Below are 56,239 nucleotides of genomic sequence, written 5' to 3' on the forward strand. Positions count from 1 at the left end.
CCGTCAGCCCGAGGCGACGGCGGCGGACAGGTCACGCACCGCGTCGCGGATCGCGTCCCGCGCCGGGGTGAGGTACTTGCGTGGGTCGGTGACCGCCTCGTCGTCCGCGAGGTGCGCCCGGACTCGGGCGGTGTAGCCGACGTTGAGCGCGGTGCCGATGTTGATCTTGCGGATGCCGGCGGCGACGGCGGCCCGGAGCGCCGGCATCGGCACGCCCGAGGAGCCGTGCAGCACGAGCGGCACCGGAAGGCGCTCCGCGAGGCGCGCGATCAGGTCCAGGTCGAGCCGCGCCGTCGCCGTGGTCATCGCGTGCGAGCTGCCCACGGCCACGGCGAGGCCGTCGACGCCGGTCCGCTCCACGAACGACGCCGCCTCGTCCGGGTCGGTGCGCACGCCCGCCGCGTGCGCCCCGTCCTTGCCGCCGATCTCGCCCAGCTCGGCCTCGATCCACAGCGACGTGCGGTGCCCGGTCGCGGCGAGCGCCGCCGTCGTCGCGATGTTGTCCTCGTACGGCAGGTGGGCGGCGTCGACCATGAGCGACGAGATCCCGAGCCGCTCCGCCTCGGCAACGACCGAGCGAGCCAGCTCGGCGTCCTGCACGTGGTCGAGGTGCACCGAGACGGGGACGCCCGCCGACGCCGCCACCTCGCGGCAGGCCGCGACCAGCGGCGCCATCCGCCCGCCGTGGAAGCGGACGGCGTTCTCGCTGACCTGCAGGATCCCCGGGACGCCGGCGGCCTCGAGCCCTTCTGCGATGCCCTCCGCGTGCTCCAGCGTGATGACGTTGAACGCGAGGACGGCGCCCTCGGACCGCACCGCGTCGGCGATGAGGGCGCTCGTCGCCGCGAGGGTCACAGCGCGCCCGCCGCGACCGGCACGCGCAGGGCGTCGGGCAGCAGGGCGCCGTGCGCGACGGTGAGCTCGTCACAGACCGCCCAGATCTGCTCGGGGGTCAACGTGGACGCCGTGTTCGGGTCCATCAGCGCGGCCTGGCGGACCAGGAGCGGTTCGCCGATGCGGGCGGCCTCCACGGTCAGCCGCCCGACCGAGACGTATGCCTGGTTGACCGCGGCGCACTGGATCGGCAGCGCCCCCATCGGCACCGCCGCGATGCCCGAGGCATCGACCATCGCGGGCACCTCGACGACGGCGTCCTGCCCCAGGTTGTCGATCAGCCCGCGGTTGGGCACGTTGACGTGCACCTCGCGGCGGGTCCCCGTGACGAGCGAGTGGATGATCTGCGGCGCGTACTCGCTCGCGCCGTCCTCGAGCTCCAGGTCGCCACCCGCGGCGAGGGTCTTCCTGGCCCGGTCGAGCTCGGCGAGGTTCTCGCGGCTGATGCCGACGTACTCGAGCGGCTCCAGGCGATAGCGCTCGATCTGCGCGTCCGAGCGCAGGAACCACGACAGGTACTCCGACGAGTGCTCGCTCGTCTCCGTGGGGTAGTAGCCGATGCGGCGGAAGATCTCGACGCGCACCCGGCGCTCCAGCCCGAGGTCGGCGCGGATGCGGTCGCGCAGCGCCGGGTACAGGTCCTGGCCGTCGTGCTGCCACTCCAGCAGCCAGGCCTGGTGGTTGACGCCGGCCGCGCGGAAGCGGGTCTCCGCCACCGGGACGTCCACCAGTTCTGCGAGGTCGTGCGCGGTCCAGTAGACGCTGTGGCACAGCCCGGCGACCTTGAGCTCGGGCGCGACGACGGACAGCCACCACACGTTCATCGCCATCGGGTTGGTGTAGTTGAGCAGCCACGCGTCCGGGCACAGCTCGCGCATGTCCGCGGCCAGCGCCGTGAGCACCGGGAACGTCCGCAGCGCGCGGAAGATCCCGCCCACACCGGTCGTGTCGCCGATCGTCTGTCGCAACCCGTGCCGCGCCGGGATCTCGAGGTCGGCGATCGTCGCGGGGACGCCGCCGACCTGGATCATGTTGATGACGAAGTCCGCACCGTCGAGCGCGGCTCGGCGGTCCGCGGTCGCGACGACGGTCGCCCGGCCGCCGAGCCGGCGGTCGACCTGCCGGGCGGTCGCCTCGGCGACGTCGAGCCGCTCGGGGTCGATGTCGTGGAGCACGAGGCGCGCGTCCGCGAGCTCCGGGAAACGCAGGATGTCGGCGACGAGCTGCCGGGTGAAGACGACGCTCCCGGCGCCGATGAACGCGATGCTGACCATGGCGTTGATCATCCGTGAGTCCGCGCGAGATGTGCAAGAATACGATCAGAATTCGCGCTGAACGATCAGTTTGAGTGAGCGGTTCGAGAAGGGAACGGCATGGCGACCACGGCGGAGTCGGAACCACGCGCCATCTCGCACAAGCGCACCGAGCGGATGATGCGGACCCTGACCTACGTCAACGAACAGGGCACCGCCCGGCTCACCGACCTCGTCCGGGAGCTCGACGTCTCGTCGGCGACGATGCGGCGCGACCTGGCCGCCATGGAGGAGCAGGGCCTGCTGGTCCGCACCCACGGTGGCGTCCGCGCGCTCGATCCCACCACTGAGGTCCCCGTGCTGCTGCGGGACAGCCGGTTCCGGGACGCCAAGGCGCGCATCGCCGAGCATGCCGCGGGCCTGCTTCCGGCCGGGCGCTACTCGGTCGCCATCAGCGGCGGCACGACGGCGGCCGCCGTCGCCCGCGAGCTGGCCACGCGCCCCGACCTCGCGATCGTGACGAACGCGCTGACCACCGCCACCGAGCTGGCCTCCCGGAGCAACCTGAAGGTGATCATGACCGGCGGGTTCGTCCGGTCCAGCTCGTTCGAGGCCGTCGGGGCTCTGGCCGAGAACACGTTCAACGCCATCAACGTCGGGACGGCGTTCCTGGGCACCGACGGCATCAGCGTGCGCGGTGGCGCCACGACCCACGACGAGACCGAGGCCCGCACCAACCACGCCATGCTGGCGCACGCCGAGCACGTGGTGGTCGTGGCCGACGGCTCGAAGGTCGGCCGGGTGACCCTCGCCAAGGTCGCCGACCTCTCGGAGATCGACGTGCTGGTCACGGACTCGTCGGCCGACCCGGAGGCCCTCGCGGCGATCGAGGCGGCGGGCGTGGAGATCCAGGTGGTCCCGGACTGACCCCGCTTTGTTGTGGGCGTGACCGTTGCGACTATGTGTCCGTCTTAGGCGCATCGGTCACGCCCACAACCAAGATCTCGACCTCCTGGGTCAGGCTGCGGGCCAGGGACGGGTCCAGGAGGGCCGCGCCCGGGACCTGGGCGTTCGCTGTGCCGGTCGCCGTCGCGAGGGCCAGGGCCTCGGCCAGGCCGGCGCCGCCGTCGAGCGCGACGAGCAGGCCGCCCAGGAACGAGTCGCCGCTGCCCACCGGGAAGTTCCCCGTGTGTCCGGCGAGCCGTGCCCGGAGCACCCGGTCGCCGTCGGTCGCCCAGGCGCCGGCGGCACCGTCGGTGATGACGACCAGTCCCCCGGTGCGAGTGTGCACGGCGGCCAGCAGCTCGGGCACGGACGGTTCGGGATCCCCGCCCACCAGCTCCAGCGCCTCCGACCGGTTGACCTTCACCAGATCGGGCCTCGCACCCACGGCGCTCCGCAGTGCCGCGCCGTGGCTGTCGACGGCGACCCGGACCCCGGCGTCGTGCAGGCGTCGTACGACGTCGGCGAGCAGGCCGTCCGGCGCGGAGTCCGGCAGGCCGCCCGCCACGAACCACCACCCGGGCCGGGCCGCCGCCAGCCCGACAGCGGTGTCCAGCGTGACCGCTGCCGTGCGCGCGGAAACCGGTACGGCGCGCTCGTAGATCTCGGTGAGCTGCCCGTCCGCGCGGGAGAAGATCGAGACGCAGCTGCGCGTCGGCTCCGTGCCGGGCACCACGTGCACGTCGACGCCGTCGGCCCGCGCGCCGTCAGCGACGTCCCGGCCCACGCCCGCGCCGAGCACCGCCACGGCGGACACCCGCGCGCCGAGCGCGGCGGCCGCGCGCGCCGCGTTCAGCGCCTTCCCGCCCGCGACCCGGTGGACCGAGCGCGGGCGCTGGATCCCGTCCAGCTCGTCCACCACGTACGTGACGTCGAGCGACGGGCTCAGCGCGATCGCGGAGATCACCGCGCGAGCTCCCGGTCCAGGTCAGCGAGCGTGGCCTGCCGCCCGGTCCCGCCGGACCCGAGCGTCGACAGCGACCCCGCGACGGTCGCCCACCGCACGCGCCTGGCCTCGTCCAGGACGCCGTGCGCCAGTGCCGCCAGGTATCCCGCGTCGAAGCTGTCCCCCGCTCCGGTCGTGTCGACGACGTCGACGGCCACGCCCGGCGCGCGGACGACGTCGCCGTCCGCCCCGACCGACCAGCCGCCGTCGGCCCCGTCCTTGACGACCACCCGCGGACCACACCGTGCGAGCCGCGTCGCGAGCTCGACGTCGTCGAGGCTCTCGTGCGGGCCCGCCGACTCGCCCAGCGCGCCCGCGATGGCGCGCAGCTCGTTGCGGTTGGGCAGCAGCAGGTCCAGGTGGCCCAGCACCTCGTCCAGTCCCGCCCACAGCTGCGCCGGGTCCCAGTTCGTGTCGAGGCTCGTCGTCCAGCCCTGCGCCCGGGCGCGCGCGAGCACGCCGGGCAGAGCCCGCGCCAGGCCGGGCTGCAGAAAGTACGAGGCGACGTGCAGCAGCCCCGGTCGAGCGCTCCGCGCGTCGAGCACCTCCGTGACGCGCTCCCCCGTGAGCGTGGGGATGGTCCCCGGCACGGTCAGGATCGCCCGGTCCGCCGGCGTGGAGAGGATGACGGACAGGCCGGTCGGCTCGCCGTCCGCCACCTCGACGGACCCGACGTCGACACCGCACGCGCGCAGGGCGTCGAGCGTGAACGTGCCGAACGTGTCGGCGCCCACCCGTGCCATTAGCGACGTCGGCACCCCGAGGCGCGCGACGCCCGACGCGGCGATGCTCGCCGAACCGCCGAGCACCAGGTCGCACGAGTCGGCGAGCTGCTCGGCCTGGCCGAACCGGGGCACGACGTCGCCACGCAGCACCAGGTCGACGTTGGCGTCACCCACGACCACGACGGGCAGCGGGTGCGGCGCGGTCTCCAAGTCGGTCATCCCTTGACTCCCGTGAACGTCATGGTGGCGATGAACTGCTTCTGCGCGAACACGAAGAAGAGGATCAGGGGCAGCGTAGCCACCACGTTGCTCGCCATGAGCAGCGACCAGTCGGTACGCCGGGCCCCCTGGAAGTTGGTGATACCGAGCTGCAGCGTGAACGCGCTCGGGTCGTTGATCGCGATCAGCGGCCAGACGAGATCGTTCCAGGAGCTCAGCAGCGTGAAGATCGCGAGGGTCGCGAGCGCCGGCCGGGCCAGCGGCAGGATGATCCGCCAGAACGTCGTCCAGCGGGAACAGCCGTCGAGCAGGGCCGCCTCCTCGAGCTCCGCCGGCAGGGACAGGAAGAACTGCCGCATCAGGAAGATCCCGAACACGGACGCGAGCCACGGGACCATCGCCGCCGCCAGGGTGTCGATGATCCCGACGCGGGCGAACATGACGTAGGTCGGCACCATGAGCAGCTGCGTCGGGATCATGATCGTCGCGAGGATCATGAGGAACCCGGCGCTGCGTCCCGGGAACTTCAGCCGCGCGAACCCGTAGCCCGCGAGCGAGCACAGGGCGAGGTGGGAGACCACCGCGACCAGCGACACCAGTACGGTGTTGCCGGTCCACAGGAGCACGTTGGTGTCGCGGAACAGCTTCACGTACCCGTCGAGCGTCAGCTCGGAGGGGAAGAACCGCGGCGGGAACCGGTTGATCTCCGACTCGGGCGTCAGGGACGTGAGGAACATCTGCACGAACGGGATGGCGAAGAGCAGGGCCACGGGCACGAGCACGAAGTGCGCCCAGCCCGTGCGGCGCCGCCGTTTCGGCGTCGGCTCCTCCTCGATGGACGACGGCGACCAGGACGCGGGCCGGGGCGAGGCGAGAACGGTCATCCCAGACCTCCTACGGTGCTGCGGCGTGAGTAGACCGTCACGCCGATGGTGATCGCGAGCGTGACGGCGAACAGCCCGTAGGCGACCGCCGACGCATAGCCGAACTCGAGGTCCTTGAAGGCGGAGGTCCAGAGGTAGTAGACGATCGTCTCCGTGGCCCCGAGCGGTCCGCCTCGCGTGGTCGTGTACACCAGGTCGAAGAGCTGGATGGCCTGGATCGTCTGCCAGATGCCGACGAAGACCGTCACGGGCGCGAGCTGCGGGAACGTGACGTGCCAGAAGGACTGCCAGCGGTTGGCGCCGTCGACCCACGCGGCCTCCGTGAGCTCGGCGGGGATGTCCTGCAATGCGGCGAGGTAGATGACCGTGGTGAAGGCGGCCTGCCCCCACAGCGACATGATCGCGATGACCACCATTGCCTGGCCCGGGTCCTCCAGCCAGCCCTGCTGGGGCAGCCCCATGACGCGCAGCACGTTGTTGACGAGCCCGAACTGGGGGTTGAACAGGTACGTCGTCAGGATGCCGGTCGCGGCGGCGGACACCACGAACGGGAGGAAGATCAGGGTGCGGTACAGGCCGACCAGGACGATCCGCCGGTTCAGCGCCACGGCGAGGCCCAGGCCCAGCAGCACCGACGCCGGCACGAACAGCGCCGTGTACAGCAGGGTGTGCCCGGCGGCCGCGGCGAGATCGGCGTCGCCGGCCATCTCGCGATAGTTGTCGAACCCCACCTGCTCGGGAACGGAGAACCCGTTCCACTCCTGCAGAGAGAGCAGGAACGCCCAGGCCGCGGGAAAGATCGACAGGCCCAGCACGATGACGGTCGCCGGCGCGACGAACCCCCACCCGGTGAGCCCCTCCCGCACCCGGCGGTCCGGGCCCGGCCGCCGCGCCGGGACGGGACGCCGGGCCGGGCCTTGCCGCCTGGGCCGCCTGGCCGGGACGGCGGTCGCCGTCATTTGTCCGCCAGCGCGGCCGTCGCTTCGTCGGCGGCCCGCGTCAGCGCCTCGGCCGGCTCGCCCTGCCCCTGCAGCACCTCGGAGATCGCGGTGCCGATCGCCTCGGAGAGATTCACGTACCCGGGGACGGTGGGGCGCGGGATCGTCGCGTTCTCGCTGTTCTCGGCCATCACGTCGAGGCCGGGCATGTCCTTGACCTGCTTCTGGAACTCCGGCGAGCCCATCTCGCTCTCGCGCAGCGGCAGGTTGCCGTACACGACGTTCCAGCGCACGTCCTGCTCGGGGTCGGTGAGCCACTTCGTGAACTCGTACGACCAGTACTCACGGTTGGCGTCCTGGTGGTCGAAGAGCACCCACAGGTCCGCGCCCGAGATGGTCGTGTGCTCGCCGTCGGTCCCGGGCAGCGGCACGACGCCGTAGTCCGTGCCGGCCACCTGGAGGTCGTACAGCGACCACGGGCCCGACGTGATCATGCCGATCTGGTCGCTCGCGAAGATCTGCCCGAACTTGGTGTCGGTCTGGTCGAGGTACACCGACTCGTCCTCGACCGCCATGTCGCGCAGGAGCGTGAGCGCCTCCACGCCGGCCGCCGAGTCGAAGGTCGCCTCGGTCTCGGACTCGTCGAGGATCTCGCCGCCGTTCTGCCACAGGTGCGGCCAGAACTGCCAGGTCGTCTCCTCGGACCCGGAGACCGAGTACGCGTACCCGTAGGTGCTGGTCTCCGGGTCGGTCAGCTCGCGGGCCGCGGTGCGGAAGTCGTCCCAGGTCCAGTCCTCGGTGGGGTACTCGACCCCGGCCTCGTCGAAGACCGTCTTGTTGTAGATCAGGGACAGGTTGTCGACGACGGCGGGGAACCCGATGGTGGCATCACCCGTCGGCTGCGCCGTCTCCCGGGCCGCCCCCGAGAACTCCTCCCAGCCGACGGCGGGGTCGGCCACCTGTTCGGTGATGTCGAGCGTCCGCCCTGAGTCGGCGAGCTCGCTCGCCCACGAGCCGAATGCGTAGGAGATGTCGGGGTAGGTCCCGCCGGCGAACGACGACGACAGCTTCTGCAGCAGGTCCTCGGTCGACGGCGCCCCCGACGAGACCTCGATCGTGACGTTGGGGTGCTCCTGCTCGAACTCCTCGGCGAGCCCGGTGAGGATGGTCTGGGCCTGGTCGGCCTGTCCCGTCCACCAGGTGAGCGTGACGTCGGCGTCCTTGTCGAGCGTCGTCGCGCCCTGGGCGCCCGATGAGCACGAGGCGAGCAGCGCCGTCGTGAGGAGCAGGGCCGCGGCGCCCGCGGCGCCTCGTCCGCGGGCGGTACCGATGTGCTGACGCAGCATGATCGTCCTCGTCTCTTCTGCGTTCTCTTGGTGGTCTTGTGGGGTAGCTGCTGGGTCGGTCGCGGCTCAGTCGAGTACGACGGACCGGGTCAGATGGCGCGGGGCGTCGGCATCCAGCCCGCGCGAGCCGGCGAGCTCGACGGCCAGCCGCTGCGCCTGCACCAGCTGGATCAAGGGGTCGAGGTCCCAGTGCTGGACGGTCGCTCCCGTGCGTTCGATGTCGGCGGTGAGCGCCGGGTCGGCGTCGCCGAAGAGCGTGACCAGGCTGGTCTCCCCCGCCACCGCCACGGGGCCGTGGCGGTAGTCGAGGGCCGGGTAGGACTCCGACCATGCCTGCGCGGCCTCACGGATCTTGAGCGCGGCCTCCTGCGCGAGGCCGTAGGTCCAGGACCGGCCGAGAAAGACGAAGTGGTCGAACCGCGACGGGTCCACGGGGAGCGGCGCGGCGAGCACCTCCGCCGCCCGCTCGATCACCGGCCCGAGCTGCTCGCCGAACCCGGTGCGCGCCAGCGCCAGCACGGAGGTGGGGAACCGCGTCTGGACCACCGACGCCTCGTCCGCGAAGTCCAGCACGAGCGACTCGTCCGCCGCTTCGGCGACCGGGGTCCCTGCGACGCCGACGACCGCGGCCCTCACCGTGCCCGCGGGAACCTGGGCGAGCGCCTCGAGCACCTCGCTCGTCGTCCCCGAGCGGCTGATCACGACCACCCGGTCGTACGTGCGGCCCGGCGTCCACTCCGACGCGTAGGCGGCGTCGGTCTCGCCGTGGCCGGCGCGCTCCCGCAGGACCGCTACCGACTCGGCGACGAACGCGCTGGTGCCACAGCCGAGCAGCAGGACCCGCTCGCCCCGGCGGCCGAGCACCGGTGCACCCTCCGTCGCCGCGTCGACGGCGCGCGCCCAGACCTCGGGCTGGCTGCGGATCTCGCTCTCGGTGGTGCTGATGCTCACGTGCGGCTTCCTGTCGTCGTGGGGGAGCCCGCTGCCGGGCCCGGGATGCTCGGCACCGACTGGTCGGCGCCGTCGACGCCCATGGTGCTCGACAGTTGCGCGGGAGTCATCAAGACTGGCGGATTCGATCAGTCTGACTGATTGAATCGCGTAACAAATCGGCAATCTGCTCACGCATGCCCGATCCTCTGTGATGGCACGCTCACGTCGAGCACTTTCGCCGACCTGCACCCGACCCGCCGCCGAGGAGGCAGTCATGAGCCACGTTCACGACCCGCTGGGAGCCGCCGGCCCGGACGGTCCCGCCGACACGGCGGTGCCGAACCTCCGGCTCGTCGACTGGGCCCCGCGGCCGCAGGTCTCCGTCCCCGTCACCCGGGTCGCGCGCGCGGCGGTGCCCGCGATCGACGTGCACAACCACCTCGGGCGCTGGCTCACCACCGACTGGTGCGCGCCCGACGTCGCCGCGCTGCTCGCGATGATGGACGACGCCGGCGTCGAGACCGTCGTCAACCTCGACGGGCTGTGGGGTGACGAGCTGGACGCCAACCTCGACCGGTACGACCGGGCCCACCCGGGGCGCTTCGTCACCTTCTGCCAGATCGACTGGACGCTCCTGGGCCGCGCCGGCGGGGAGCGCGAGATCCAGGAGCAGCTCCGCGACAGCGCCGCGCGCGGCGCCCGGGGCCTCAAGGTGTGGAAGAACGTCGGCCTCACGGTCCGAGGGCCCGACGGCGAGCTCGTCCTGCCCGACGACCAGCGAGTGATCGACGTGCTCACCCTGGCCGGCGAGCTCGGGCTGCCGGCCCTCGTCCACGTCGCCGACCCGAAGGCGTTCTTCGAACCCCTGGACGCGCACAACGAACGGTTCGACGAGCTCGCCGGCCAGCCGGGCTGGTCGTTCGCCGACCGGGACCGCTTCCCGTCCTTCGACCAGCTCCTGGACGCGTTCGAGTGCCTGCTCGTGGCCACGCCGGGCACCCGGTACATCGGGGCGCACGTCGGCTGCGTGGCCGAGGACCTCGACCGCGTCGAGCGGCTCCTGCGCGCGGCGCCGCACCTCGTCGTGGACATCGCGGGCCGGCTCGGCGAGCTCGGCCGGCAGCCCCGACGGTTCCGGCGGCTCGTCGAGGCCTTCCCCGACCGCGTGCTCTTCGGCACCGACGCCTTCCCGCTCTCCCCCGAGCAGCTCGAGGTCCACTTCCGCTTCCTCGAGACCGACGACGAGTGCTTCGACTACGCGCCGGGCGAGGAGGTGCCGCCGCAGGGCCGGTGGCAGATCGCCGGCGCCGCCCTGCCCGCTCACCTGCTCCCGGGCCTGTACGCGGGCAACGCCCGGCGTGTGCTCGGGCTCCCCTGAGCACTCGACGGTGCGCTCACGCTGCTGCGGCACTACGCGACGAGATAAGCGCTTCGGGCCGGCCAGCACACGATGCCAGGATGGCGGCATGGTTCTCGACCCGAGCCGTCGGCTGCAGTCCCTGTACGTCCCGGCGGGCGACGGCGTGCGGCTCGCCGTCGACGTCTGGCTACCGGTCGGACGGATCGCCGCCGGCGAGACGGTCGGTGCTGTGGTCCGGACGACGCGCTACTACCGGGCCACCCGGCCGGCCGGCGTCGGCCCTGAGCACGACGCCAACCGGGCGGAGGGCGAGCTGTGGAACGCGGCCGGCTTCGCGTTCGTCGTGGCCGACGCGCGCGGCACCGGCGCCTCGTTCGGCGTCAGGACCAGCGAGCTCGGCGAACGCGAGATCGCCGACTACGACGAGCTGATCAGCTGGGTGGCGGCCTGGCCGTGGTCCAACGGCCGGGTCGGCGCTTACGGCACGTCCTACGAGGGCCAGGCCGCCGAGCTGGTCGCGCGGCTCCGGAACCCGCACCTGGTCGCCGTGGCGGCGCTGTTCAGCCCCAACGACCCGTACCGCCAGCTCTTCTACCCGGGCGGCGCCGCCACGTCGGGCAGGTACGCGCGGTGGATGTCCGAGGTCCAGCTCAAGGACGGCGTCGCCGGGGCCCGCGAGCGGCTGGCCGAGCTGCGCGGGCTGCCCGCGGACGCGATCGAGCTGCCGACACCGGTCAAGCCGGTCGACGGCCCCGACGGCCCGGCCCTGCTGGCCGAGGCGGTCGCGGACCATCAGGCGAACGTCGCCGTGGACGAGCTGATGGACCGGGTGCCGTTCCGCGACGACCGGGTCGACGGGCTCGACTGGCTGAACACCACACCGGCAGCCGCCTACGACGCGATCGCCGCGACCGGCGTCCCCCTCCTGACCCGGGTCGGCTGGGTGGACGGCGCCTTCGTCACCGGCGCCCTGACCCGGTTCGCTGCCCTGCCCAACCACCAGACGGTGGAGATCGGGCCGTGGGGGCACGGCGGCCGCACGCACGCCGACCCGCTGCGGCCCCTCGATCCGCTCGACGGCGGCGAGCCGGCCGGCCCCGAGGGGCAGGACCGCCGCCTGGTCGAGTTCTTCGCGCGCTACCTCGCCGACGACCCGGCACCGCCGTCGGGAAACGGCACGCTGACGTACAGCACGCTCGGCACGGACCAGTGGCGGACGGCGGAGTCCTGGCCGCCCGAGGACGTCGCCGCGCGGCGGCTGTACCCGGGTACCACCGGTGACCTCGCGGACGAGCCGGAGCCGGCGTCGACGGTCCGGTACGTCGTCGATCCCGGTTCGTCGACCGGCCCCACCAACCGCTGGCTCGCCGGCGAGCTCGGCCAGGGCGCGGCCTACCCGGACCGGCGTCGGGCCGACGAGACGCTGCTGACCTTCACCTCCGCCCCGCTCCCGGCCGACCTCCAGGTTCTCGGCTTCCCCGTGGTGACGCTTCGCCTGGCGACCACCGGGTCCGACGGCGTGGTCTACGTCTACCTGGAGGACGTCGGACCGGACGGTGCGGTGACCTACCTGACCGAGGGCTGCCTGCGGTTCCTCCAGCGGGCGACGGCCGGGCAGGCCGAACCCACGGGGCTCGGCGTGCCGCGCAGCTTCGCCCGCGGCGACGGGCAGCCGGTCGAACCGGGCGAGGACCTCGACCTCGTGGTCGAGCTGCTACCGGTGTCGGCGCTGCTCCGGTCGGGTCACCGGATCCGGATCGCGATCGCCGGTGACGACGCCTCGTGCTTCTCGTACCACGGCGCGCCGGGCGAGACCTTCACTCTCACACTGGGCGAGTCCACGCACCTCGACCTTCCTGTCGTCAGCGGGTGAACGGCGCGTGAACTGCTCCGGCACGAAAGGCGGCCAACGCCCGCTCTTGGCAGAATGCCCATATGGCCGCACTTGAGGACCTCCTCGACGACTACATGTTCAGGTCCGAGTCCGAGACGGACAGGAACGAGAAGTTCGCGGAGCTGATGAAGGCATTCCTGCGTACGGACGAGGAGTGGGCCGCCCAGTTCGACGCCGTCTGGTCATGGGACGAATGGCCTGAGCACGAGGGGCCGCGCGACGGGATCGACCTCGTCGCCCGCGAGCACGACACGAAGAACCTCGTAGCGGTGCAGTGCGCATTCCACGATCCGAGCCAGCCATTGTCGAAGCCGGATGTCGCCCCATTCCTCTCGGCGTCGAACAAAGCGCCATTCACGGCGCGACTCGTGCTCGCGACCACCGATACCTGGAACAAAGATCTGGACGAAGAAATTCAGGATGATGAAATACCCGTCACCCGAATCGGCCTGAAGCAGATGCTGGATTCGTCGGTCGACTGGGCCAGGTTCAGGCCCCAGGCGGTGGCAGCCGCCGGATAGAACCGCACGATCACCCGCTCGATCTACCCAGGCGAAGCACCCCCCACGTCGCTCCGCTCACAGGGTGAAAACCGACACGAATTCCATGCATTTACATGGAACTTCCACCCAAATGCCCGCGAACCGGACCGGGCAATACTACGTGAAGGATCGATATGTCACTCACCACCGCCAGCTCACTCGACGGCGGCCTCATTTCCTCGGTCTGCAGAACCTACGGCGGCCCTTCCACGGACGGCTGGTACACCCGGACCCGCGCGGACGGCGGGGAGTACTCGGCCGTCGTCGACCACCCCGCGCTGCCAGGGGCTCTGGAGACCACCGGCGTCCGCATCTGCCGAGGGGCCGCCGTCGACCTTGCCGACCAGTGGGCGTTCTTCGACGACCTGGCCCCCGCCGCCGCCTTCGTCCACGCCGGCCGCATGTCGAACATGAGGGCGTCGTGGGACCTCTTCGAGGCCGCGGAGGTGCGGGCCTTCTGCCCCGAGCACCGCTGCGAGGAGGCCGCACTCCTCCTCGGTCGCCAGGTCCACGAGAACCTGGAGATCCACGGCCTCGTGGCCCGGTTCGCCGCGACCCTCCCCGAGGTGCCAGACGCTCAGGTCACCAGGTGACCTGAGCCTCTGACACCTCGGGGAAGTTCTGCAAAAGTGGGCAGAGCCGACCATCCTGCCGCCGAAGGGAGCCCGACATGGTGTGGACGCATGTCGTCCCGGACCTTCTGGGCGTCTTCTTCTTTGCCGTCTCCGGCTCGCTGCTCGCCGTCCAGCGCCGCTTCGACATCGTCGGCTCGCTCCTGCTGGGCACCTGCGTCGGCCTCGGCGGCGGGATCCTGCGGGACGTGATCCTCGACGTCGGTGTGCCCCGCGCCTTCGGCTCGCCGATCTACCTCGTCCCGCCCGCGGCCGCCGCGGTCGTCGTGTACTTCTTCGCACATGTCGTGCAGCGGTACCACGACGTCCTGCTCACGTTCGATGCCGCCGGGATGGCGCTGTTCTCGGTCACCGGCACGCTGGTCTCGCTCGCGGCGGGCATGAATCCGGCGGGGGCCACGATCCTCGGTGTGGCCACCGCCGTGGGCGGCGGCGTCATCCGTGACGTCGTCGCGAACGACGTGCCGCAGATCTTCCGTTCCCGTGGCCTGTACGCGATCCCGGCGCTGCTCGGCGCCGCCCTGACGAGCCTCGCCTCGTGGGGCGACTGGTTCACCCTCGCCGCGGGCTTCGCCATCGCCGCGCTCGTGTTCGGCCTGCGCATGGTCTCCCTGCGCTATCGCTGGGAAGCGCCTCCCTCCGGGGGTAGACGAACCAGTCCGTACACCCCGGCGTAGACTGGTCGGTCAGATCAGCCGGGACCAACGATCATCCGGGACCAACGGGGGAGCAGGCAACGAGATGAGCACGACGACGCCAGCCGGGCCGCCGATAGCCCTGTCCGACCCAGGCAGCGCCCGCTCCACCCGGGACCGCATCCTGGATGCGGCGACCGAGCTCTTCTACGCGCACGGGATCCGTGCGATCAGCGCCGACAAGATCATCGAGCGCGCCGGGATCACGAAGGTCACGTTCTACCGGCACTTCCGGACCAAGGACGCCCTCGTGCTCGCCTACCTCGAGCGGCAGGCCGCGTGGGAGCGCGACACGCTCGGCTGGCTGCGGGAGTCAGCCGGCGACGACGCCGAGGCGCTGCGCCGGTTCGCCGCGGCGGTCGGCGCCGTGACCTGCAAGCCGGGCTTCCGTGGCTGCGCGTTCATCAACGCGGCGGCCGAGTACGCCGACCCGGACGGGCCCGTCCGGAAGGTGGTCGCCGAGCACCGCGCCTGGTACCGGGAGCTGTTCGCCACGATGCTCGGCCGGCTGGGTGTGACCGACACCGCGCAGGCCGCCGACGAGCTGATGATGCTGCGCGACGGCGCCATGGTGTCGGGATCCCTCGACGAGCCGTCCCGCGTGGGCGACGCCCTGGAGCGGGCGATCTTCGCGATCGTCGACGCCGGCCGGGCGACCCGCACGATCGACTGACCGCAGGCCCCGCGGAGCGTCAGACGCTCAGGCCACTCGGTGACCTGAGCGTCTGACACGTCACAGGTTCGAGCTCGATCCGTGACTTGTGTGCCGAGGCAATCATCCATACGGTAGACGTACTAGTTCGTCTACCACCGGAGAGCAACATGGCTGACAGCATCTACACCGCAGTGGCAACCTCCACGGGCGACGGCCGCGCCGGAGGCCGGGCCGCGTCCGACGACGGCGTGCTGGACCTCACCCTGGCGATCCCCACCGCGATGGGCGGGCCGGGCGGGGGCACGAACCCCGAGCAGCTCTTCGCCGCCGGCTGGGCGTCCTGCTTCCACAGCGCGCTCAAGGGTGTCGCCGCCGCGCAGAAGATCAAGTTCACCGACTCCGCGGTGGTCGCCGAGGTGGCAATCGCGCCGACCGGTGACGGTTCGTACGGCCTCAGCGCCGCGCTGCACGTCGAGCTCGCCGGCGTCGACCAGGCCACCGCGGACGACCTCGTCGAGGCCGCGCACAAGGTCTGCCCCTACTCGAACGCCACCCGCGGCAACATCCCGGTCACGATCGACGCCACGGTCGCCTGACCCCACCAAGCCGGCCGTTGAGTGCTGGACATTCGCCCCTCCGGAGCCGGATCAGGGGCGAAGGTCCAGCACTCAACGGCCGGGTCAGTGGTTGGTGTGCGGCTCGGCCTCCGTCGACATTCCCGAGTGCAGCGGCAGGAACGCGTGCAGGTGTCCGCGGTCCGCGCCGATGTACTGCAGGTCGAGCTGGACGGCCGCCTGGGCCCACGCATCGACCGCCCGGGAACGCAGGTCGCCCGCGACACCGTAGAGCCGCTCGGCGCCCTCCGAGGCACCCGCGTCTCCCGCGCCACCCGTCTCCCCCGCCAGCTCGAGGACGTCCAGCGTGTCGCCGAGCAGCGCGGTCGAGAGCAGCAGCCCGTTGCGCACGATGTTGTGCTCGGACGATCCGGGTGGCAGCGCCTCGACCTCCCCCGCCACCTCCTGGACGACGTCGCGCCACTCGCCCAGCTCGGCCGACGTCGGCCGCTCGGGGCGGGCCTCGTCCGTCGGCAGCGCCTCGTGCAACCCGTCCATCACCGGCAGCAGACGCTCCTGCGCCGACACGGCGAGCTCCGCCGCCGCCGTCAGGTTCTCGTCGTTCCGCTCCACCTCCGCGGCCTCCAGCTCCGCCACCCGGGCGGGATCGACCTCGATCCCGCCGGGCAGCGACTCCAGTTCCCACGGCCGCACCAGCAGCAGCACCAGGACCACGGCGGCGGCCACCAGTGCGACCGCCACCGTGACGCCCACCCTCGTCCGCCGACGCCACGCGGGCGACGGCGGACGAGGTCCGGGGCGGCCGGCACCGCCCCGGCTCGACGGACGTGCCGCGGCGCTCGGCCTGCTCCGCGGCTTGTTCCGCGGTCTGGTCCTCGACTTCGGCACGTCCTTGCTCCTCTCGGTCGGAGATCTCAGCCGGCCGGCCCAGCCGGGAAGCCCCCGGCCAGCCGGCCCAGTCAGACCACGGCTACGAGCCGCAGCTCATTGCGTCGTAGCCCTCCTCCACGACCACCTCGTGTTGTCCGTTGACCGCGGTCACGATGGCTGTCCCGGCGTCGAACGCCCTGGTCCCCGATCCGAACTGGCGCGAGACGGTCTCCCCGGGCAGCACCTCCTTGAAGGTCTTGCTCCCGTGCGGCGTACTGAGCTCGATCAGCGCCGGGTCGGACCCGACGTTGGTCGCGCTCACCGTCACGCGCGCGAGCTGACCGGTGCACCGGCTGCCCGCCGCGACCTCGACCACCGGCGGGTCCGGCTCGTCGACGAATCCGAAGTCCTGGAACTCCACGGCGCTCCGGGCCGACGTGCTGTGCGCGGTGACGAACAGCCCGACGTCCTGCAGGTCGGCGGCGCCCGCGAGCGCCTCCGGCTCGCCGATCTGCGTGAACGTCTCGCCGTCCGCGCTCCGGTACGCCGTGTACAGGTCGCCGTCACGCACGAGCCGCACCCAGGCCGGGTACGCCGTCGAGCCACCGCCCGTCGACGTGACGAGCTGGCCGGCGGAGTTGCCGCGCAACCACTCGAACCCGCCGCTGGGCCGGATGCCGAGCGCCGCATACCCCGGGGACGATCCCGGCTGGGTCACGTCGTTGCGGACGATGATCCCGGCCTTGGCGGACCCGTGGGAGTTCCCCTGGCTGTTGATCCGCACGGTGGCCGACCAGTGCCGGTCGGAGCCCTCGCGGAAGATCGTCGAGTACTCGTCGGTGCCCTGCCACATGTTGGCGCCGCCCGAGTCGATGACGTACCGCCCCGTGGACAGCTGCTCGAACTCGCCGTCCGCGTTGGTGAACGTCTGCATCCCGCCGAACACGTCACCGACCTGCGCTACGACGATGCGCGAGGTCGTCGCCAGCCCGCGGTCGTTGGTCGCGACGGCCGTCAGCTCGTACCAGCCGTCCGCCGCGACGTCCCACGACGCCGTGTACGGCGCGGTGTCGTCGACGCCGATCGACTCCCCGTCGACGAAGAACTCCACCTGGCTGACGGCGTTCTCCGTGTCCGTCGCGGAAGCCGCCACCTCGATCTGGCCGTGCTCGAGCTCGACCCCGCCCTCGGGCGACGTGATCGCCACCTCCGGCCGCGTGGTCTCGCCGGCCCCCTTCCCGTTCGCCTCCACGAAGTTGAGCCGCCGCTCCCCCGGCCCGGGGAAGACCACGTAGAGCGCGAAGCTCTCCCCCGGGTCGTCGACGTCGACCCGCACGTCCCGGAAGTCGCTGATGCCGGAACCCGTGACCTCGGCGGTCCCGAGCAGGTCGCCGTCCGGGGCATCCCGCCGCAGCTCGATGGTGCCCGCGGCCGCCGAGGCCACGCGCAGCGTCAGCGCGTCGACGCCGTGCAGGTTCACCGGATCGTAGGAGGCCCAGTCGCCGTCGGAGCCGACGAGCACGGACCCGCCGCCCTCGACGTCGCGGCTCGGCGCCGTCGTCGTGCCCTCGGACGCGGCGTGGAACTCGGCCTGCCGCTCCCGCGGGAACAGCAGGGTGGTGTCCGAGCCGGTGAGGGAAGGGATGTCGCCGGCGCCGCCGTCGTCCTCGTACCGCGCGTCGAGCACGTAGAAGACGTTGGTGTCCGCACTGTGCCCGCCGCCCAGCGACGTGGTGACGGAGCCCGTCCGGCCGTGCTGCGGGTCTGCCGGGTGCGGGTGGTCGTCGTGGCCCAGGGCCGGCTGGATGACTACCCGCTGGTCGTCGATCTCCGAGCCGTCCGGCGAGTCCTCGGCGTCGGTCACGGAGACGTCCCATGAGACCGTGTCGCCGAACTCGAAGAACGAGCCGGTCGGCGGGAGCTCGAAGTCGACCTCCGGCCGGGTGTTCCCCACGGTGATCGGGACGGTGGCGGTCCCGTCCTTGCCCGCGGGGTCGGTGACCGTGAGCCGGGCGTCGTAGACGCCGTCCGCCGTGTACGTGTGGGACGCCGTCGGCTCGGTCGCGTCGGTCGTCCCGTCACCGTCGAAGTCCCACGCGTAGGTGAGGTTCTCGCCCTCCGGGTCGGTGCTGCCCGTCCCGTCGAACGTCACCTCCAGGGGCGCGGTCCCGGAGTCCGGCGACGCCTCGGGCAGCGCCTGCGGCGAGCGTGAGCCCGTCACGTAGTCGACCCGGTGCAGGCCGGAGTCCGGGTTGTCGCGGCCGAAACCGCCGCCCCAGTCGAGCACGTACATCGCGCCGTCGGGCCCGAACTTCGCATCGATCGGCGCGAGGAAGTCCTCGTCCGGCAGGAACCGGTTGACCTTCTCGACGTCGGGGGCGCCCGGTGCGGCCGCGGGGTCGGTGGGCTCGATGGTGAACACCTGGTTCCGCGACCACTCGTAGAAGAACGCCTTGCCCTCGTAGTACTCGGGGAACTTGGTGTCCGACTCCAGCTCCGGGTCGTACTGGTAGAACGGGCCGCCCATCGGCGCGAGTCCCCCGCCCTGGTTGATCGCTCCCGGCACCGAGGAACGCTGGTACCCGTACCACATGTCCGCGGGCTGGGCCGGGGGCAGCTCCGTCAGGCCGGTGTTCCGTACGGAGTCGTTGACCGGTGCGTCGCAGTCGAAGAACTCGCCCACGGCCGGTGGACTGGTCCGGTAGTCGACGTCGCGGAACGGCTCGTTGTTCCCCATGCACAGGGGCCAGCCGAAGAAGCCCGGCTCCTTGATCAGGTTCCACTCCGCGATGCCCGCCGGGCCCCGCTGGGCCAGGTTGTCAGTGCCGTTGTCGGGCGAGTAGTCGGCGACGCCGAGGTTGCCCGTGGCTGGATCGATGGCGAACCGGAACGGGTTGCGGAAGCCCATCGCGTAGATCTCGGGCAGCGTCTTGTCCGCGGTGTCCGCCGACTCCGGGAACAGGTTGTCCTCCGGGACCGTGTACGTGCCGTCGTCCTCCGGGTGGATCCGCAGGATCTTGCCGCGCAGGTCGTTCGTGTTGGCCGACGTCGCCCGCGCGTCGTGGAAGGTGCCGTCCCGCTCGGAGAGCGGCGCGTACCCGCCCGAGGGCTCCGAGTGCGGGTTCACGTCGTCGCCGACGCCGAGGTACAGGTCGCCGGTCGTCTGGTCGACGATCAGCCCGCCACCCGTGTGCCCCGGCTCGTCGGGCAGACGCCGGGCCGGGACCTCCAGCAGCACCTTCTCGGACGCCGGGTCGATGGTCGTCGCCCCCGGGCCGCCCGACGTGACGGTGAACCGCGAGAGCCGGTTGACGAAGCTGGCGGGGTCGGTGTCGTCCGCGCTCGCGGGCGACCAGTACTGGTAGAGGTACCCGTTGTCGGCGAAGTCCTCGTCGAGCGCGATGCCCAGCAGGCCGTCCTCACCGCCGGAGTACACCGGGAGCGTCACGGCGGTGGTCGTGGTCTGCGTCTCCGGATCGAACACCCGGATCTGCCCGCGCACCAGCTCGGTGAAGAAGACCCGGCCGTCCGGCGCCACGTCGATCCCGAACGGTGCGCTCGTGTTGGTGTCCAGCGCGACCTTCTCGAACTGGCCCCAGTCGGTGCCGCCGCAGTCGCCCGCGGCCAGCCCGGCCGCCCACTGCACGCCGCCGACGATGTGCTGCACGAACTCGGGCTCTTCCGTGTAGTGCGCGCCGAAGTGGCCCATGCCGGTCATCCAGGCGCGGCCACCGTCGTAGTACTTGCACCACGAGATCGGGTGGTCGTAGCCCATGGCATTGCTGCCCGGGTCATACGTCGACTCGTCCATGGTGGCCAGCACGTGCGCGTCGCCGCGCACGTTGGTCGAGAAGTTGTACCACTCGTCGGCGCGGTCCCAGCGCTGCGGCAGGTGCTGCGTGGACGGGTGCTTGCGGTCCTCGACGCGCACCGTGCCGGGCAGGCCGGGGCTCGAGCCGGTGGCGGCGTGGCCGGGCATCAGCGTCCCGATCATCTCGTCCCACCAGGCGTAGCTGCCGCGCATGTCCGTGGCGTTGTGGATGGCGACGATGCCGCCGCCCGCCTGCTGGTACCGCTCCATGGCGGCCTTCTGCTCGGCGTTCCACGGGTCGCCGGACGCCTGGAACATGACGAGCGCGTCGTACTGCGCCAGGTCGGCGTCGTTGAAGACCGTCGGGTCCTCCGTGTGGTCGGACAGGATGCCGGCCTCGGCGAACGCCGCCTCGAGCACGGGCGTGCCCTGCGTGATCGCCTCCTCGTGCCGGTACTGGGTCGTGGCCGTGAAGATGAGGACCCGGCCTTCCTGCAGGGCTTCGGCGGCCTCGCCCTCGGCACTGGCCTGCGGTCTGTCGGCCGCCGTGGCCGGGACGGACGCGAGCGTCAGCGCCAGTGCTCCGACGGCGAGAGCCGCTATGGATCTCCCCCAGCGGGGACGTCGTGGTGCGGTCATGGTGGTGCCTCCTGGGCAGATCGACGTGCGGGCCCCACCGGGGTCTCCGGTGGAGCGTGGTGCGTTGACCAGCCCGGCGTGCCGGCGCCGAGCGCTCTGGGCGCGTTCAGTCTCAGGCGCGTGCGATTCAGACCTGTGTCCGGGGCATCAGTCCTCTCAGGTGGGCGAGGCCCTCGCTCGCGAGGGCGTCCTGGCTCGCGGCCAGCGGCCGCCAGATCGAGGCGGCGGTGGCGATCGTGGCGTTCTCCGCGGTGAACGACTCGATGACGAGCGGTCCCGCGTAGCCGGACCGCTCCAGCGCGGCGAGCAGCGCCGGCCAGTCGACGCCGTCGCCGCCGGGCGCGCCGCGGTCGTTCCCGCAGACCTGCACCGCGGCGATCCGCGCCCCAGCGCGCTCGACCGCCGCGGGCAGGTCCCGTTCCTCGATGTTCATGTGGTAGACGTCGAGCATCAGCCCGATGCCCCGCGCGGGCAGCGGGCCGATGGCTTCGAGCGCCTGGTCCACCGTGTTGATCAGGCTCGTCTCGTACCGGTTCAGCGGTTCGAGGCCGACGACGACGCCCGCGGCGATCGCGTACTCGACGACGGGCGCGAGGTGCTCGGCGAGCTGGGCGTAGGCGTCGGCCCGCTCCCGCGGCGTCGTCCGCCACGTGCGCCCGACCGACGCATAGGCCGGGCCGCCGATCACCGGCGCACCCACCTCGTGCGCGACGTCGACCACCGCCCGCAGGTAGTCCTGCGTCGCGCCCACCGTGCGGGCGGGGGCCGCGACCAGCTCACGGCCCTCGCCCATGACGAGCGAGACGCTCGCCGCGAGGCCGTTGTCCGCCAGGACGTGCGCCGCGTGGTGCGGGTCCCAGTCGCCCAGGTGCTCCACGGGGAGCTCCAGGACGTTGAAGCCCCAGCCCGCCACGCGGGGCGCGATCTCGGCGAGCGAGCGGTCGGTGAGCGGCGACGTCCACACCCAGGTGTTGACGCCGACGGGCCACGTGCCCCCGGTCCTCATGGTCCCCGTCCCCGTCGTCGCCGTCATTCAGCGGTCCGTCCACGCCTCGGGATACCCGGGCAGGTCCTCGCCGCCGAACTTCGCGTAGTGCAGGGACGGCATGTCCGCGTTGGCGTCGAGGAACTCAGCGAGGTCCTCCTCGGCGACCGGCTCCTGGGGCAGCACCCACTCGGACGGCACCTCCTCGCCGGCCCAGATCATCTGCGCGGCGAGGATCGGCGTCCGCCACTGGAAGTTGGAGTAGACGTTGCCGATCGCCGTCATCCCCGTCTCGTCCCACTTGCGCAGGAAGCTCATCTCGTCCTCGCCCACGAAGACCGGGTACGGCTGGCCGGCGTCCTCGAACGCCTCGACGGCCGCGACGGCGCCGTCGCCGGCGTCCATCCAGATGCCATCGACCTCGCCGCGCTGCAGGTACTGGGTGACCAGGTCCTTGATCTTGGCGCCGTCGCCGCCCGTGAACTCGACCCCGACCACCTCGATCTCGGACTCCGAGAAGACCTTGTCCGCCGCCGCCCACCGGTGCTCCAGCACGTCGACGCCGGGCAGGATGCGCAGCGCGAGCACCGTCGAGCCCGGGTCCAGGTTCTCGACGAGGAACTCCGCGCCCACCGCGCCGTAGGCGTAGCCGCCGATCGGGTGGATGAACGTGACCATGCAGTCGGTGTTCACGCCACGGTCGAACACGATGACGGGCGTGCCGCTCTCGCAGGCGGCCTCGACCGCCGGGGTGAGCGTCGCGGTCGTCGACGGCGAGATGATGATCGCGTCGCAGTCGCCCGCCTCCACGAACGCCTGGATGTCGGAGATCTGCTTGTTGTCGTCGTCGGCGGCGTCCGAGACCCGGAACTCGCCGATCACGCCCTCCTCCTGGAGCACCTCCACCTGCTGCTGCATGGTGATCCAGCCGGTGACGCGCCACGGGTTGGAGACCGACGCGTTGGAGAAGCACAGCGTCTTGTCGCCACCCTCGCTCGCGAGGTCGGCGGTGTCCACGTACTCCGGCTCGATGGCCTGCAGCCACGGCTCGTCGGCCGGGCCCTCGGGCGCGACGTCGCGCTGGGCCAGCTCCCGGTCGTAGTCCGCCTGGACGAACCACTCGCTCTCGGCGCCGGAGTCGTCGGGTGTCTCCTCGGCGACGCTCGGCTCTGCCCCTGGCGGCTGCTCGGTCGGGGTCTCGGTGACACAGGCCGTCAGCAGGAGCAGCGTCCCCGCCGCCGCGCTCGCCAGCAGTACTCGGATCGATCGCATGTCCATCCCCTTTGATGAGTGCGGGTCCAACGAATGGGTTCTGAGCTCAGGTGCGGCGCCTCCGCGCCGCATAGGCGACGGCGGCGATGAGGATCACGCCCTGCACGGCGGGCCGGACGGTCGACGGCAGGGCGAGCTGGTTGAACAGCGTGAACAGGGCTTCGAGCGTGAGCGCACCGACCATGGCGGCGATGACGGTCCCGCGGCCGCCGCCGAGGGCGACGCCGCCCAGCACGACGGCGGTGATCGCCATGAACTCCAGCCCCTGGCCCACCTGGGCCGTGACGCCAGCGAACCCGCCGATGAGCACCGCCGCGACGGTGGCGAGGAACGAGGAGAGCAGGAAGGCGCGCGTGCGCAGCCACCACACCGACGCGCCGCTGTACGCGACGGCCACGGCGTTGTCGCCGGCGGCCACCAGGGACCGGCCGAACGGGCGGCGCATGAGCACCACCGCGAGCCCGACGACGACGAGCGCCACCAGCAGCGCGTACGGCACCTGGAACTGCCCGGGAACGTCCGGGAAGCCCTTGCGGCCCAGCACCCGGAAGCTCTCGCTGAGCGCCCCCGTCGGTGCGCCGCCGGTCCAGAGCCGGATGGCGCCGAACAGCACCAGCATCATGCCGAGCGTGGTGATGAAGGACGGCACGCGCAGCAGCGTCGTCACCAGGCCGTTGACGAGCCCGACCAGCAGCCCGAACACGAGCATCAGCCCCAGCACCGGCCAGGTCAGCGCTTCGTCGCCGTCCATCAGCCGGGCCGCGATGACCACCTGCGCGCCGACGAGCGAGCCCACCGACAGGTCGAACTCGCCCGAGACGATCACGAAGTACTGCCCGACGGCGAGCACCACCAGCGGGGCCGTTTTCTTGGCGAACGCCATCAGCGACATCGGCTCCGCGAACGACGGGTTGATCACCACGATCACGGCGAGGATCAGCACGAGCAGCGCGAGCACGGTCCAGCTGCCGCCGGACAGCAGGCGCTCCCGCCACGGCCGTGCGGTGCGCGAGGTCTCCGCGGTAAGGGTCATGCGGCGTCGCCTCCTCCGGTGGTGAACCGGGCGCGCCGGCTCGCCGGGTCGAGCTGCCGCCGCGCGTACAGGGCGACGGCGGCGATGATGATCACGCCGCGCAGCACGTCCTTGAAGAACGGGTTCACGTCGAGCACGTTGAACGCCGTGTCGAGCACGGCGAGGATCGCGACGCCGCCGACGGTGCCGACCACCGAGCCGCGCCCGCCGAACAGGAGAGTGCCGCCCAGCACCACGGCGGCGATCGAGTCGAGGTCGAGGCCGTAGGAGTAGACCAGCGCGTTCCCGGTGCCGAACCGGGCGGCGATGAGCAGGCCCGCCACGCCGGCGCACAGGGAGCAGAGCACGTGCGCCAGGACGAGGACGCGGCCGGTGCGCACGCCCGAGAGCCGGGCGACGTCGAGGTTCCCGCCCACGGCGAACATGTGGTAGCCCGGCCGCGTACGCGTGAGCAGCACGAACACCGCCGCGGCGACGAGCAGCATGACGACCGTGGACACGGGCACCGGGCCGATGCGCGTGTACCCGAACGTCTGGAATCCGAAGGGCACCTCGCCCTCCGGCCCCTTGAACCGCGTGTCCAGGAAACCCTTGATGATCAGGCCCGTGCCGAGCGTGGCGATGAACGGGTTGACGCGCAGGCCTGAGATGACCAGCCCGTTCACGAGCCCCACGCCGGCCGCGACCGCGAGCGCCGCCACGACGCCGAGCCACACCCGGGACGGGTCGCCCGCCATCGTCGTCGCCCCGACCAGCGAGCAGAGCGCGACGACGTACCCGACGGACAGGTCGAGCGAGCGGCACAGGACCACGAGCGTCTGCCCGATCGCGACGAACCCGAGCAGGCTGGTCTGCGTGAGCATGTAGCTGACGTTCTGCTGGGCGAAGAGGTTTCCGCCCCGGACCGCCACGAGGACGCCCGCGACCAGCAGGATGCCGGCCAGGGCCAGGTAGACGATCTCGGTGGACCCGAGGTGGTAGCGGCGGGTCATGCCGCCCCCGTGGCCAGGGCCATGACGGCCGTCTCGTCGCTGCCGCCCGGCAGCTCGCCGGCGATCCGGCCGTCGCGCACCACGAGGATGCGGTCGGCCATCGCCACGACCTCGGGCAGCTCGGAGGAGATGAGCAGGACGGCCGCGCCGTCGGCGGTCAGCGTGCGCATGAGGTCGTAGACGGCGCGCTTGGCGCCGACGTCGATGCCGCGCGTCGGCTCGTCGAGCACGATCACCCGCGGCTCGGTCACCAGCCACTTCGCGAGGACCACCTTCTGCTGGTTGCCCCCCGACAGGTACTGCACCTCGGCGTCCCGGGCGGCCGCGACCGTGCTCGCGGCCACGTCGAGCGAGGTGAGGACGCCGGGAACCGCCCGCGCGCGCCGGTCGGAGGCACGGGGCAGGACGGCGTCGAGCACGAGCCGCGCGTTCGCCAGGACCGTCTGCCCCAGCGCGAGGCCCTCGGACTTGCGGTCCTCGGTCACGAGGGCGAGGCGGTGGCGGACGCCCTGGCGCGGGGTGCGCACCTGGACCGGCTGCCCGTCGACGGTCATGCGGCCGCGCGTGAACGGCGCGATGCCGAACACGCCGTGGGCGATCTCGGTGCGGCCCGAACCCTGCAGCCCGGCCAGCGCGACGATCTCCCCGGCGCGCACCTCGAGGTCGATCCCGTCCACCATCGTGTTGCCGGAGCCCGCAAGGGCCAGCCGTACCTCGCCGGGTACGAGGTCGGCGGGCCGGTCGGGGAAGAAGCCGGCGAAGTCGCGGCCCACCATGGTGCTCACCAGGCGGTCCGGGCTCACCTCGCCGGCCGGTGCGGTCAGCATGTGGTTGCCGTCCTTGAGCACCGTGATGGTGTCGGCCAGGTCGTAGATCTCCTGGAGCCGGTGCGAGACGTACAGGATCGCGACGCCGCGGTCGCGCAAGCGCCGGACCAGTTCGTACAGGAGGGCCACCTCCTGGTCGGCGAGCGCCGCCGTCGGCTCGTCCATCGAGATGATCCGGGCGTCGTACGAGACGGCCTTGACGATCTCGACCACCTGCTGCTGTGCCACGGACAGGGATCCGACGCGGGTCCAGGGCGTGATTCCCGTCAAGCCGAGGTCGTCGAGGAGACGGGTGGTGTCGGCGTGCAGCCGGCGGCGGTCGACTGTGCCGCGCCGGAGCGGCTCGCGGCCCAGGTACACGTTCTCGGCGACGGACCGGTCCGGCAGGAGGTTGAACTCCTGGAACACCGTGGCCACGCCGGCGTGCTGCGCGTCGAGCGGCGTCGGGAAGGAGACGGGGGCGCCGTCGAGCTCGACGGTGCCCGTCTCCGGGCGGTGCACCCCTGCGATGACCTTCATCAGCGTCGACTTGCCCGCGCCGTTCTCGCCCACCAGGGCGTGGACCTGTCCGGGGTACAGGTCCAGGTCGATCTCTCGCAGCACGGAGGTGCCGAAGAAGTCCTTGCCGACGCCGCGGAGGCGCAGGACGGGGTCGGGTGATGGAGCGTGCGCGTCGTCATCGGCTCGCATATCGACCAATCTAGGGATCTTTTGGTAGTTGTCAAGCAAAAGATGCATGTCGCGTACGCGGCTTCTGTGGATCATGACGCATATGGGCTATCTTTTGCCGATACGAGGCCACAGATTCACCCCAGGAGGCGGTTGCCCATGCCCATCGACGGGCCCCTGAGGAACACTTCTGTGTCGCTGGGTGCCGGCGAGTTCTTCCAGCTGCTCCGCGACCGCAAGCCACGCACGCGGGCGGACCTGATCGCCATCACCGGCCAGTCCCGGTCGACCATCGCCACGCGGATCGACGCGCTCATGAGCACGGGACTCATCGGCCCCGCGGGCACTGCCGGCTCGACCGGCGGACGGCGGCCGGCGACCTTCGCCTTCCAGCCCGGAGCCCGCGCCGTCCTCGCGGTCGACCTCGGTGCCACGCACGCCCGGCTGGCCGTCACCGACCTCGCCTCCACGGTGGTCGCGGCGACCGACGCGCCGCTGTCGATCGCCGCGGGGCCGGACGTCGTCCTGCCCTGGGTGGTCCGGGCAGGCCGCGAGCTGCTCGACGCCGCCGGCCGCGACGTCGACGACCTGGCCGCCCTCGGCATCGGGCTGCCCGGCCCCGTGGAGCACTCGACCGGGCGGCCCATCAACCCGCCGATCATGCCCGGCTGGGACGACGTCGACGTCCCCGGGCTGCTCGGCGCCGAGCTCGGCGTCGACGTGCTGGTCGACAACGACGTCAACATCATGGCGCTCGGTGAGCACCGCGCGGCCTGGCCGCAGGTGTCGGACCTGCTCCTGGTCAAGGTCTCCACCGGCATCGGCGCCGGCATCATCGCGGACGGCGCCCTGCGCCGCGGCGCGCAGGGCGCCGCGGGCGACATCGGGCACATGGTCGTCCCGGGCGCCGACCACGTGCCCTGCCGCTGCGGCAACACCGGCTGCCTCGAGGCCGTGGCCAGCGGCCAGGCGGTCGCCGCGGCGCTCTCGGCCCAAGGGCTGGAAGCCGCTGACAGCGCTGACGTCGTCGCCCTGGTCCGGTCCAAGGGTCTCGCGGCGAGCCAGGCGGTGCGCCAGGCCGGCCGCGACATCGGCGGCGTCCTGGCCTCGTGCGTCAGCATGCTCAACCCGTCGGTCATCGTGATCGGCGGGATCGTGGCGGACGCCGGGGAGCACCTCATCGCCGGCATCCGCGAGGCCGTCTACCGCAGGTCCTTGCCCCTGGCCACCCAGCACCTGCGCATCGTCACCTCCCGGGCGCGCGTCGGGGCGGGCGTGCTGGGGGCGAGCGCCATGGCCATCGACCACGTGCTGTCCCCGGCAGCGATCGACGCACTGGCGGCGTGAGGGCGGCGTGACGGCGGCGGGCGGGCACGGGAGCCGCGTGCGACCACCCGCGCCCCGCGTCAGCCGCCGAGCAGGCTCAGCGCGAGCCGCACGGACAGCGCGAGCACCGAGAGCAGGCCGATCACGCCGAACAGGTTCTGCCACCAGCGGTTGCGCAGCTCACCCATCAGGCCACGGCGGTTCGCCATCACCACGATCAGCGTCGCGAGCACGGGCGCGACGAACACGGTGAGCGCCTGGGCGGTGACGATGAGCTGCACGGGCGCGGCCTGGAAGGTCAGGGCCACACCCACGCCGAACGCGAGGATGATCGCGCTGATGGTCCTCGCGGCCGTCGAGTTCGACGACGGCCCACGGCCCAGCCCGTCCGAGAGCATCGTGCCGCCCGCGGTCGCGTTCGCGATCATGGAGGAGAACGCCGCCCCGAAGAAGCCGAGCGCGAAGACGGTGGAGCCGACAGGCCCCGCGAGCGGCTCGAACACGCCGGCCAGGTCGACCATCGTTGCCGCGGACTCACCCGTCCTGCCGAGGACGGCGGCCGCGACCACGATCACGAGCGCCGTCATGACGCCCGGGGCGACGATGCCCGGGATGGTGTCGACGATCGTCACGTCGCGGTACTCCCCCGCGGTCCGCCCGCGCTCCTTGGTGCCGTACGCCGTGTAGAACGCGGCGTTGATGCTGAAGTTCGTCCCGACGAGGGCGACGACCAGCAGCCACGAGTCGCCCGGCACCACGGGGACCAGGCCCGAGGCCGCCGCCGCCCAGTCCGGACGAGCCACGACGGCGCTCACGACGAACGCGATGGCCATGAGCGCGACGATGACCACGAGCACCTTCTCGATCGCGCGGTAGACGTTGCGCAGCAGTAGAAGTGCGCCGACCGCGATCGAGCAGGCCACCGTCCACAGCACGGGGCTGCCGCCGAAGAGCATCGACAGCCCGAGCCCGGAGCCGACGGCGTTCCCGACCGAGAAGCAGAGCGAGATCAGGAACACGCCGAGACCGGCGACCACGCCGAGGGGCCCGCCGAGCTGCTCCTTGACCGAGACGATGAGCGAGACCGGCGACCTGATGCCCAGGCGGACGCTCATGTCGGTGAGGAAGATCATCAGCACGGTGGAGATGACGATGACCCAGATCAGCGTGTACTGGTGGGCGCCACCGGCCTGTACCGCCGTCGTCAGGTTGCCGGGCCCGAACTGCCAGGCGCCCGCGACGAACGCCGGGCCGATCAGGAGCAGCTGCTGCCAGAAGGTGCGCCGCTTGGCGCGGGACTCGGCCACCGCCTGCACTGCGCTCGTGGAGACGCCGCCGCGGGCGGCGCCGGGGATCGATGTGGAACGGGGGGTGCTGCGCTCGCCCATGACAGGCCTCCTTCGTTGGAGTGCGAATTGCGGCGCGAGTCGCCATCGACTGTAGGTCGCGCCAGGCCCGGTGGGGTGCGCTCGCCGTCGAGCGCACCCCACCGGGCGGGGTTCAGGCCGGCACGACCGCCGTGCCGATCCCCGCTGCGGCGAACGCCGCCGCGATCTCTGCCGGTGCGCCGTCGGGCAACGGCAGCAGCGGCGTCCGCACCGTGGCGTGGTCGAGGATGCCGCGGTTCACCAGGCCCCACTTGAGCGCGACGGTCCCCTCCATGTGCGACCCGCGGTGATAGACGTTCTTCGTCACCGGCAGGAGCCGTTCGTGGATCGCGTGGGCGCGCGGGTAGTCCCGCGCCTTGCCCGCCTCGATGAGCTCGACGAGCAGCTCGGGCGCGATGTTCCCGTAGCCGACGAGCAGCCCGTCGACGTCGAACATGGTCGGCAGCAGGTACTCGTCGTGGCACGACAGGATCTGCAGCTCCGGGTGCGCGGCGCGCAGCGCGGGGATCTCGGTGTACCAGCGGCGCATGTTGCGCACGCCGTTCTTGGTGGCGAAAACGCCCTCGTGCCCGGCGATCTCCAGCTGGGTGTCGAGGTCGTAGGTGGCCTTCGTGTTGTCCGGGTACTGGAACAGGATCAGCGGCAGGCCGCTCTCCTCGTGGATCGCCCGGTACCGGGTCTGCGGGGCGCCCTGCTGGTACCCGAAGCGCAGCCAGCCGTGCGAGGGGTAGACCAGTCCAGCGGCCGCGCCCGCCTCGACCGCGCGCCTGGCCTCGAGTGCGGCGACCTTGTTGCCCTCGCCGGTGATCCCCGCGACGACCGGGACACGGCCGTCGGTCGACTCCACGAAGGCGCGGATGACGGCGAGCTGCTCGTCGACGGTGAGGAACGTGCCCTCTCCCGCGTGGCCGAGCACCACGAGGCTCTTGACGCCGTCGATCGAGCCGAGCCAGGCGCCCAGCCGGTGGATCGCGTCGAGATCGACGTCGCCGTCCGGCGTGAACGGGGTGACGGGAGCGGGGCTCAGCCCGCGGAGGTCGAGCGTCATCGCGGTTCTCCTCTGCATCGGGTTGCGCGGTGGCCCACAGCCACGTGGGAACGTTCGCGGGAACGTTTGCAACAACGATTGCAAGTATGCTTACGGACCAGGACCTAAGTCAACCTCCGCGCTCCGGACCGGTCGCCGGCCGGGCGCGGACCGCCGCACGAGAAGAGGTTCGATGGGTGCTCGAATCGACCGCCAGGCAGTGACCCTTCGCGATGTCGCGGAGGCAGCCGGGGTCAGTGTCTCCACGGCCAGCCGGGTCCTCGACGACCGCACCCCGCGCTCACGGTCGGCGACCGCGGAGCGGGTACGCGGCGTCGCCGACGAGCTCGGGTACCGCAGGAACGCCGTCGCGGCCAACCTGCGGCGCGGCGCGACCGGGACCATCGGGGTCCTCGTCCCGCGGCTCACGGACGCCGTCATGGCGCAGATGTTCGAGGCCATCGAGCGTGCGGCACGACAGCGCGGGCACTTCGCCGTCGTCGCCACCTGCGGCGACGACCCCGACGAGGAACGTCGCGCCACCGAGACCCTCCTGGACCGCAACGTCGACGGCCTCCTCCTGGCCACCGCCCGGATCGACGACTCCCTGCCGGCGTCGCTGCGCGACCGCGGCGTCCCGCACGTGCTCGTCCTGCGCACCGACCGGGTCAGCCCCTCGTCCCTGGGCGACGACGAGACCGGCGGTTATCTCGCCGTCCGGCACCTGGTCGACCTGGGGCACCGGGAGATCGCCGTCATCACCGGCCCGTGGTTCACCTCCAGCGGCCAGGACCGGCGGGCGGGCGCTGAGCGGGCGCTCGCCGAGGCCGGGCTCACGGTCGACGAGGAACGCGTCCTGTCCGTCGGGTACGGGATCGACGACGGCATCCGCAGCGGACACACGCTCCTGGACCGCACCGACCGGCCCACCGCGATCTTCGCCGCGAACGACAACCTCGCCGTCGGCGTGCTCAGCGCGGCGCGCTCGCTCGGGCTCGAACCGGGCCGGGACATCTCGATCGTCGGCTACAACGACATACCGCTGGCGTCCCGCCTGCCGGTGCCCCTCACCTCGGTCCACACCCCGTTCGAGCAGATCGCGACCACCGCCCTCGAGATGCTGCTGAGCGACACGACCCCCGGTACACCGCTGCGCCGCGCGCTGCCGACGCTCATCCCGCGGGCCTCGACGGCCCGGGCGTAGCGCGGACGAGCCGGGCGCCAGGTGCTCGGCTCCCCCGCGTGACCGGCACCTCACGCGGCGAGGTCGCCCCGGGTCCGTTCGGCGGCCGTCAGGAACTTCAGGAGGGCGCGCTCGTCGGCGTCCATCCAGCGCGACGCGCGGGCGGTGTTGGCACCGGACCGCTCGATCAGGCGGTCGAGCTCGCCGCGGTCGTCGGCGAGGATCGCGGGGTGGACGTAGCTCTTGCGGCACACCGCCGGGGTGTTGTGGAGGAGGGACGAGGCGAGCCGTACCGCTTCGGCACGCTGCGCGTCGTGCTCGCGCCCGCTCGACGGCTCGAGACGGCGCAGGTGGCCGAAGGCCACGGCGCTGGCGCCCCACGTCCGGAACGTCTTGGCCGTGTAGTCCGCCGAGGTCACGAGGCCGAGGTAGGCGTTGACGTCACGCGACCCGATGCTCCGGACCTCGTCGCCGTCGATGTACTGCAGGAGCTGCTGCCCGGGCAGCTCCCGGCACCGGCGCACGATGTTCGCCACCCGGCGGTCGTGCACGACGACGTCGTGCGGGGTCCCCGACTTGCCCGGGAAACGGAACCGGACCTCGGCGCCGTCGACTGCGGCGTGCCGGTCGTGCAGCGTCGTCAGCCCGAACGACTCGCCGGACCGGACGTACTCGTCGTTGCCCACGCGCACGAGCGTCTCGTCGAGCAGCCGGACGACGGTGGCGACCACGCGTTCCGGACTGAGCAGCGGTAAGCGCATGTCGGCGTCGACGCGCCGGCGCAGCGGCACCAGCGCCTCGCCGAAGCCCACCAGCTCCTGGAACTTGGCGGCGTCCCGGAACTTGCGCCACTGCCGGTGGTACAGGTACTGCTTGCGGTGCTTGGCGTCGCGGCCGGTGGCCTGGACGTGACCGGTGGGATCGACGCAGATCCACACGTCGGTCCACGCGGGCGGGATCGCGAGCGAGCGGATCCGGGCCAGCGTCTCCGGGTCGGTGATCCGGTCGCCGCGGTGGTCCACGTAGCTGAAGCCCCGCCCCCGCCGGTGGCGGTGGATGCCACGGTCGGCGTCACAGCTGTGGGTGAGCAGGTCCCCGACGGCGCCCATCGCTGCTCCCTCCTCGTGCCCTCCATCCGCAGCGGCACGTCTCGCCTCCAGCCACTATGGCCCCGCGGTCCGTTGCTGGCATCCGGCGGCGCGGCCGCCGGAGCGGCGGGGTACGGTCGTGTCCGGAGCCCTACGGAGGTCAGCGATGAGCACCGACAGCCCGCGCCACACCGTCACCGCGACGACCCACGTCGCCGAGCCGCCCGAGCGGGTCTGGGCCGAGCTCGTGCACCCTGGGGCACGGTGGATGCTGGGCGCCAACATCGAGACCGACTTCCAGCCCGGGAGCCCCATCACGTTCGAGGGCCACTTCTTCGGCCGCGTGTTTGCCGACAAGGGTCGGGTCATCGCGGTCGATCGGCCGCGGCTGCTGCACTTCACGCACTTCGCGCCACTGAACGGCCTTGCGGACGTCCCCGAGAACTACCACGAGATCCGCATCTCGCTGGAGCCCGACGACGGCGGCACGCTCGTCATCGTCGTCGAGGAGAACATCGACACCGAGCGTCACGCGACGGCCGCCGAGGGGTACTGGAAGGACGCGCTGGCCACGCTCGCGCACCGGGACGACGGGACCCGCGCTTCACACCGGTGAGGCGGGCCGGACCAGGGATCGCCGGTCCCCCGATCGAGAGTCCTCTCCCGCTCCTGGCCCGGGCGGCACACGATGGGTTCCGGCCCGGGTCCACCGGGGCCGTCCGCAGCCTCCGGAAGGAACAACCCATGCCGTTCGCCAACCTCAAGGTGCCCGCTGACACCCTCACCCCGGAATCGAAGAAGAAGCTCCAGGACGCCGTGACCGAAGCCTTCGTGGGGATCTACGGCGAACGCGCGCGGGCGTCGACCCTCGTGATCCTCGACGAGGTCGCCGACGGCGGCTGGAGCCTGGGCGGCACCATCCTCGACGCGAACGTCCTCGGCCGGAGCTGACGGGAGGGGCGGCTCGCCCGGCCCGACCGGCATCAGGGTGCCAGTTCGCCCGGCCAGAGGTACTCGTCCGACGGCACCCCCGCGCCGCGGAACCACGCGCGGTAGAAGCCGGTGAGGTCCTGTCCGGTGACCTGTTCCGCGAACGACTCGAGCTGCGGCCAGGTGGCGTACTCGCCCCGGTGCTCCTGCGGCCAGGCCCTGAGCAGCCGGTCGAACGCCTCGTCGCCGACCTGCCGCCGGAGCGCGTGCAGGGCGACGGGTCCCTTGCTGTACAGGTTGATCTGCGGCGTCGCGCCGGGCCGGTAGAGCTCGCCCCAGAACGCGTCGTCCCCCCGATTGGCCTCGACCAGGTCGCGGTACCGGGCATCGAGGTCGACGCCGTCCCGCTCCTCGTCCCACAGCCAGGTGGCGTACTCGGCGAAGCACTCCGACAGGCACACGTCCTCCGGGTCGTGCGGCGTGACCGAGACGCCGTACCACTGGTGGGCCTGCTCGTGCACGACGAGACGGAGGGTCATGTACTGCTCGTTGCCGGCGCCGAGATACACCGTCCGGGTCTGCGGCGCGATCCCCGGACCGTCGTCGTTCACGTGGACGAAGACATTGCCGGCCGCGTCGAAGGGATACGGGCCGAACCTGCCCGACAGGAAGCCGAGGACCTCGGGCAGCCGCTTCGCGAGCGGTTCGGTGGCATCCCGCAGCCCGGGCGCGTAGGCGTCGACCACCGGGGTCCCGTCGGCCAACGCCGACCGTACAGTCGTCAGGCGGTCGATCGTCACGGCGACGTGGTCCGGGTCGACGTCCCGCTCGGCCCAGCGGAACGTGCTCGCGCCCGCCGTGCGGACCATCGTCCCCTCCCGCCCGACGGAGACAGCCCTCCAGCCGTCGGGCACGGTCGCCGCCAGGCTGAAGGACGCCCGGTCCCTGGCGTCGTCGTGGACGGGGAACCAGGCGCTGGAGCTTCCGATCATCGTTGTCGCGCCGCCCGAGGTGGTGCCCAGCCACCCCGGTCCCGGCGTCCCGTCGTACGTGACCCGGACCCGGAACCGGTCGCCCCGGCCGATCGGCGTGGCCGGCACGATCACCAGGTCCTGCTCACCCGCCCGGGAGAAGGACTCCGCCTTCTCCCCGTCGACGGCGACCGACCGGACAGCTGGCCCGCTGAGCTGGAGCGTGAGGCTGTCCAGCGCCTCGGTCGCCGTCGCGCTGACGGTCGTGTCGCCCTCGAGCGTCTGGGTGTCCGGCTGATATCCGATCGCGACGTCGTAGCCGAGGACGTCGAAGCTCGCGTCCGCTGCCACGCCCGCCGCGGCCTTTCCGTCCGCGGACCCGGCCGCCGTCGCGGTGCCCGCCACCACGCCGGCCAGCACTGTCGCGACCACCGCCGGCCCTGTCCATCTGCCTGTCCATCTGCCTCGAATGAGTTCCATGGACCACACACTCGCCCGGCTCTGTCCGGCCGGTGCACGGATCGTGTCGCAGAACCGTCGCAACGAGGGCGTGATTGACGTGCGTCAACACAGATGTCTAGCCTCCGGGTGGCTGGTGCTGCGTTTCACCCCGCACCCGCCCTCGGCATCGGACAAAGGAGTTCCGCCATGCACACCCCGATCACCCGCCGTACCCTGCTCGTCTCCGGCGCCACCGTCGGCGCCTCGGCCCTGCTGGGCGTTCCGGCCGCGAGCGCCGCCGGACGCGAGCACGACGCCCTGGTCACGCCGGTCGCCGAGGTTCTGGACGGCGGCGAGCAGGTGACCTCGCTCGTCGTCTCCTCCCCCGTCCTGGACCACGCCGAGCGGTCGTCGCTCACCTCGTCGACGTTCGCGGTGCACGTCACCGCCACCAACCCGCTCACCGGCGAGACCGCCTACGCCCAGGAACGCGTGGTGACCGCGGCGAGCTGGACCCGCCGCGGCGAGATCAGCCTGGCGCTCGAGCACGGATGGGGGGTCGACGGCGGCGGCACCCTGCAGTACATGGGCGGGTACGGCCGCAACGTGCTCCTGGACCTGGACTACGCGATCACGCAAGTCGAACCGCTGCGGGCCAGGGGTGGGGGCGGCGCGATCGTGCTCGACTCGTTCCGCCAGGGCCGGCTGTCCGACCCGGAGGTCGACGCGTTCACCTACCACGCGACCGCAGCGGGCCTGAACTACCGGCTGTTCTCCCCCGCGCGCCGGGCCGGTCGTGACGGTGCGGCGCTCGTGGTCTGGCTGCACGGCGGCGGCGAGGGCGGCCTGCTGACCGACGGGTACGACTACTACGACAACGAGGCGCAGCTGCGGGCCAACCGGGGCGCGCTCGGGTTCGCCACGCCGGAGGCGCAGGACCTCTTCGGCGGTGCCTACGTGCTCGCCCCGCAGGCGACGTCCGCGTGGATGCTCGACGGCGACGGCTTCGCGCCGCTCGTCCTCGAGGCGATCGAGGAGGTCGCCGCGGCGCACCGGATCGACGCGAGCCGGATCCATGTCGTCGGTTGCTCCAACGGTGGATACATGTCGCTCAAGATGGTCGCCGAGCACCCCGAGCTGTTCGCGAGCTCCGTGCCGATCTGCTGCGGCATCGGCCCCCGCGACGGTTCCGGCACCTACTTCATCTCCGACGCCGAGCTCGCGGCGATGACGACGCCGACCTGGCTCGTGGCGTCGGCCGACGACACCACCCTGGACGCCGAGGCCAACACCGTCTACGCCCACGAGCGGATCGACGGCTCGATCATGAGCCTGTACGACCGTGTGACCTGGGACGGGAACACCTACCCCGGGCACTGGTCGTGGATCTACGTAGCCCGCAACGACCCGCGCCACGACGGTGCGAGCATCTGGGAGTGGATGTCCGCGGCGAGGCGCTGAGCACCCGACCGGAGAAGCCGTCACACCTGGTGCAGGAAGTCCGTGCGCGGCGGGATCGTCTCGGGTTCGAGGAACAGCTTCACCACCGCGGGAGCCGTCGTGCGCACTATCAGCTCCCCGGCGGTCTGCTCCCAGTCGACGGTGCCGGAGCTGCCGAGCACCGTCACCTCCTTGATCGGGCGCGTCAGCAGGCCCGCACCACGGCCGAACGCCCGGATCCGCAGCACGCCGTCGACGGGCTCGGCCAGCGGTATCGCGTAGACGTACTCACCGGTCACGTGCTCGCGTGCGGTGAACCGGAAGTCGGCACCGGTGAACGCCCGCGCCTCGCCGTCGACGAACGAGCCGACGGCGACCTCGGTCGGGCCCTCCCCGGCGATCACCCACGGCCTCGTGCCGTAGATCGCCTCGCCGTTGCGCGCGAGCCAGGTGCCGATCGAGCGCAGCAGCGCCTGCTCCTGGTCCGGGATGGTCCCGTCCGGCTTGGGGCCGACATTGAGCAGCAGCACGCCGTTCTTCGAGACGACGTCGGCGAGCTCGGCGATCAGGTCCTCGGCCGACTTGTACTCGTGGCCGCGCACCCACGACCACGCAGTCTTCGACACGGAGGTGTCGTTCTGCCAGACCGACGGCCGGATCTCGCCCATCGTGCCGCGCTCGATGTCGTAGACGGCCGTCCCGTCGGCGAACGCGTCCCACTTGTAGTTGATGACGACCTCCCGCCCCCACTGCGCCGCGCTGTTGTAGTAGTAGGCGGCGAGCTGCGCGAGGTACGGCTTGAAAGCAGGCTGCTCGACCCACCAGTCGAGCCAGAGCACCTGCGGGCGGTAGCGGTCGATGACCTCCACCGTCCGCAGCAGCCAGTCCTCCAGGAACCGCTCGTTCGGCGTGGTCTCCTCGCGCTGCGCCGGACCGTAGAAGTCCTGGAGCTCGGGGACGAGCACGTCGGAGTCGAACCGCGCACCGCCGTTCATGAAGAACCAGTGCTCCGCTCGGTGCGACGAGGCGCCGCGCACCATCCAGGCCCGGTCGGTGGCCGCGGAGAGATCGCCGAACACGTCGCGCTCTGGGCCCATGCGGGCCGCACTCCAACGGGAGCGGTCCGTGTCGTACATGGCGAACCCGTCATGATGCTCGGCGACCGGGACCACGAACTGGGCGCCCGCCTGCCGGAACAGCCTGGCCCACTCGTCCGGGTCGAACCGGTCCATGGTGAAGGACGGGATGAAGTCCTTGTATCCGAAGTCGCGGTGCGCGCCGTACGTCGCGACATGATGCTCGAACGCGCGCGTGCCCTCCTGATACATCTCCCGCGAGTACCACTCGTTGCCGAACGCCGGCACGGAGTAGACACCCCAGTGGATGAAGATCCCGAACTTGGCGTCCTGGTACCACTGCGGTGGGGTGTAGGCACGCAACGAGTCCCAGTCGTCGCGGTAGGGACCGGCGTCGATGACCGCGCGCACCTCGGCGAGCGCGCCGGCGTTGTCGGAGACGTCGACAGGGGCCGGCAGCGCGCCGGGATCGATCGGAGGTAGCGGTTCGGTCATGGGAGGTCCCTTCGGGTCAGCACTGACACGGGCTGAGCCGAGACCCTACGGCATGGGAGGTGGTCAGGCCGGGGTTGTACAGGCCTTGGTCCTCGAACTCGCGGGCCTCGGCGAGCAGCCGCTCGTAGGCGGCCTCGGTCGCCTCGGCGTTGGCGTCGGCGATCGTCACCGGCAGACCGGCAAGCGCGAACGACTGCGCGATGCCGCCGCCCATGTATCCGGTCCCCACGACGGCGACGGAGCTGATAGTCGTGACCATGATGTCCTTCCAGACGGTTGGTATGAGACGTGGGCGCGTAGGGGTCAGTCGCAGGACGCCGCGGCCTGCTCCGCATCGCGGTCAACGCTGCCGGCCTCGGCCTCGATCTGGCTGATGGCGCCCACCTTGGGCGCGGAGGCCGAAGCCCGGTCGAAGCGGTAGCCGAGCCACTCGCACGCCAGCCGGCGGGCCAGCTCGATCCCCACCACGCGCTGGCCGAAGCACAGGACCTGGGCGTCGTTCGAGAGCACGGAACGCTCGACCGAGAACGAGTCGTGCGCCGTCACCGCCCGGATCCCGGGCACCTTGTTCGCCGAGATCGCCACCCCGAGCCCCGTGCCGCAGATCAGGAGGGCACGGTCGGCCTCCCCCGCCACGATCAGGCGGCCCGCCGCCGCACCGATGTGGGGGTAAGCCGTGTGCTCGTCGTCGCCCACGCCGACGTCGACCACCGAGGAGACACGGTCGTCCGCCTCCAGGTCCTTCTTCAGGACCTCCTTGTACTCGAAGCCGGCATCGTCCGAGCCGATCACGAGCCGCAGTCCAGTTGTCATGACTACTCCTCCGTCGAGTTCGCGGGCACGGGGATGCCGACCTCGGCACCCGCCTCACCCAGGAGCAGGGCGAGCGACGTCGCCCCGGGGTCCGCGACGCCCAGGCTCTTCTCGCCCAGCACGCGCGAGCGGCCACGGCGGGCAGCGAACGTCTTGGTCGAGGCGGCGCCCTGGTGGGCGGCGGCCACCGCGGCCTGCCACGCCTCGCAGGCCGAACCGGGCACGGCGCTCTGGGTGGCGGACGTCGCCAGCGCCTCGACCGCCGGGTCCAGCGCGTCCACGAGTGTCTTGTCGCCCATGCTCGCGCCACCGACCGACTGGATCTGGTCCCGGGCCGCGGTGATCCCGGCCACCAGATCGCCGAAGGTCACCGCCGCGTCCGCCGGAAGGGCGTCGGCCAGCGCGAGCAGGCCCACCCCCCACAGCGCGCCCGACGTCCCGCCGGCCTTGTCCGCCCAGGCGTCGGCCGCGCGGCGCAGCACCGAGGGCGCGTCACCGCCGGCACCGACCGCGGCATCGGCCGTCTCGACTGCGGCGTCGACCCCGCGGGACATGCCCCGGCCGTGGTCGCCGTCGCCGGCCACCGCGTCCAGGTCGCCGAGCATCTCCTCGGCGTCGTGCAGCACGACCTGGGCCCGGTGCAGAATCCGGGCCACGGTCCGGGCCGCCGCCGCGCCCTCGTCGGTGGTGGCGGGCACGAGCGCCGTCTCCGGCTCCGAGGCGACCGCGTCGGGCACCGCCGCCGGGGCCGGGCGCCACCCGCCGTGCTGGAAGGCCGGCGTGTCGGCCGGGGCCAGCCACAACGGCTCCAGCTCGTCGTCCAGCCAGGACACCGTCAGCGAGCACCCGGCCATGTCGAGGCTGGTCACGTACTCCCCGACCAGCGGGGCCACCAGCCGCACGCCGCGCTCCTCGAGCAGGTCGTGCACCCGGTCCCAGAGGACAAAGAGCTCCTCGTACTTCACGTTGCCGAGCCCGTTGAGCAGCACCGCGGCCCGGCCGTCGGCATCGGCCGGACGCTCGGCGAGCACCCGGTCGACCAGCTCCGCAGCCAGCCCGGCCGCCGTCGGCACCGCCTCCTCGCCCACACCCGGCTCGCCGTGGATACCCAGCCCCCATCCGACCTCGCCCGGCTCCAGGCTGAACAACGAATGGTCGTGGCCCGGCAGCGTGCACCCGCCGAACGCGACGCCGAACGACTGGGTGCGGATGTTGGCACGTGTGGCCATCCGGTTCACCTCGGCCAGGTCCGCTCCTCGCTCCGCGGCGGCCCCGGCGACCTTGAACACGACCAGGTCACCGGCCACACCACGGCGTTCCGCGGCCCGGTCGGCAGGCGCGGACGCGACGTCGTCGGTCACCAGGAGGATCGAGACGTCCGTGCCCTGCGCCCGCAAGCGGCTGGCCGCCGCGCCGAAGTTGAGCACGTCGCCCGCGTAGTTGCCGAAGGTGACGAACACCCCGGCACCGGCGTCGGCGGCCCGGCACACGTCCAGGACCTGGCGCGTGGACGGGGAGGTGAAGACCTCGCCGCACACCGCGGCGTCGGCCACACCCGCACCCACCAGGCCGGCGAACGCCGGGTAGTGCCCCGAACCACCGCCCACCACGACGGCGACCTTGCCCGGGCGGGTGCCCTCCGCGCGGGCGATACCCCCGGGCACGGACCGCAACCTGCCGGGATGTGCCTTGACCAGACCACGCAGCGCCTCGGCCGCGAAGTCCTCCGGACGGTTGTAGACGTAGGTCATCTCACCTGCACCTTTGCTCGGGGACCTAGAAGAAGGGGACGGGCTCAGCGTCCGGCGCCGCGGAGCACCTCGCGGATGTACTCACGGTTGATGGCGGCGACGCCCAGGCTGTCCGACCCGTAGTGCTCGCACACGAAGACCCCCTCGAAGCCCAGCTCCAGGGCCCGGCGGATCACTGCGCGATAGTTGACGACACCCTGGACCAGCGGCGTCGGGTGGGTGGCGTACGAGCCGGTCGCCGGGTCCTCGTCGCGCGCGTAGTTCTTGATGTGCCAGAAGTTCGTCAGCGGCAGGACCTTCTCGAACATCGTCGGGATGTCCTCGACCGGCCGGTGCAGGCGCACCAGGTTGCCGAGGTCGGGGTTGAGGCCGACGTTGTCGCGGTCGACGTCCTGGGCGAACCGGACCGCGAGCTCCGACGTACCGAGGTAGGTGTCCTCGTACATCTCCAGGCTGATCTGCACCCCGACGTCCCGGGCGTGGTCCGCGAGCTCGCGGATGCGGCTGACCGCGAGCCGGTAGGTCTCGGTGTCGCCGAGGTCGTCGTGGTGCCCGTCGGCCAGCCAGAACCACAGCGCGCTCGCCTGGGCGGGTGTGAGCGCCTGCATGAAGCCGAAGCTGACGACCTCCGCCCCTAGCTCGGGGGCGCGGTCGATGATCGTGTGGCCGAAGCGCAAGTAGTCGCTGCCGTGCCGCGCGTCGACGACGCTCCGGCGGGTGGTCGACACGGACGGGACCGACAGGCCCGCCTCCTTCAGAACGGTGAGCAGCTCGGCGAAGCGGGAGTCGCTCAGCTCGCCGATGGACAGCCACGCGTCGGTCGGGTCGACCTCCGTGAAGCCCAGGTCGGCAACCTGCTGGAGCTGGGCCCGCCAGGCCTCCGCCGGCGCGTCGGCGTTGGGGGTGCCGTCCGCCGTCGTCGACCCGAAGGAAAGCATGTTGGCCGCGATGGGCCAGCTGCCGGCTGTGCGCATGTGATCTCCGTCCATGTCAGGGTGTGGACGCGCACGCGGCGACGTCCAGCATCGTGATGAAGGCGTCCACGTCCCACGCGGCGCGGCCGATGAACAGGCCGCTGACGTGGTCCACGGACATCAGCTCCAGCATGTTCGCCCGGTTGACCGAGCCGCCGTACAGGATCCCCCGGACCCGCGGGCCCAGCTGGTCGGCCAGCACCGCCACGACGTCGGCGACGTCGTCCGGCCGTGCGGCAGTCCCGTGCTCCCCTATCGCCCAGACGGGTTCGTAGGCGACGAGGACCCGGCTCAGGTCGTCGACCTCCGCGAGCGCCGCATGCGCCTGGGCGAGCACGTGGTCCGTAGAGCCGCCCGCTGCGCGCACGGCCGCGGGCTCGCCGACGCAGAGCAGGGGGTCCAGGCCGTGCCGGAGCGCGGCCTGGACCTTGCGGCGGACGACGTCGTCGGTATCGCCGAAGTGCTCGCGCCGCTCCGAGTGCCCGATCTCCACCAGGTGCGCGCCGGCGTCGGCGATCTGCGGGACCGAGACCTCGCCGGTCCAGGCCCCGCTGTCCGCCCAGTGCGCGTTCTGCGCTCCGAGCAGCACCCCGGTCGACGGCGGCAGGGCGTCGCGGACCGTGGTGAGTGCCGTCGCCGACGGGATGACGAAGGGCTGTATCCCTGGCCATCGCCCTGGACGTGCCGCTTCGGCGAGCGCCTCGGCGTACTGCCGCGCCTCGGCGAGCGACTTCGTCATCTTCCAGCTCGTGCCGATCCAGCGTGTGCCGGCTGAGCTCGTGCAGGCCCGGCTCGCGTCCGGGCTGGGCCGGGTCATGGCATCTCTCCTGTCCGTGGGTGTCCTGCGCCGGGAACCGTGCGGCCGTCAGTGCATGTAGAGGCCGCCGTCGACGTTGAGCGTCTGGCCGGTGATGTACCCGGACTCCTGGCCCACCAGGAAGCTGATGGCCGCGGCGATGTCGTCCGGGGTGCCGACCCGGTCGACGACGAGCTCCGCCACGAGCTCGGCCTTGCGCTCGTCGCTCAGCTTGCCGCCCATGATGTCGGTGTCGATCGGTCCCGGGGCGATCGCGTTGGCAGTGATCCCGTGCCGGCCGAGCTCTCGGGCCAGCGCGCGGGCGAGGCCGATGACGCCGGCCTTCGACACCGAGTAGGGCGTCCGGCTGTACGTCCCGCCCCCGCGCTGGGCCGATACCGAGGAGACGCACACGACCCGCCCGACCCCGGCGCGGATCATCGCGGGCACGACCGCCTGGGTCACGTGGTGGACGCCGTGGAGGTTGACGCGCAGCACGCGCTCCCACTCGGCGTCGTCGAGCTCGAGGTACGGCGTCGGGGAGCTGACGCCCGCGATGTTCGCGAGCGCGACGACCGGCGGCAGCGCACCGGCCAGATCGTCCACCGCCGGGCGGACGGCGTCGGCGTCGCCGACGTCGACCCCGGCCCCGACGGCCTGCACGCCGTAGGTCCGGGTCAGCTCCTCGGCGAGGTCCTTGACCGCCGGGCCGTCGATGTCGAGCATGCCGACGGACCAGCCGTCCCGGGCCAGCCGGTGGGCGGCCGCACGGCCGATGCCCCGGCGTGACGCCGCGCCCGTGATGATCGCCGTTCGCTCGGCGGGAAATGCGTGCATCGTGTGCTCTCCTGTCGGTAGGTGTGGCGAACTCAGTAGGCGTAGTCGACGCCGCGCTGCCAGTCGGAGAACGCCCAGTCGTCCCGCGACACCTTCGCTCCGGCGCCGCTGGCCTTGTCGATCGCCTGGTCGAGGTTCTTGTCGAAGGTGGCACTGAGCTTGACGAGCTCTCCCTTAAGGTCGGTGACGTCGCCGCCCAGGTAGCCCTGGATGATGTCGCCGAGGTGGGGCGCCACGGGAGTGATGAGTGCGAGCGCTTCGTTCGCCGCGCCGTTGCGCACCTGCGGCTGCGGGGCCCGGAAGACCCGCTTCTTGAAGTCCTCGACCAGCCAGGCGTACGGCTCGATGACGTCGGCGTCGGCCACCGTGTCGAGGTTCAGCGGCGGCTGGTCCATCGCCTCGGCGAGGACCGCCTGGTAGTCGTCCTGGGTGAACGACTCGAGCAGCTTGTTGACGTCGTCGGCGTGCGGCGTGTTGCCGGCGACGAACCAGGTGGGTGCGGGCGCGCCGCGGGTTATGACGAGGTCCTCGCCCTCGGGGGTGAGCTCGCCCGCGGTCGCCATCTTGGGCAGGTGCGCCTCGTTGAGCGCCCGGACGCCGCCCGGCGCCCAGGGGCCGTCGATGGCGAAGCCGACGTTGCCCGCCGCCCAGCGCCCGCGCGCGTCGGGGATCTGGAAGGAGTTCGTGCCGGGCAGGAGCCAGCCGTTGTCCGAGATCTCCTTGAGCAGCTCGATGGCGTTGACGTAGGTGTCGTCGTCGTAGGCGTACTCGCCGGTGTCGTACCGCAGCCCCTGCCAGCCGGGGAAGCCCGCGGCCTGGGCCAGGTCGTCGACCTGGTCCCGGATCCGCTCGCTCGCCCCGAGAGCCAGGGTCATCGGCGCGAACTGTCCGTCGTCCGCGATGGACTGGAGGGCCGCACGCAGCTCGTCGTAGCTCCGCGGCGGCTCGAAGCCGACGGACCCGGCGATCTCGGAGTTGTACCAGGTGCAGGCCCAGTACTGGCGGTCGGACAGGGACGGCAGGCCGTACACCACGCCGTCGAGCATGCTGATGCCCTCGACGAGCGTTCCCTCGGGCAGGCGCCCCAGCGCCTCGTCCGACAGCTCGATCGGGCTGACCCAGCCGGAGTCGACCAGAGCCGGGAGCGGCAGGCCCATGATGTTGGAGTAGACGTCCGGAAGCTGCTTGGACTGGTTGGCAAGCTGGAGCGCCTCCAGCGCCCGGCCGGGCTCGTTGTACGAGTACTCGACGGCCACGCCGAGCCGCTCTGCCTGGGCGGCCGCCCAGGCCTTGTGCTGCTCCTGCAGACCGCCGAAGTGGTCCCACCAGCGGATGCCGGCTCCGGGTCCCGGGGCCGTGCTCGGGCCGGTGCACGCTGCGAGCAGCCCGGCGAGCGCGCTCACCCCGACCCCACCGACGAACGTGCGACGCGATATCTGAAGCCGCGATATCTCTAGCATTGCAGTCTCCTCTTTGAGAACTCTTTGAGAACGACGATCCAGATCGCCGTGCGGCCTACGCCTTGACGGCGCCGGCGATGCCTTCGACGAAGTACTTCTGCATGAACACGAACAGGACGACGACCGGCAGGATCGAGATCACGCCGGCGGCCGCCATACCGGCCCAGTCGGTCGAGTTCTCCCCCACGAACGCCTGCATCCCGACGCTGACCGTGCGCAGGGCTGGGTTGGTGGACGAGAAGACCAGGGGCAGGAAGAACGCGTTCCAGGTGGCCAGGAACGTCAGGATCCCGACGGTGGCGGTGACGGGCGTGGACAGCGGGAGCATGATCCGCAGGAACACCCGCAGGAAGCCGGCCCCGTCGACGATGGCGGCCTCCTCGAGGTCGGCGGGCATCCTGCGGAAGTAGCCGGCGTAGATGAGGATCGCCGCGACGTTGGACGCCCCGCCCAGGGCGAGGATCATGCCGGCCAGGGAGTTGAGCAGCCCGAGCTCCAGCGAGACCTTGACGATCGGGATGATCGTGTACCCGGTCGGCACGAACAGGGTGGCGACGAAGATCCCGATGATCAGCCGCGAGCCCGGGAACCGGTACCGCCCGACGACATACCCGGCCAGCGCGCACCGCACGACGACGATGGCCGTCGTCACCACCGTCACGATCACGGTGTTGAGCAGGTACTGCCCGAACTGGCCGGCGGTCCACGCGCGGCCGTAGTTCTCCCACCGGAGCGCCTCGGGGATCAGGTTCAGGCCGCCCTGGAAGATCTCGCCCGAGCTCTTCAGCGACGCGGACACCATCCAGAGGAACGGGAAGACCCAGAGGAACGCGAGCGCGGCGAGGATGAGGGCGACGAGCCACCAGCCGCGACGCCGGGGCCGGTGGGACATGGCTTTCGGGCGGCGGTCGGCGCTCTCCCGGGTCTCGTCTCCGGTCCGCGAGTCGTTGCCGCGCCGTGCGGCGAGAGTGCTCATGCTCGTCCCTTCCCTGTCCGCCGCACGATCTGCGCCCCGACCTGCCGCTCGATCTGCGACTCGGTCCGCTCGGACTCGCTCCGTTGCGACTGGATCCGCTGTGAGGTGAGCGTCGCCCACGCCTGCAGGGCGACGACGACGAGCACGAGCACGCCGAACAGCACCGCGGCCGCGGAGGCGAAGCCGAGCTGCGGGATCGAGGCCGCGAACGCCCACCGGTAGATGTAGATCTCGATGATCTCGGTGCTGTAGAACGGGCCGCCCGCCGTCATCGTCTGCATGAGGTCGAAGGCGTGGAAGCAGTCCTCGATGGTCAGCACCGTGATGATCAGCAGGAACGGCAGCAGCATCGGGAGGGTGATGTGCCGGAAGATGCGCACGCCGCCGGCGCCGTCGACCCGGGCCGCGTCATAGACGTCCTGCGGGATCGTCTGGAGCGCGGCCAGCCAGTAGATCATCGTGATGCCGAAGAACTTCCACACGTAGACCAGCGCGGTGGTCACAAGTGCCGTACCGGACTCGCCGAGCAGGTCGACCGGCGGCAGGCCGAACAGCCCGACCACCGCGGCGACGGGACCCGCCGCGGGGTCGAGGATGAACCGCATGACGACGCCGATGATCGCCGTCGTGGTCACGACCGGCAGGAAGTAGACGGTGCGGAAGAACTTGGTGAACGGCAGCTTCGGGGAGTTCAGCAGGATCGCGAGGAAGAACGCCCCGAAGATGCGCAGCGGGGCGACGACCAGCATAAACAGCAGGGTGATGCGGACCGAGGACCAGAACAGCGGGTCGGCCAGGACCGCCTGGTAGTTGCTGATCCCCACGAACCGCTGTTCGGAGCTGAAGCCGTTCCACTCGACCAGCGAGTACCAGTAGCTCGCGACGATCGGGTAGATCGTGTAGACGCCGTACAGGATGAACGTGGGCATCAGGAACGCGTAGATCCAGAGGTTGCGGCGTCGTTGCCGCGACTGGGTCGCCATGGTCAGCGGATCTGGCTGATCGAGAAGGTCCGCGGGTCGCCACCGATGCGGCGACCGGTGCCCAGGGCGTTGATGGCGTCCACGTGCTCCTGGGTGAGCGCGACGCTCTCGAGCGACGCGTTGGCCAGCATTCGATGGCGCGATACCGACTTGGGGATCACCACGTGCCCCTTGTCGAGGTGCCACCGCAGGACCACCTGCGCGGGCGTCACGCCGAGCTCGTCGGCGACGGACGTGACGCTCGGGTGCACGAGGTCAGCCCCCTGGCCCAGCGGCGAGTACGCCTCGACGGCGATCCCGTACGCCCGGCACGCTGCGGCGACGTCGGCCTGCTGGAACGTGGGGTGCAGCTCGATCTGGTTGATCGCAGGCATCTGGTCCGCGAACACGGCCAGCTCGTCGAGGTGTTCCACGAGGAAGTTCGACACGCCCACGGCCGTGACCCGGCCCTCGGCCCGGATCCGCTGCAGCGCGCGCCAGCTGTCCCGCCACAGCCCGGCGGACGGGTTGGGCCAGTGGATGAGGTAGAGGTCGAGAGCGTCAAGGCCCAGCCGCTCGCACGTCTCGTCGTACGCGCGCAGCGTCCGCTCGTACCCCTGGTCCCCGTTGCGGAGCTTGGAGGTGATGAACAGCTCGTCGCGCGGCAGGCCCGATGCACGCACGGCGGCGCCGACGCCCCGCTCGTTCACGTAGGCGGCCGCCGTGTCGATGTGCCGGTAGCCGACCTCGAGCGCCTGCTCCACCACGGCCTGCGCCTCGTCCGCCGGCACCTGGAACACCCCGAGGCCCACCTGCGGGACGGCGGTGCCGTCCCGCAGGCTGACCGTGCGGGCGAACGACCCGGTCACCGGATCGGCTCCAGAACGAGCAGCGAGACCGACGGCAGCGGCAGGTCCACGGTCAGCTCCAGGGCCGACGACGACGCCTCGACGCGCCGCGCCGGTTCGAGCTCCTCGACGCCCTGACGGGCCTTGATCGCCGCGAGCTGCTCCTCGGTGGGCACCTGCGGGGAACCGGCCGCCACCCAGGCCGTGTGGGAGTTGCTGTGCTCGACGTCGATCCGGTGATGGCTGAGCGTGTAGGCGTCCGCGTCGAGCCCGGTCACGTCGAGCGTGACGGCCGCCTCGACGTCGTCGCGCTGGTACTGGTCGTCGGTGTGCCGCCACACGAGCACCGCGACGGTGCCCGACGCCGACCGCGAGGCGAGGGCATCGATCTCCTCCGGCATGCTGCGGCCCTCGGCCTGGTCGAGGAGCGTGACCGCGTGCGCGGCGTCCGAGAACGCGTCGATCCGCCGTTCGCCGAGCCGGCCGAGCAGCCGGTAGGCGTTCAGGAGCGGCTTCTCGATGCCGCCCGCCGTGAGGAACGACCGCGTCCCCTCGAAGTACCGCTCCCCCTCGAAGTAGAAGCTCCAGGAGGTGGCCTGCTCGACCTGGACGGCCTCGGTCTCGTTGAGATCGAGGATCTTCTTCATCAGCTTGACCTGGAACACCGGGTAGTACTCGGTGTTCTGGAACTGGAAGTTGGCGTTGTCGTACACGCTGTAGTGGGCCGGGACGCCCGCGTCGCACTCGTCGACGATCGCGGGCAGCCCGCGGTACTCGTCGAACTCCGCGATCACCCGGAGCATCCGGCGGATCTCGAAAAGCATCTTGTGCGCCGACGGGTTCTGCCGCTCCGGCGCCACGCCCCCCGTGGGGCCGTAGACGCGCCATGGCGTGAACGCCGAACCCTTGGTGTGGAACGAGACGAAGTCGATCGGGTCCCGCTGGTCGCGCGTGTGCTGGAGGAAGCCGCGCAGGAAGTCGACACCGCCGCCCGTCACGGCCGGCCCACCCACCTTGGCGCCCGGCAGCACGCCGCGGACCGCCTGCGCCGTGACCGAGTAGAGCTCGTAGAACTCCTCGGGCGTGCCGCGCCAGTAGAAGATGTCCGGCTCGTTCCACAGCTCCCAGAGCCAGCTGCTCACCTCCTGCTCGCCGTACCGCTCGAGACAGTGCTGCGCGTGGGCCGCGACGAGCTCACCCCAGCGGGCGTAGTCCCGGGGCGGATAGGACCAGGCACCGGCCTCGTAGTTGCTGTACACGGTGGGGCTCGGCACCACCTCGAGCTCCGCCGCGGCGTCGGGCAGCAGGTCACGGGGCGTGAAGGCCAGCTCGACGAGCACGTGGTGCCCCGCCTCGACGATCGCGTCGTACGCCTGGTCGACGATCGTGAAGTCGTAGCTCGGGACGCCGTCCGCATCCTCGTGGTAGACGTTCCCGTTGCCCCAGTGCGGAATGCCGAAACCGGACCCGGAGCAGAACACGTAGTGCGGACGCACGTGGAAGCCGCGGTCCGTCAGCTCGCCGAAGCTCTCCAGCAGCCGGCGGCCGGTCGAGGTGTAGGTCCAGTTGATCTCGTCGTAGCCGATGCTCTCCCAGATCCGGGCCAGGGCTCCCCGGTCGGACCCGGCGTCCACACGGACGCGGGCCTGCCGCACGTGCGGCGCGCTCGGGTCGCTGGGTGCCGAGCGGGGAAAAGCCGCGTCGACGCTGATACCAGGGTTCAAGTTCACGCTCGAGCGCACGTTCACCCACGCCTCTCAGGTTCACGGTGGCCGCAAGGCCAGGCCGTCATCGTCGACGACCGGTTACCGACGCTAGGGCGGGCTGCGGTAGATTGTCAACAACTAACAGTCAGCAAACTATTCAGGTGGACCTGCCGCCATGTGCCAGCCCGGCGCGGACGACCGATGGAACGATAGAGACGTGACGACAGGAGACCGACAGATGAACCCGCTCGGGACCGCACCACGGCCCACCCTCGCCGACTACGTGGTGGGCGTGATCCGGGAGGAGATCGCCACGGGAAAGCTCCGCCCGGGTGAGCACCTGCGCGAGGCCGAGCTCGCGGTCGCGCTCGACGTGAGCCGCGGACCGATCCGCGAGGCGTTCGCCATCCTCGAGGCGGAGGGCCAGGTGCAGATCCGCCGGCACCGCGGGGCATTCGTGAGCGTCCTGACCCAGAAGGACGTCGACGAGGTACACAGCCTGCGCGCCGCCATCGAGGCGCTCGCGGCGGAACGGGCGGCCACGAGGCTGACCAGCGAGCACTTCGCCGAGATGGACCGCATCCTGCAGGCCATGCGGGCTACCTCAGGATCCATCGAACCGCAGGAGGCGGTCCGCCTGGACCTCGCCTTCCACGACGTCATCTACGACGCCGCCGACCACGCCCGGCTGCGCCGGGTCTGGACCTCGATCCGCAGCCAGGTGGCGTTCTTCCTGCACACCCGCAACACCAACTTCCCGGACTTCCCCACGGTCGGGTACGCCGAGCACCAGGAGCTCCGAACGGTGCTCAGTGAGGGCGATCCCGCGCGTGCCCGCACCGCGGTCGAGGAGCACATGGCAGGTTCCTACACGCGGCTGCGCCAGCTGAAGCTGCCCTCGGATGCGAGCAGCAGCGTCGAAGCCTGACGCCGGGTGGGCGTTGCTGTGGGTCATCAGGCACTCCGGCCTGGTCAGAAGGGCGCAACCTGCTGTCACGCTCCCACTGATCTCTCGGAGCAATCGACGAATGCAAAAGTGCTTCACTGGCCGAAGGCGAAATACTTCTCCGTGTGACTTCTGAGACCCACGGCGACAGCGCCCGGTCTACTACGATCGCCTCCAGGACCCACGGGAGGCTCGGGTGGCTCGGATCCTGCTGACCGGCGCGACGAGTGGCATCGGCCTGGCGGCCGCAGTCCGCCTCGCAAAGAGCCCTCACGACATCGTCCTGCACGGGCCCGAGCTCGACGGTGACGCCGCGGCCGCCATTGCCACCGTGCGGAGTACCGCGCACCCGGGGACGACTGTCACCTACGAGCATGCGGACTTCACGCGGCTGGACGATGTGCGGGCCCTCGCCGCGCGGATCCGATCCTCTTCCCTTGACGTCCTGATCAACAACGCCGCGATCCCCGGACCGCCCACGCGGACGCCTGGAGAGGCCGGGACGGATCTCACCTACCAGGTGAACTTCCTGGCGGGCGTCCTGCTGACCCACCTTCTCCTCCCCCGCCTGTCGGCGCGCGGCAGGATCGTGAACGTCGCATCGGCCACCCACTACTCGGCCTCGCTCGACGTGAACGACCTCGAGTTCCGCCGTCGCCCGTACTCGGCGTCGGCCGCCTACGCGCAGTCGAAGCTCGCGATCGTCACCTATTCGAACTGGCTGGCGTCCCGCGTCGAGACAGTGGTGATGAGCCTCCACCCGGGTGTGGTCTCCACGGATCTGCTTCACACGATGTTCTCGGTCGGCGGCGTGCCCGCCTCGGTCGGCGGCGAGAACCTCGCCTCCGCCGTGAGCGTGGGCCTGCCGACCGGGACCTACCTGGACGAGACGACGCCGAGCCCGCCGTCGGCCGAGTCCCTCGATCGCGACGCGCAGCGTGTGCTCGTCGCGGACACCGAGCGGCGTCTGGCTACGCCGCTCCCCTGAATACCCGTGCGGGGCAAGCACCACACCGCTGGGCGCGCCCGCCCGCACGTTCCCAGCACCAGACGCGTTCTTCGCACCAGACCTGGAGGCACCAGATGGGTAACAGAGAGATCGTCGCGGCGGCGTTCGACGACTGGGCGGATGGCAACGCCCATGTCAGCCGGATCTTCGCCGAGGACATGACGTGGGAGATCACGGGCCGTTCGGCCGCCGCCGGCCGCTACCCGACCCGGCAGGCCTTCGCCGACGCGGTGCTCACCCCCTTCGCACGACGGTTCAGCGGCGACGACCCGTTCCGGCCGGTCCAGATCCGGGGCATCCACGCGGACGAGACGACCGGGACGGTCGTGGTCCTCTGGGACGGGCGCGGCACCACCACGGCCGGCACGACGTATGAGAACACCTACGCCTGGATCATGCGCCTACGTGACGGCCTCGTCGTGGATGGCACCGCGCTCTACGACAGCATCGCGTTCGACGAGCTCTGGACCGGCATCGAGCCGACCTGACCGAGTTCATCTACGGCAGTCACCGCGCCGGGATGTCCAGCATCTACGGCGTCGAGGTGTCGCAGACCGTGGGCGGCGGTCTGCGGGCGCGCTGCGGCGCGCGGCCCTGTCGTACGCGCGACATTAGCCGGCGTCGAACCGCTCCTCCCCCTGCAGGTCGGGATTGTCCTCGGGATGCTCGCCGGGAATCGCCTTGTCGCCTGCCGGGTCCTTGGTCGGGCGTTCCTCGTCCTCGTCGTCGTCCGCCGGAACGCCGGGCGGCCCGGGGCTGGCGCGGCCCGGTGCGACATCGTCCGGCACGGGGTCAACAGGCGGCCCGGGGCTGGTGCGACGTGGTACGGCGTCGTCCCGGTCCCTCTCGTTCTCGTTCTCGCTCATGCTCGCTCCCTTCGGGTCGAAGGTGGTGCGGCGGCGTGACCGTGGAGACGAACACTCCACCGCCCCTCGACGTTACGGCGGTGGTGCCCCGCTCGCACCCAGTCCGCGTTCCCTGACACGTGCCGCGCGCTGAACTTGGGCTCAAGGCGAGTGCAGCCGCCGCCGGTACCGGGTCGGCACCTGATCACTCTCGACTTTCTGTCCTCCTGTCTTCGGGACGTCGTGCTGCAACGATCGAGATGCCGAGCCCTGCTCCTCCTGGAATGTCTTGGTTCACTCCTTACCCACTCATCACGTTCCGATTGACAGGGTGAAAACAGGGCTTGATGCTCGTCGTGGTGAATCACACATGTGGGCGTGATCCACAGCTGTTCTGACGGAGCTATTCGAGGGGGAAAACGCAATGATCCGAGGATTCCGTGTCATAGGCCGTGCTGGAACAGCAATGGCCCTGTCAGCCGGCCTGGTCGTCACTGGGGCAACGGGTGCGAGCGCAATCGCGGTGTCTGAAGTGGGCGACCCGGAAGTGATCAGCGCACCTGCGACAGACCCCGTGCCCGACGTCCCGGAAGGCCTTCCCGTTGACGGTCTGCTCGGTGCCGTACCCGACACCATCGCCGGCCTGATCAGCGCCATTCTCAGCACCCTCGGACTTGCCGCCCCCTTGCCGCCCGGGACGCCTTCCGGTGGCGACGGAGCCTGGTCCCCGAGCCATGATGAGGAGGCTGCGATCATCCCCATCTGTTCAGGGCCCACCACGACCCTCGATTGGCTGTTCGTGAACTTCTCCGACCATGGGAACGATCTGGGCCTGTTCTTGAAGACCAACAGTGATCACATCAAGCAGGTCGTCACCGCGTCAGCCAACCCGCACCAGACACTGCGGTACCTGCTGACGCCGTTCCTCCAGGTTCCGGTCTACGCGATCAACGACACCGTCTTCCACCAGTCAGCCACCCTTGGCGACGTTCTCGCGTTCTGCGAGTCGGCCCGCACCTGACGGACTACTCGGCCTGCTGAGTCGACGTGGGCGGGGGTGCGCCGGCGGCACACCCCCGCCCCCATGAGCTTCTGACGAATTCCCACGCGCGAAAGAGCCCCAATGACCTCAGTACCTGATGAAGTGGCACGCTCTCAACCCGAAGGGCTGACCCGTCGAACCGTCATGGCCGGCGCTGTCCTCGGCGCCGCCTCGGTATTGATCGGAAAGATCGACCGGGCCGAAGCCCTTGCAACCGACCTGCCTGCCGGTTTTCCGCCCGGCGTCGACCTCCATAAGAGCGTGTTCAGGAACTGGGACACCACCATTGCCACCGACTCACTGTGGACCAGCACCGTCGGGGACGCTGACGACGTCATCACCATCGCGAACTGGGCAGTCACCGCTGGGTATCGCGTCCGACCGGTCGGGTTCAGCCATTCCTGGTCCCCTCTGGTCGTCGAAGACGACACCACGACGGACGACAACATCGTCTTGGTCGATACCAGCAGGCTGACGGCCATGCGGATGGACACCACCGATCAAGTCCGGGTACAGGCGGGCGCAAGCATGGAGAGCCTGTTGGACTTCCTCTCGGCTCAGGATCGGTGCCTCATCGGCGCCCCCGCCCCCGGCGACGTCTCCGTTGCGGGGGTGCTGGCAGTCGGCGGCCACGGCACGAATCTTCCTGCCAAGGGTGAGACCACACCGCCGGGCGCGACCTACGGGACGGTCAGCAACACGGTCGTCGAGCTGACCGTGGTGCTCTGGGACGACGGCCAGGACTCTTTCGTCGCCCGCACCTTCCACCGCTCCGATCCGGAGATCGCTCCCCTGCTGGTCAATCTCGGCCGGGCCTTCATCGTCGAAGCAGTGATGCAGACCGTCCCGAACTACAACATACGATGCCGTAACTCGACCTCGACCTCCTATCGCGAATTGTTCGCGGCACCAGGTGATGCCGGAGACGACTCGTTGAGCGCTCTCGTGGAGCGCCATGGGCGCGTCGGGTTGATCTGGTTCGCCATGACGGAATTCCCTTGGGTTCAGACATGGGATGTCACCGAGCGACGGCCGCTGCTGAGCCGCCCGGTATATTCGCCGTACAACTATCCCTTTGCCGACAACCTTCCCGACAGCATCAGCTCGATGATCGCAGCAGTCACCCAGGGCGCATGGCATTCGACCCCCGCAGCCACCAACGCTCAACTGAACGCGGCCGCAGCAGGGCTGACCGCCTCCGGTGCACGGGACATGTGGGGCGAGGCCAAGAACTTCATCCATTTCGTCAAACCCACGACATTGAAGGTCTCAGCAGGCAGCCACGTCGTCATTACTCGTCGCGATCTGGTCCAACGCATCGTCCATGACTTCACCAGCCACTATGTGAACCTCATTGACGAGTTCCGATCCGGAGGCTACTACCCGGCGAACAACACCTGCGAGATCCGGGTTACCGGGTTGGACCACCCAGAAGACATCGGTATCCCAGGGGCAGCGACCGCCGCCCTCTCGGCAGTCGCTCCCGTTGAAGGACGCCCCGAGCTCGACACAGCCGTCTGGCTCGACGTCTTGAACCTGCCCGGCAGCCCCCGAACCAACGACATGTTCATGCGGCTCGAAGCCTGGTTCCACGAGCTCCCGGCCGAGTTCGGCGTGGCCCGCCCCGAATGGGCGAAACGGTTTGCCACCTCGGTTGATGGGTCCTGGACCGACACCGAGGCCTTCCGAACAACGATTCCGAGCACTATCACCGGCTGGGACAAGGCGCTGGCGGCTTTGGACCGTTGGGATCCACACGGCGTGTTCCGCGCAAAAGTGCACGATCGCCTCATGCCCCGATAGCGCCCGCCCGGTACACGATGGAGTGCACGACGCTGTTCCACTCGTCGCGCATCTCCCGCGGCGCCTGCCCGCTCCTCGATCCTCAGACGTTGAACTGTGCGTACCGGTCCTGACCTGGTGGTCTATCTCCTGCGCGAACGGCTGGGACTTCCCTGGGACTTGGGACCGGTTGGGGTTTCGAAGTCGCCAGCCGAGAGCGGCCGACGCAGCGAGGGCTCCGGGTGGGGCTGCTCGCCGGTGCGCGCAGAGGATCGCCGCGCGCTCGTTCAGGAGGCCGGTCAAGCCACAACAGACATCGCTGCTTTGGTGTCGCTGGGTACTGCGGGCATCATCGGAGACGGTATCCACCCTTGCGTCCGAACACCTTCTGTTCCGCAGGAAGTTGCTGGGACTGCTCACGAGGCGCGTATCGAATCGACCCTGTCCCACCTTGGCGGACAGTCAGAACGGCTTGATTCTGCCATTCCTGGCCTACATAGCCTCACAGTGCCACGAGGAGGCGCGGTGGGCAACCGTGGGCACCAGTGGGTGCTGCAACTGCGTCAGATCGCGTGTCAGACGACCCGGAGGCGGGCAACTGTGTCACGAACCGTGTCAGCCAACCGCCTCCGGCGTCGGATGCCTGTGGCGCCAACTCGGTCTATGCCGCTGACACGGCCTCTTCGATCTGGCGGATTCTCATCCTCGCCATGATGCCCGTAGACAGCGTGGCACTGAAAACGACTAGTCATCGGGTCACAGAATGGATGCATGAGCAGCGCATGGCGTCCAACGACTGTCGCGTCCACCATCAAACGCGTTCGGGTGGAGGTGCCCGAGTGGATCTGGGGCAACAACGTCTCAGGATTCCTTGTCGAAGCCGACCTGCGCCGCTCGAAAGATGCCGGCACGGGCTACTCCGAGATCCAGACAAGAGAGTCGTACCTGCGCCAGGTTCCGGTTCTCGTCGAATCCGGGCCGGTTCTCTCAGCGGCCGGCAAGCGTCAGGGCAGCGCCGAGTGGCTGACGTCGTTCGATAACCCGTCGATCGAGTCCTCGGTGTACGAGAAGATCAAGGGCCACCCGTCGTGGAACACGCCACCGGCATCGTCCAGCCCCTTGGTCGAGATCGTTGAATGGGCACAGCGTGCGGCAACGTTTATTCCTGGCAAGAGGCTCCTTGAGCAGGCCGAGGCTGTCCTGGACGCGTTGACGCACAAGGTGGTTTTCGAGGACTCGGGCGAGGAGGTCTTCCCCAGGGCGAGCTTGGTCTCCGCCGTTCGCAGTCCCTGGTGCACCGAGTCAAGCTGCTTTCGGTCTTGCTGCGAGTCACCAATGACGAACGGCTGCGCGATGGCGACCCGGGGGAACTAGGGAAGTTACTGGGGCGAGGTGAGGTCGTGTTCGGTGCCGGCAGCGAGCTCACTAGCGGAGTGATGATGTTCGACGCCTACCTGCTGCCGCTGATGGCGGCCCTGACGCCGCACGCGTGGGGCTTCCCGATCGCTCGCATAGAGGGCATCCTCGTCTGCTCGT

Annotated in this window: 52 protein-coding genes (1 of these 52 cut by a window edge); 20 read left to right on the top strand and 32 right to left on the bottom strand. The window is 70.9% G+C overall.

The window, feature by feature from the left end; translation table 11 throughout:
- Positions 1 to 3: 3 nt before the first annotated feature.
- Together EW117_RS23685 and melA are read right to left on the bottom strand one after the other, a co-directional pair.
- Positions 4 to 855: a class II fructose-bisphosphate aldolase gene (locus EW117_RS23685; RefSeq protein ID WP_129789168.1), complete on the bottom strand. Its 852-nt coding sequence runs from the start codon at positions 853 to 855 to the stop codon at positions 4 to 6.
- Entirely contained in the window at positions 852 to 2,168 is a 1,317-nt protein-coding gene (gene melA, locus EW117_RS23690) for an alpha-glucosidase/alpha-galactosidase (protein ID WP_129789169.1), read from the bottom strand. The genes EW117_RS23685 and melA overlap by 4 nt, the downstream gene beginning before the upstream one ends.
- Before the next feature lie 99 nt (positions 2,169 to 2,267).
- On the opposite strand from melA, the gene EW117_RS23695 reads away from it, so the two are divergent.
- Positions 2,268 to 3,074 carry a DeoR/GlpR family DNA-binding transcription regulator gene (locus EW117_RS23695; RefSeq protein WP_129789170.1) on the top strand — a complete coding sequence of 269 codons (807 nt, stop codon included), beginning with the start codon at positions 2,268 to 2,270 and terminating at the stop codon, positions 3,072 to 3,074.
- A gap of 31 nt (positions 3,075 to 3,105) precedes the next feature.
- On the opposite strand, the gene EW117_RS23700 is transcribed toward EW117_RS23695, so the two are convergent.
- From EW117_RS23700 to EW117_RS23725, 6 genes are all read right to left on the bottom strand, one after another.
- Positions 3,106 to 4,056, bottom strand: a complete 951-nt coding sequence (locus tag EW117_RS23700) for a 1-phosphofructokinase family hexose kinase (RefSeq protein WP_129789171.1) — start codon at positions 4,054 to 4,056, stop codon at positions 3,106 to 3,108.
- Positions 4,053 to 5,039: a carbohydrate kinase family protein gene (locus EW117_RS23705; RefSeq protein ID WP_129789172.1), complete on the bottom strand. Its 987-nt coding sequence runs from the start codon at positions 5,037 to 5,039 to the stop codon at positions 4,053 to 4,055. The genes EW117_RS23700 and EW117_RS23705 overlap by 4 nt, the downstream gene beginning before the upstream one ends.
- Complete coding sequence (locus EW117_RS23710) at positions 5,036 to 5,923, bottom strand: carbohydrate ABC transporter permease (protein ID WP_129789173.1); 888 nt, start codon at positions 5,921 to 5,923, stop codon at positions 5,036 to 5,038. The genes EW117_RS23705 and EW117_RS23710 overlap by 4 nt, the downstream gene beginning before the upstream one ends.
- Positions 5,920 to 6,882 (bottom strand): carbohydrate ABC transporter permease, encoded by a 963-nt coding sequence (locus EW117_RS23715; protein ID WP_129789174.1) that lies wholly within the window; start codon positions 6,880 to 6,882, stop codon positions 5,920 to 5,922. Before EW117_RS23715 ends, EW117_RS23710 begins: the two co-directional genes overlap by 4 nt.
- Complete coding sequence (locus EW117_RS23720; protein WP_129789175.1) at positions 6,879 to 8,207, bottom strand: ABC transporter substrate-binding protein; 1,329 nt, start codon at positions 8,205 to 8,207, stop codon at positions 6,879 to 6,881. Before EW117_RS23720 ends, EW117_RS23715 begins: the two co-directional genes overlap by 4 nt.
- Positions 8,208 to 8,273: 66 nt before the next feature.
- On the bottom strand, positions 8,274 to 9,158 hold the full coding sequence (locus tag EW117_RS23725; RefSeq protein ID WP_242504498.1) for an SIS domain-containing protein: 885 nt from the start codon (positions 9,156 to 9,158) through the stop codon (positions 8,274 to 8,276).
- A gap of 256 nt (positions 9,159 to 9,414) precedes the next feature.
- On the opposite strand from EW117_RS23725, the gene EW117_RS23730 reads away from it, so the two are divergent.
- From EW117_RS23730 to EW117_RS23760, 7 genes are all read left to right on the top strand, one after another.
- The gene (locus tag EW117_RS23730; RefSeq protein ID WP_129789177.1) at positions 9,415 to 10,518 is read left to right on the top strand and encodes an amidohydrolase family protein; all 1,104 of its coding nucleotides are present in this window, start codon (positions 9,415 to 9,417) and stop codon (positions 10,516 to 10,518) included.
- Positions 10,519 to 10,606: 88 nt separating this feature from the next.
- On the top strand, positions 10,607 to 12,373 hold the full coding sequence (locus EW117_RS23735) for a CocE/NonD family hydrolase (RefSeq protein ID WP_129789178.1): 1,767 nt from the start codon (positions 10,607 to 10,609) through the stop codon (positions 12,371 to 12,373).
- A gap of 62 nt (positions 12,374 to 12,435) precedes the next feature.
- Positions 12,436 to 12,915, top strand: a complete 480-nt coding sequence (locus EW117_RS23740) for a restriction endonuclease (RefSeq protein ID WP_129789179.1) — start codon at positions 12,436 to 12,438, stop codon at positions 12,913 to 12,915.
- A 155-nt stretch (positions 12,916 to 13,070) separates the two neighbouring features.
- On the top strand, positions 13,071 to 13,529 hold the full coding sequence (locus EW117_RS23745) for a hypothetical protein (protein WP_129789180.1): 459 nt from the start codon (positions 13,071 to 13,073) through the stop codon (positions 13,527 to 13,529).
- A 77-nt stretch (positions 13,530 to 13,606) separates the two neighbouring features.
- Positions 13,607 to 14,245, top strand: a complete 639-nt coding sequence (locus EW117_RS23750) for a trimeric intracellular cation channel family protein (protein ID WP_129789181.1) — start codon at positions 13,607 to 13,609, stop codon at positions 14,243 to 14,245.
- A 64-nt stretch (positions 14,246 to 14,309) separates the two neighbouring features.
- The gene (locus EW117_RS23755; protein WP_129789182.1) at positions 14,310 to 14,936 is read left to right on the top strand and encodes a TetR/AcrR family transcriptional regulator; all 627 of its coding nucleotides are present in this window, start codon (positions 14,310 to 14,312) and stop codon (positions 14,934 to 14,936) included.
- A 149-nt stretch (positions 14,937 to 15,085) separates the two neighbouring features.
- Positions 15,086 to 15,514, top strand: coding sequence for an organic hydroperoxide resistance protein (locus tag EW117_RS23760; protein ID WP_129789183.1), 429 nt, complete (start codon positions 15,086 to 15,088; stop codon positions 15,512 to 15,514).
- Positions 15,515 to 15,598: 84 nt separating this feature from the next.
- Here the strand turns inward: EW117_RS23760 and EW117_RS23765 are convergent, their stop codons facing one another.
- The 7 genes from EW117_RS23765 to EW117_RS23795 all read right to left on the bottom strand — a co-directional run bounded on the left by EW117_RS23765 (position 15,599) and on the right by EW117_RS23795 (position 26,612).
- Positions 15,599 to 16,234 (bottom strand): hypothetical protein, encoded by a 636-nt coding sequence (locus tag EW117_RS23765; RefSeq protein WP_129789184.1) that lies wholly within the window; start codon positions 16,232 to 16,234, stop codon positions 15,599 to 15,601.
- Positions 16,235 to 16,463: 229 nt separating this feature from the next.
- A complete protein-coding gene (locus EW117_RS23770) occupies positions 16,464 to 20,813 on the bottom strand; it encodes a ThuA domain-containing protein (protein WP_129789185.1) in 4,350 nt (1,449 codons plus the stop codon).
- Between the two features lie 127 nt (positions 20,814 to 20,940).
- Positions 20,941 to 21,846, bottom strand: coding sequence for a sugar phosphate isomerase/epimerase family protein (locus EW117_RS23775; RefSeq protein WP_242504499.1), 906 nt, complete (start codon positions 21,844 to 21,846; stop codon positions 20,941 to 20,943).
- Positions 21,847 to 23,070 (bottom strand): substrate-binding domain-containing protein, encoded by a 1,224-nt coding sequence (locus EW117_RS23780; protein WP_129789186.1) that lies wholly within the window; start codon positions 23,068 to 23,070, stop codon positions 21,847 to 21,849.
- 46 nt (positions 23,071 to 23,116) lie between these two features.
- Positions 23,117 to 24,103 (bottom strand): ABC transporter permease, encoded by a 987-nt coding sequence (locus tag EW117_RS23785; protein ID WP_129789187.1) that lies wholly within the window; start codon positions 24,101 to 24,103, stop codon positions 23,117 to 23,119.
- Positions 24,100 to 25,095, bottom strand: a complete 996-nt coding sequence (locus tag EW117_RS23790; RefSeq protein ID WP_129789188.1) for an ABC transporter permease — start codon at positions 25,093 to 25,095, stop codon at positions 24,100 to 24,102. The genes EW117_RS23785 and EW117_RS23790 overlap by 4 nt, the downstream gene beginning before the upstream one ends.
- Positions 25,092 to 26,612, bottom strand: a complete 1,521-nt coding sequence (locus EW117_RS23795; RefSeq protein ID WP_129789189.1) for a sugar ABC transporter ATP-binding protein — start codon at positions 26,610 to 26,612, stop codon at positions 25,092 to 25,094. Before EW117_RS23795 ends, EW117_RS23790 begins: the two co-directional genes overlap by 4 nt.
- A 138-nt stretch (positions 26,613 to 26,750) precedes the next feature.
- On the opposite strand from EW117_RS23795, the gene EW117_RS23800 reads away from it, so the two are divergent.
- On the top strand, positions 26,751 to 27,938 hold the full coding sequence (locus EW117_RS23800) for an ROK family protein (RefSeq protein WP_129789190.1): 1,188 nt from the start codon (positions 26,751 to 26,753) through the stop codon (positions 27,936 to 27,938).
- A 59-nt stretch (positions 27,939 to 27,997) separates the two neighbouring features.
- Here the strand turns inward: EW117_RS23800 and EW117_RS23805 are convergent, their stop codons facing one another.
- Entirely contained in the window at positions 27,998 to 29,305 is a 1,308-nt protein-coding gene (locus tag EW117_RS23805; protein ID WP_207212021.1) for an Nramp family divalent metal transporter, read from the bottom strand.
- A gap of 112 nt (positions 29,306 to 29,417) precedes the next feature.
- A complete protein-coding gene (locus EW117_RS23810) occupies positions 29,418 to 30,353 on the bottom strand; it encodes a dihydrodipicolinate synthase family protein (protein WP_129789191.1) in 936 nt (311 codons plus the stop codon).
- Between the two features lie 172 nt (positions 30,354 to 30,525).
- On the opposite strand from EW117_RS23810, the gene EW117_RS23815 reads away from it, so the two are divergent.
- Positions 30,526 to 31,536, top strand: coding sequence for a LacI family DNA-binding transcriptional regulator (locus EW117_RS23815; protein ID WP_129789192.1), 1,011 nt, complete (start codon positions 30,526 to 30,528; stop codon positions 31,534 to 31,536).
- A 50-nt stretch (positions 31,537 to 31,586) separates the two neighbouring features.
- Here the strand turns inward: EW117_RS23815 and EW117_RS23820 are convergent, their stop codons facing one another.
- The gene (locus EW117_RS23820) at positions 31,587 to 32,624 is read right to left on the bottom strand and encodes a DNA topoisomerase IB (RefSeq protein WP_129789193.1); all 1,038 of its coding nucleotides are present in this window, start codon (positions 32,622 to 32,624) and stop codon (positions 31,587 to 31,589) included.
- A 145-nt stretch (positions 32,625 to 32,769) separates the two neighbouring features.
- On the opposite strand from EW117_RS23820, the gene EW117_RS23825 reads away from it, so the two are divergent.
- Positions 32,770 to 33,219: an SRPBCC family protein gene (locus EW117_RS23825; protein WP_129789194.1), complete on the top strand. Its 450-nt coding sequence runs from the start codon at positions 32,770 to 32,772 to the stop codon at positions 33,217 to 33,219.
- Positions 33,220 to 33,347: 128 nt separating this feature from the next.
- Positions 33,348 to 33,554, top strand: a complete 207-nt coding sequence (locus EW117_RS23830) for a tautomerase family protein (RefSeq protein WP_129789195.1) — start codon at positions 33,348 to 33,350, stop codon at positions 33,552 to 33,554.
- Positions 33,555 to 33,586: 32 nt separating this feature from the next.
- Here the strand turns inward: EW117_RS23830 and EW117_RS23835 are convergent, their stop codons facing one another.
- The gene (locus EW117_RS23835) at positions 33,587 to 34,936 is read right to left on the bottom strand and encodes a M1 family metallopeptidase (RefSeq protein WP_165362840.1); all 1,350 of its coding nucleotides are present in this window, start codon (positions 34,934 to 34,936) and stop codon (positions 33,587 to 33,589) included.
- Positions 34,937 to 35,152: 216 nt separating this feature from the next.
- Between EW117_RS23835 and EW117_RS23840 the strand changes: the two genes are divergently transcribed.
- Positions 35,153 to 36,406 (top strand): prolyl oligopeptidase family serine peptidase, encoded by a 1,254-nt coding sequence (locus EW117_RS23840; protein ID WP_129789198.1) that lies wholly within the window; start codon positions 35,153 to 35,155, stop codon positions 36,404 to 36,406.
- Positions 36,407 to 36,426: 20 nt separating this feature from the next.
- Here the strand turns inward: EW117_RS23840 and EW117_RS23845 are convergent, their stop codons facing one another.
- From EW117_RS23845 to EW117_RS23900, 12 genes are all read right to left on the bottom strand, one after another.
- The gene (locus tag EW117_RS23845; RefSeq protein ID WP_129789200.1) at positions 36,427 to 37,956 is read right to left on the bottom strand and encodes an alpha-L-fucosidase; all 1,530 of its coding nucleotides are present in this window, start codon (positions 37,954 to 37,956) and stop codon (positions 36,427 to 36,429) included.
- Positions 37,957 to 37,972: 16 nt separating this feature from the next.
- Positions 37,973 to 38,215 carry a 3-hydroxyacyl-CoA dehydrogenase NAD-binding domain-containing protein gene (locus EW117_RS23850; protein WP_242504500.1) on the bottom strand — a complete coding sequence of 81 codons (243 nt, stop codon included), beginning with the start codon at positions 38,213 to 38,215 and terminating at the stop codon, positions 37,973 to 37,975.
- Positions 38,216 to 38,259: 44 nt separating this feature from the next.
- Entirely contained in the window at positions 38,260 to 38,769 is a 510-nt protein-coding gene (locus EW117_RS23855; RefSeq protein WP_129789201.1) for a ribose-5-phosphate isomerase, read from the bottom strand.
- Positions 38,770 to 38,771: 2 nt separating this feature from the next.
- Positions 38,772 to 40,520, bottom strand: coding sequence for a dihydroxyacetone kinase family protein (locus EW117_RS23860; protein WP_129789202.1), 1,749 nt, complete (start codon positions 40,518 to 40,520; stop codon positions 38,772 to 38,774).
- A gap of 44 nt (positions 40,521 to 40,564) precedes the next feature.
- A complete protein-coding gene (locus EW117_RS23865) occupies positions 40,565 to 41,494 on the bottom strand; it encodes a sugar phosphate isomerase/epimerase family protein (RefSeq protein ID WP_129789204.1) in 930 nt (309 codons plus the stop codon).
- Between the two features lie 16 nt (positions 41,495 to 41,510).
- Positions 41,511 to 42,311 (bottom strand): triose-phosphate isomerase, encoded by an 801-nt coding sequence (locus EW117_RS23870; protein ID WP_129789205.1) that lies wholly within the window; start codon positions 42,309 to 42,311, stop codon positions 41,511 to 41,513.
- A 48-nt stretch (positions 42,312 to 42,359) separates the two neighbouring features.
- Positions 42,360 to 43,127, bottom strand: coding sequence for an SDR family NAD(P)-dependent oxidoreductase (locus EW117_RS23875; protein ID WP_129789207.1), 768 nt, complete (start codon positions 43,125 to 43,127; stop codon positions 42,360 to 42,362).
- 32 nt (positions 43,128 to 43,159) lie between these two features.
- Positions 43,160 to 44,530: an ABC transporter substrate-binding protein gene (locus EW117_RS23880; RefSeq protein WP_129789208.1), complete on the bottom strand. Its 1,371-nt coding sequence runs from the start codon at positions 44,528 to 44,530 to the stop codon at positions 43,160 to 43,162.
- A gap of 112 nt (positions 44,531 to 44,642) precedes the next feature.
- The gene (locus tag EW117_RS23885) at positions 44,643 to 45,563 is read right to left on the bottom strand and encodes a carbohydrate ABC transporter permease (RefSeq protein WP_242504501.1); all 921 of its coding nucleotides are present in this window, start codon (positions 45,561 to 45,563) and stop codon (positions 44,643 to 44,645) included.
- On the bottom strand, positions 45,560 to 46,546 hold the full coding sequence (locus EW117_RS23890) for a carbohydrate ABC transporter permease (protein ID WP_242504502.1): 987 nt from the start codon (positions 46,544 to 46,546) through the stop codon (positions 45,560 to 45,562). Before EW117_RS23890 ends, EW117_RS23885 begins: the two co-directional genes overlap by 4 nt.
- A 2-nt stretch (positions 46,547 to 46,548) precedes the next feature.
- Entirely contained in the window at positions 46,549 to 47,394 is an 846-nt protein-coding gene (locus EW117_RS23895) for an aldo/keto reductase (RefSeq protein ID WP_129789210.1), read from the bottom strand.
- Positions 47,391 to 49,103 carry a GH39 family glycosyl hydrolase gene (locus tag EW117_RS23900; RefSeq protein WP_242504503.1) on the bottom strand — a complete coding sequence of 571 codons (1,713 nt, stop codon included), beginning with the start codon at positions 49,101 to 49,103 and terminating at the stop codon, positions 47,391 to 47,393. The genes EW117_RS23895 and EW117_RS23900 overlap by 4 nt, the downstream gene beginning before the upstream one ends.
- Before the next feature lie 214 nt (positions 49,104 to 49,317).
- Between EW117_RS23900 and EW117_RS23905 the strand changes: the two genes are divergently transcribed.
- From EW117_RS23905 to EW117_RS23915, 3 genes are all read left to right on the top strand, one after another.
- Positions 49,318 to 50,007 carry a GntR family transcriptional regulator gene (locus EW117_RS23905; RefSeq protein ID WP_129789213.1) on the top strand — a complete coding sequence of 230 codons (690 nt, stop codon included), beginning with the start codon at positions 49,318 to 49,320 and terminating at the stop codon, positions 50,005 to 50,007.
- 214 nt (positions 50,008 to 50,221) lie between these two features.
- Positions 50,222 to 51,013 (top strand): SDR family NAD(P)-dependent oxidoreductase, encoded by a 792-nt coding sequence (locus EW117_RS23910; protein WP_129789215.1) that lies wholly within the window; start codon positions 50,222 to 50,224, stop codon positions 51,011 to 51,013.
- A gap of 95 nt (positions 51,014 to 51,108) precedes the next feature.
- Complete coding sequence (locus EW117_RS23915) at positions 51,109 to 51,522, top strand: nuclear transport factor 2 family protein (protein ID WP_129789217.1); 414 nt, start codon at positions 51,109 to 51,111, stop codon at positions 51,520 to 51,522.
- A 123-nt stretch (positions 51,523 to 51,645) separates the two neighbouring features.
- On the opposite strand, the gene EW117_RS23920 is transcribed toward EW117_RS23915, so the two are convergent.
- Complete coding sequence (locus tag EW117_RS23920; RefSeq protein WP_129789218.1) at positions 51,646 to 51,900, bottom strand: hypothetical protein; 255 nt, start codon at positions 51,898 to 51,900, stop codon at positions 51,646 to 51,648.
- A gap of 445 nt (positions 51,901 to 52,345) precedes the next feature.
- Here EW117_RS23920 and EW117_RS23925 point away from each other — a divergent pair, with 445 nt between their 5' ends.
- The 4 genes from EW117_RS23925 to EW117_RS23940 form a co-directional block, all read left to right on the top strand.
- Positions 52,346 to 52,900 (top strand): hypothetical protein, encoded by a 555-nt coding sequence (locus EW117_RS23925; protein ID WP_129789220.1) that lies wholly within the window; start codon positions 52,346 to 52,348, stop codon positions 52,898 to 52,900.
- A 102-nt stretch (positions 52,901 to 53,002) separates the two neighbouring features.
- On the top strand, positions 53,003 to 54,724 hold the full coding sequence (locus EW117_RS23930; RefSeq protein WP_129789221.1) for a cholesterol oxidase substrate-binding domain-containing protein: 1,722 nt from the start codon (positions 53,003 to 53,005) through the stop codon (positions 54,722 to 54,724).
- Positions 54,725 to 55,474: 750 nt separating this feature from the next.
- Positions 55,475 to 56,077 (top strand): hypothetical protein, encoded by a 603-nt coding sequence (locus tag EW117_RS23935; RefSeq protein WP_129789223.1) that lies wholly within the window; start codon positions 55,475 to 55,477, stop codon positions 56,075 to 56,077.
- Positions 56,078 to 56,103: 26 nt separating this feature from the next.
- Positions 56,104 to 56,239: the 5' portion of a hypothetical protein gene (locus EW117_RS23940; RefSeq protein WP_129789225.1), read on the top strand. Its footprint extends 230 nt past the window's final position; only the first 136 of its 366 coding nucleotides appear in the window; it begins with the start codon at positions 56,104 to 56,106; the stop codon falls past the right edge of the window.

Source organism: Promicromonospora panici (assembly GCF_900608595.1).
GTDB classification, from domain to species: domain Bacteria; phylum Actinomycetota; class Actinomycetes; order Actinomycetales; family Cellulomonadaceae; genus Promicromonospora; species Promicromonospora panici.

What these genes read in the sequence shown, in the direction of transcription:
- melA (WP_129789169.1), bottom strand. Translation starts at nt 2,168, where the DNA reads ATGGTCAGCATCGCGTTCATCGGCGCCGGGAGCGTCGTCTTCACCCGG.
- EW117_RS23695 (WP_129789170.1), top strand. Translation starts at nt 2,268, where the DNA reads ATGGCGACCACGGCGGAGTCGGAACCACGCGCCATCTCGCACAAGCGC.
- EW117_RS23705 (WP_129789172.1), bottom strand. Translation starts at nt 5,039, where the DNA reads ATGACCGACTTGGAGACCGCGCCGCACCCGCTGCCCGTCGTGGTCGTG.
- EW117_RS23710 (WP_129789173.1), bottom strand. Translation starts at nt 5,923, where the DNA reads ATGACCGTTCTCGCCTCGCCCCGGCCCGCGTCCTGGTCGCCGTCGTCC.
- EW117_RS23715 (WP_129789174.1), bottom strand. Translation starts at nt 6,882, where the DNA reads ATGACGGCGACCGCCGTCCCGGCCAGGCGGCCCAGGCGGCAAGGCCCG.
- EW117_RS23720 (WP_129789175.1), bottom strand. Translation starts at nt 8,207, where the DNA reads ATGCTGCGTCAGCACATCGGTACCGCCCGCGGACGAGGCGCCGCGGGC.
- EW117_RS23730 (WP_129789177.1), top strand. Translation starts at nt 9,415, where the DNA reads ATGAGCCACGTTCACGACCCGCTGGGAGCCGCCGGCCCGGACGGTCCC.
- EW117_RS23735 (WP_129789178.1), top strand. Translation starts at nt 10,607, where the DNA reads ATGGTTCTCGACCCGAGCCGTCGGCTGCAGTCCCTGTACGTCCCGGCG.
- EW117_RS23740 (WP_129789179.1), top strand. Translation starts at nt 12,436, where the DNA reads ATGGCCGCACTTGAGGACCTCCTCGACGACTACATGTTCAGGTCCGAG.
- EW117_RS23745 (WP_129789180.1), top strand. Translation starts at nt 13,071, where the DNA reads ATGTCACTCACCACCGCCAGCTCACTCGACGGCGGCCTCATTTCCTCG.
- EW117_RS23750 (WP_129789181.1), top strand. Translation starts at nt 13,607, where the DNA reads ATGGTGTGGACGCATGTCGTCCCGGACCTTCTGGGCGTCTTCTTCTTT.
- EW117_RS23755 (WP_129789182.1), top strand. Translation starts at nt 14,310, where the DNA reads ATGAGCACGACGACGCCAGCCGGGCCGCCGATAGCCCTGTCCGACCCA.
- EW117_RS23760 (WP_129789183.1), top strand. Translation starts at nt 15,086, where the DNA reads ATGGCTGACAGCATCTACACCGCAGTGGCAACCTCCACGGGCGACGGC.
- EW117_RS23770 (WP_129789185.1), bottom strand. Translation starts at nt 20,813, where the DNA reads ATGACCGCACCACGACGTCCCCGCTGGGGGAGATCCATAGCGGCTCTC.
- EW117_RS23775 (WP_242504499.1), bottom strand. Translation starts at nt 21,846, where the DNA reads ATGACGGCGACGACGGGGACGGGGACCATGAGGACCGGGGGCACGTGG.
- EW117_RS23780 (WP_129789186.1), bottom strand. Translation starts at nt 23,070, where the DNA reads ATGCGATCGATCCGAGTACTGCTGGCGAGCGCGGCGGCGGGGACGCTG.
- EW117_RS23785 (WP_129789187.1), bottom strand. Translation starts at nt 24,103, where the DNA reads ATGACCCTTACCGCGGAGACCTCGCGCACCGCACGGCCGTGGCGGGAG.
- EW117_RS23790 (WP_129789188.1), bottom strand. Translation starts at nt 25,095, where the DNA reads ATGACCCGCCGCTACCACCTCGGGTCCACCGAGATCGTCTACCTGGCC.
- EW117_RS23795 (WP_129789189.1), bottom strand. Translation starts at nt 26,612, where the DNA reads ATGCGAGCCGATGACGACGCGCACGCTCCATCACCCGACCCCGTCCTG.
- EW117_RS23800 (WP_129789190.1), top strand. Translation starts at nt 26,751, where the DNA reads ATGCCCATCGACGGGCCCCTGAGGAACACTTCTGTGTCGCTGGGTGCC.
- EW117_RS23805 (WP_207212021.1), bottom strand. Translation starts at nt 29,305, where the DNA reads ATGGGCGAGCGCAGCACCCCCCGTTCCACATCGATCCCCGGCGCCGCC.
- EW117_RS23810 (WP_129789191.1), bottom strand. Translation starts at nt 30,353, where the DNA reads ATGACGCTCGACCTCCGCGGGCTGAGCCCCGCTCCCGTCACCCCGTTC.
- EW117_RS23815 (WP_129789192.1), top strand. Translation starts at nt 30,526, where the DNA reads ATGGGTGCTCGAATCGACCGCCAGGCAGTGACCCTTCGCGATGTCGCG.
- EW117_RS23820 (WP_129789193.1), bottom strand. Translation starts at nt 32,624, where the DNA reads ATGGGCGCCGTCGGGGACCTGCTCACCCACAGCTGTGACGCCGACCGT.
- EW117_RS23825 (WP_129789194.1), top strand. Translation starts at nt 32,770, where the DNA reads ATGAGCACCGACAGCCCGCGCCACACCGTCACCGCGACGACCCACGTC.
- EW117_RS23830 (WP_129789195.1), top strand. Translation starts at nt 33,348, where the DNA reads ATGCCGTTCGCCAACCTCAAGGTGCCCGCTGACACCCTCACCCCGGAA.
- EW117_RS23840 (WP_129789198.1), top strand. Translation starts at nt 35,153, where the DNA reads ATGCACACCCCGATCACCCGCCGTACCCTGCTCGTCTCCGGCGCCACC.
- EW117_RS23845 (WP_129789200.1), bottom strand. Translation starts at nt 37,956, where the DNA reads ATGACCGAACCGCTACCTCCGATCGATCCCGGCGCGCTGCCGGCCCCT.
- EW117_RS23850 (WP_242504500.1), bottom strand. Translation starts at nt 38,215, where the DNA reads ATGGTCACGACTATCAGCTCCGTCGCCGTCGTGGGGACCGGATACATG.
- EW117_RS23855 (WP_129789201.1), bottom strand. Translation starts at nt 38,769, where the DNA reads ATGACAACTGGACTGCGGCTCGTGATCGGCTCGGACGATGCCGGCTTC.
- EW117_RS23860 (WP_129789202.1), bottom strand. Translation starts at nt 40,520, where the DNA reads ATGACCTACGTCTACAACCGTCCGGAGGACTTCGCGGCCGAGGCGCTG.
- EW117_RS23865 (WP_129789204.1), bottom strand. Translation starts at nt 41,494, where the DNA reads ATGCGCACAGCCGGCAGCTGGCCCATCGCGGCCAACATGCTTTCCTTC.
- EW117_RS23870 (WP_129789205.1), bottom strand. Translation starts at nt 42,311, where the DNA reads ATGACCCGGCCCAGCCCGGACGCGAGCCGGGCCTGCACGAGCTCAGCC.
- EW117_RS23875 (WP_129789207.1), bottom strand. Translation starts at nt 43,127, where the DNA reads ATGCACGCATTTCCCGCCGAGCGAACGGCGATCATCACGGGCGCGGCG.
- EW117_RS23885 (WP_242504501.1), bottom strand. Translation starts at nt 45,563, where the DNA reads ATGAGCACTCTCGCCGCACGGCGCGGCAACGACTCGCGGACCGGAGAC.
- EW117_RS23890 (WP_242504502.1), bottom strand. Translation starts at nt 46,546, where the DNA reads ATGGCGACCCAGTCGCGGCAACGACGCCGCAACCTCTGGATCTACGCG.
- EW117_RS23905 (WP_129789213.1), top strand. Translation starts at nt 49,318, where the DNA reads ATGAACCCGCTCGGGACCGCACCACGGCCCACCCTCGCCGACTACGTG.
- EW117_RS23915 (WP_129789217.1), top strand. Translation starts at nt 51,109, where the DNA reads ATGGGTAACAGAGAGATCGTCGCGGCGGCGTTCGACGACTGGGCGGAT.
- EW117_RS23920 (WP_129789218.1), bottom strand. Translation starts at nt 51,900, where the DNA reads ATGAGCGAGAACGAGAACGAGAGGGACCGGGACGACGCCGTACCACGT.
- EW117_RS23925 (WP_129789220.1), top strand. Translation starts at nt 52,346, where the DNA reads ATGGCCCTGTCAGCCGGCCTGGTCGTCACTGGGGCAACGGGTGCGAGC.
- EW117_RS23930 (WP_129789221.1), top strand. Translation starts at nt 53,003, where the DNA reads ATGACCTCAGTACCTGATGAAGTGGCACGCTCTCAACCCGAAGGGCTG.
- EW117_RS23935 (WP_129789223.1), top strand. Translation starts at nt 55,475, where the DNA reads ATGAGCAGCGCATGGCGTCCAACGACTGTCGCGTCCACCATCAAACGC.